Origin of the sequence: Luteimicrobium sp. DT211 (assembly GCF_049844995.1) — a bacterium.
In the GTDB taxonomy this organism is placed as follows: domain Bacteria; phylum Actinomycetota; class Actinomycetes; order Actinomycetales; family Cellulomonadaceae; genus Luteimicrobium.
Genome location: NZ_JBNCMC010000001.1, coordinates 145,996 through 201,947 on the forward strand (window position 1 = coordinate 145,996; position 55,952 = coordinate 201,947).

At 72.3% G+C, this 55,952-nt stretch carries 53 protein-coding genes and 3 tRNA genes (1 of these 56 running past the window's edge); 27 read left to right on the forward strand and 29 right to left on the reverse strand.

The window, feature by feature from the left end; genetic code table 11:
- Positions 1–108: 108 nt before the first annotated feature.
- Both ACLQ14_RS00660 and ACLQ14_RS00665 read right to left on the reverse strand, forming a co-directional pair.
- Positions 109–297 (reverse strand): YegP family protein, encoded by a 189-nt coding sequence (locus ACLQ14_RS00660; protein WP_425808820.1) that lies wholly within the window; start codon positions 295–297, stop codon positions 109–111.
- A 103-nt stretch (positions 298–400) separates the two neighbouring features.
- A complete protein-coding gene (locus tag ACLQ14_RS00665) occupies positions 401–955 on the reverse strand; it encodes a low molecular weight protein-tyrosine-phosphatase (RefSeq protein ID WP_425808822.1) in 555 nt (184 codons plus the stop codon).
- A 137-nt stretch (positions 956–1,092) separates the two neighbouring features.
- Here ACLQ14_RS00665 and ACLQ14_RS00670 point away from each other — a divergent pair, with 137 nt between their 5' ends.
- The 3 genes from ACLQ14_RS00670 to ACLQ14_RS00680 are packed head-to-tail and all read left to right on the forward strand — an operon-like array spanning position 1,093 to position 3,858.
- Positions 1,093–1,785, forward strand: coding sequence for a winged helix-turn-helix domain-containing protein (locus tag ACLQ14_RS00670; RefSeq protein WP_425808824.1), 693 nt, complete (start codon positions 1,093–1,095; stop codon positions 1,783–1,785).
- Positions 1,782–3,080, forward strand: a complete 1,299-nt coding sequence (locus tag ACLQ14_RS00675; protein ID WP_425808826.1) for a sensor histidine kinase — start codon at positions 1,782–1,784, stop codon at positions 3,078–3,080. The genes ACLQ14_RS00670 and ACLQ14_RS00675 overlap by 4 nt, the downstream gene beginning before the upstream one ends.
- Before the next feature lie 58 nt (positions 3,081–3,138).
- Positions 3,139–3,858: a DUF4232 domain-containing protein gene (locus tag ACLQ14_RS00680; RefSeq protein ID WP_425808828.1), complete on the forward strand. Its 720-nt coding sequence runs from the start codon at positions 3,139–3,141 to the stop codon at positions 3,856–3,858.
- 300 nt (positions 3,859–4,158) lie between these two features.
- Here ACLQ14_RS00680 and ACLQ14_RS00685 read toward each other — a convergent pair whose 3' ends face one another.
- Entirely contained in the window at positions 4,159–4,848 is a 690-nt protein-coding gene (locus ACLQ14_RS00685; RefSeq protein WP_425808830.1) for a TetR/AcrR family transcriptional regulator, read from the reverse strand.
- Between the two features lie 126 nt (positions 4,849–4,974).
- Between ACLQ14_RS00685 and ACLQ14_RS00690 the strand changes: the two genes are divergently transcribed.
- Both ACLQ14_RS00690 and trpS read left to right on the forward strand, forming a co-directional pair.
- Entirely contained in the window at positions 4,975–5,931 is a 957-nt protein-coding gene (locus ACLQ14_RS00690) for an NAD-dependent epimerase/dehydratase family protein (protein ID WP_425808832.1), read from the forward strand.
- A 25-nt stretch (positions 5,932–5,956) separates the two neighbouring features.
- Positions 5,957–7,054 (forward strand): tryptophan--tRNA ligase, encoded by a 1,098-nt coding sequence (trpS, locus tag ACLQ14_RS00695; RefSeq protein ID WP_425808834.1) that lies wholly within the window; start codon positions 5,957–5,959, stop codon positions 7,052–7,054.
- Here trpS and ACLQ14_RS00700 read toward each other — a convergent pair.
- Positions 7,035–7,943 carry a helix-turn-helix transcriptional regulator gene (locus ACLQ14_RS00700; RefSeq protein WP_425808836.1) on the reverse strand — a complete coding sequence of 303 codons (909 nt, stop codon included), beginning with the start codon at positions 7,941–7,943 and terminating at the stop codon, positions 7,035–7,037. The two genes, trpS and ACLQ14_RS00700, sit on opposite strands and share 20 nt — an antisense overlap.
- Before the next feature lie 129 nt (positions 7,944–8,072).
- Between ACLQ14_RS00700 and ACLQ14_RS00705 the strand changes: the two genes are divergently transcribed.
- Positions 8,073–9,014, forward strand: a complete 942-nt coding sequence (locus tag ACLQ14_RS00705) for an MBL fold metallo-hydrolase (protein WP_425808838.1) — start codon at positions 8,073–8,075, stop codon at positions 9,012–9,014.
- Here ACLQ14_RS00705 and ACLQ14_RS00710 read toward each other — a convergent pair whose 3' ends face one another.
- The 4 genes from ACLQ14_RS00710 to ACLQ14_RS00725 are packed head-to-tail and all read right to left on the reverse strand — an operon-like array spanning position 9,015 to position 12,093.
- Positions 9,015–10,298, reverse strand: coding sequence for an MFS transporter (locus tag ACLQ14_RS00710; RefSeq protein WP_425808840.1), 1,284 nt, complete (start codon positions 10,296–10,298; stop codon positions 9,015–9,017).
- Positions 10,295–10,864 carry a MarR family winged helix-turn-helix transcriptional regulator gene (locus ACLQ14_RS00715; RefSeq protein WP_425808842.1) on the reverse strand — a complete coding sequence of 190 codons (570 nt, stop codon included), beginning with the start codon at positions 10,862–10,864 and terminating at the stop codon, positions 10,295–10,297. Before ACLQ14_RS00715 ends, ACLQ14_RS00710 begins: the two co-directional genes overlap by 4 nt.
- Before the next feature lie 39 nt (positions 10,865–10,903).
- Complete coding sequence (locus tag ACLQ14_RS00720) at positions 10,904–11,410, reverse strand: hypothetical protein (RefSeq protein WP_425808844.1); 507 nt, start codon at positions 11,408–11,410, stop codon at positions 10,904–10,906.
- Complete coding sequence (locus tag ACLQ14_RS00725; protein WP_425808846.1) at positions 11,407–12,093, reverse strand: uracil-DNA glycosylase; 687 nt, start codon at positions 12,091–12,093, stop codon at positions 11,407–11,409. The genes ACLQ14_RS00720 and ACLQ14_RS00725 overlap by 4 nt, the downstream gene beginning before the upstream one ends.
- 50 nt (positions 12,094–12,143) lie before the next feature.
- Between ACLQ14_RS00725 and ACLQ14_RS00730 the strand changes: the two genes are divergently transcribed.
- The gene (locus ACLQ14_RS00730; RefSeq protein WP_425808848.1) at positions 12,144–12,452 is read left to right on the forward strand and encodes a hypothetical protein; all 309 of its coding nucleotides are present in this window, start codon (positions 12,144–12,146) and stop codon (positions 12,450–12,452) included.
- Positions 12,453–12,478: 26 nt separating this feature from the next.
- Here ACLQ14_RS00730 and ACLQ14_RS00735 read toward each other — a convergent pair whose 3' ends face one another.
- On the reverse strand, positions 12,479–12,868 hold the full coding sequence (locus ACLQ14_RS00735) for an A1S_2505 family phage non-structural protein (protein ID WP_425808850.1): 390 nt from the start codon (positions 12,866–12,868) through the stop codon (positions 12,479–12,481).
- A 70-nt stretch (positions 12,869–12,938) separates the two neighbouring features.
- On the opposite strand from ACLQ14_RS00735, the gene ACLQ14_RS00740 reads away from it, so the two are divergent.
- Complete coding sequence (locus tag ACLQ14_RS00740; RefSeq protein ID WP_425808852.1) at positions 12,939–13,670, forward strand: DUF6891 domain-containing protein; 732 nt, start codon at positions 12,939–12,941, stop codon at positions 13,668–13,670.
- Positions 13,671–13,692: 22 nt separating this feature from the next.
- Here ACLQ14_RS00740 and ACLQ14_RS00745 read toward each other — a convergent pair whose 3' ends face one another.
- Positions 13,693–14,652: a diguanylate cyclase domain-containing protein gene (locus ACLQ14_RS00745; protein WP_425808854.1), complete on the reverse strand. Its 960-nt coding sequence runs from the start codon at positions 14,650–14,652 to the stop codon at positions 13,693–13,695.
- 142 nt (positions 14,653–14,794) lie between these two features.
- Here ACLQ14_RS00745 and ACLQ14_RS00750 point away from each other — a divergent pair, with 142 nt between their 5' ends.
- Positions 14,795–15,853, forward strand: coding sequence for a hypothetical protein (locus ACLQ14_RS00750; protein ID WP_425808856.1), 1,059 nt, complete (start codon positions 14,795–14,797; stop codon positions 15,851–15,853).
- Between the two features lie 101 nt (positions 15,854–15,954).
- Complete coding sequence (locus tag ACLQ14_RS00755; protein WP_425808858.1) at positions 15,955–16,338, forward strand: VOC family protein; 384 nt, start codon at positions 15,955–15,957, stop codon at positions 16,336–16,338.
- Positions 16,339–16,354: 16 nt separating this feature from the next.
- Here the strand turns inward: ACLQ14_RS00755 and ACLQ14_RS00760 are convergent, their stop codons facing one another.
- The 3 genes from ACLQ14_RS00760 to ACLQ14_RS00770 form a co-directional block, all read right to left on the reverse strand.
- A complete protein-coding gene (locus ACLQ14_RS00760; RefSeq protein ID WP_425808860.1) occupies positions 16,355–20,029 on the reverse strand; it encodes a discoidin domain-containing protein in 3,675 nt (1,224 codons plus the stop codon).
- Positions 20,030–20,177: 148 nt separating this feature from the next.
- Positions 20,178–20,588: a RidA family protein gene (locus tag ACLQ14_RS00765; protein ID WP_425808862.1), complete on the reverse strand. Its 411-nt coding sequence runs from the start codon at positions 20,586–20,588 to the stop codon at positions 20,178–20,180.
- Between the two features lie 101 nt (positions 20,589–20,689).
- A tRNA-Leu gene (locus ACLQ14_RS00770) sits at positions 20,690–20,772 on the reverse strand.
- Between the two features lie 320 nt (positions 20,773–21,092).
- Here ACLQ14_RS00770 and ACLQ14_RS00775 point away from each other — a divergent pair.
- Genes ACLQ14_RS00775 through pknB form a run of 7 tightly spaced genes read left to right on the forward strand, consistent with a single transcriptional unit; the run spans position 21,093 to position 30,543 of the window.
- A complete protein-coding gene (locus ACLQ14_RS00775) occupies positions 21,093–21,836 on the forward strand; it encodes an FhaA domain-containing protein (RefSeq protein WP_425808864.1) in 744 nt (247 codons plus the stop codon).
- Positions 21,837–21,846: 10 nt separating this feature from the next.
- Positions 21,847–22,413 (forward strand): FHA domain-containing protein FhaB/FipA, encoded by a 567-nt coding sequence (locus tag ACLQ14_RS00780; protein WP_425808866.1) that lies wholly within the window; start codon positions 21,847–21,849, stop codon positions 22,411–22,413.
- Positions 22,414–22,419: 6 nt separating this feature from the next.
- The gene (locus tag ACLQ14_RS00785) at positions 22,420–23,847 is read left to right on the forward strand and encodes a PP2C family protein-serine/threonine phosphatase (RefSeq protein WP_425808868.1); all 1,428 of its coding nucleotides are present in this window, start codon (positions 22,420–22,422) and stop codon (positions 23,845–23,847) included.
- The gene (locus tag ACLQ14_RS00790; RefSeq protein ID WP_425808870.1) at positions 23,847–25,460 is read left to right on the forward strand and encodes an FtsW/RodA/SpoVE family cell cycle protein; all 1,614 of its coding nucleotides are present in this window, start codon (positions 23,847–23,849) and stop codon (positions 25,458–25,460) included. The genes ACLQ14_RS00785 and ACLQ14_RS00790 overlap by 1 nt, the downstream gene beginning before the upstream one ends.
- On the forward strand, positions 25,457–26,911 hold the full coding sequence (locus ACLQ14_RS00795) for a peptidoglycan D,D-transpeptidase FtsI family protein (RefSeq protein WP_425808872.1): 1,455 nt from the start codon (positions 25,457–25,459) through the stop codon (positions 26,909–26,911). The genes ACLQ14_RS00790 and ACLQ14_RS00795 overlap by 4 nt, the downstream gene beginning before the upstream one ends.
- Entirely contained in the window at positions 26,908–28,371 is a 1,464-nt protein-coding gene (locus ACLQ14_RS00800) for a protein kinase domain-containing protein (RefSeq protein ID WP_425808874.1), read from the forward strand. The genes ACLQ14_RS00795 and ACLQ14_RS00800 overlap by 4 nt, the downstream gene beginning before the upstream one ends.
- On the forward strand, positions 28,372–30,543 hold the full coding sequence (gene pknB / locus ACLQ14_RS00805) for a Stk1 family PASTA domain-containing Ser/Thr kinase (RefSeq protein WP_425808876.1): 2,172 nt from the start codon (positions 28,372–28,374) through the stop codon (positions 30,541–30,543).
- A gap of 84 nt (positions 30,544–30,627) precedes the next feature.
- Here pknB and ACLQ14_RS00810 read toward each other — a convergent pair whose 3' ends face one another.
- From ACLQ14_RS00810 to ACLQ14_RS00820, 3 genes are all read right to left on the reverse strand, one after another.
- Positions 30,628–31,260 (reverse strand): aminodeoxychorismate/anthranilate synthase component II, encoded by a 633-nt coding sequence (locus ACLQ14_RS00810; RefSeq protein ID WP_425808878.1) that lies wholly within the window; start codon positions 31,258–31,260, stop codon positions 30,628–30,630.
- The gene (locus tag ACLQ14_RS00815) at positions 31,257–31,436 is read right to left on the reverse strand and encodes a hypothetical protein (RefSeq protein WP_425808880.1); all 180 of its coding nucleotides are present in this window, start codon (positions 31,434–31,436) and stop codon (positions 31,257–31,259) included. Before ACLQ14_RS00815 ends, ACLQ14_RS00810 begins: the two co-directional genes overlap by 4 nt.
- A gap of 101 nt (positions 31,437–31,537) precedes the next feature.
- Positions 31,538–32,362: a DUF881 domain-containing protein gene (locus tag ACLQ14_RS00820; RefSeq protein ID WP_425808881.1), complete on the reverse strand. Its 825-nt coding sequence runs from the start codon at positions 32,360–32,362 to the stop codon at positions 31,538–31,540.
- A 144-nt stretch (positions 32,363–32,506) separates the two neighbouring features.
- Here ACLQ14_RS00820 and ACLQ14_RS00825 point away from each other — a divergent pair, with 144 nt between their 5' ends.
- Positions 32,507–32,782, forward strand: coding sequence for a cell division protein CrgA (locus ACLQ14_RS00825; RefSeq protein ID WP_425808883.1), 276 nt, complete (start codon positions 32,507–32,509; stop codon positions 32,780–32,782).
- A 109-nt stretch (positions 32,783–32,891) separates the two neighbouring features.
- Here ACLQ14_RS00825 and ACLQ14_RS00830 read toward each other — a convergent pair whose 3' ends face one another.
- Both ACLQ14_RS00830 and ACLQ14_RS00835 read right to left on the reverse strand, forming a co-directional pair.
- A complete protein-coding gene (locus tag ACLQ14_RS00830; RefSeq protein ID WP_425808884.1) occupies positions 32,892–33,590 on the reverse strand; it encodes a rhomboid family intramembrane serine protease in 699 nt (232 codons plus the stop codon).
- 179 nt (positions 33,591–33,769) lie between these two features.
- Positions 33,770–34,309 carry a peptidylprolyl isomerase gene (locus ACLQ14_RS00835; protein WP_425808886.1) on the reverse strand — a complete coding sequence of 180 codons (540 nt, stop codon included), beginning with the start codon at positions 34,307–34,309 and terminating at the stop codon, positions 33,770–33,772.
- A 90-nt stretch (positions 34,310–34,399) separates the two neighbouring features.
- Here ACLQ14_RS00835 and ACLQ14_RS00840 point away from each other — a divergent pair, with 90 nt between their 5' ends.
- Positions 34,400–35,413 carry a hypothetical protein gene (locus ACLQ14_RS00840; protein ID WP_425808888.1) on the forward strand — a complete coding sequence of 338 codons (1,014 nt, stop codon included), beginning with the start codon at positions 34,400–34,402 and terminating at the stop codon, positions 35,411–35,413.
- Positions 35,414–35,495: 82 nt separating this feature from the next.
- Here ACLQ14_RS00840 and ACLQ14_RS00845 read toward each other — a convergent pair.
- The 11 genes from ACLQ14_RS00845 to dnaA all read right to left on the reverse strand — a co-directional run bounded on the left by ACLQ14_RS00845 (position 35,496) and on the right by dnaA (position 47,776).
- Positions 35,496–35,568, reverse strand: a tRNA-Ala gene (locus ACLQ14_RS00845).
- A gap of 16 nt (positions 35,569–35,584) precedes the next feature.
- Positions 35,585–35,704: a DLW-39 family protein gene (locus tag ACLQ14_RS00850; RefSeq protein ID WP_425808890.1), complete on the reverse strand. Its 120-nt coding sequence runs from the start codon at positions 35,702–35,704 to the stop codon at positions 35,585–35,587.
- A 23-nt stretch (positions 35,705–35,727) separates the two neighbouring features.
- Positions 35,728–35,804 (reverse strand) — tRNA-Ile (locus tag ACLQ14_RS00855).
- A 108-nt stretch (positions 35,805–35,912) separates the two neighbouring features.
- Positions 35,913–36,794, reverse strand: coding sequence for a DUF3566 domain-containing protein (locus tag ACLQ14_RS00860; RefSeq protein ID WP_425808892.1), 882 nt, complete (start codon positions 36,792–36,794; stop codon positions 35,913–35,915).
- A gap of 5 nt (positions 36,795–36,799) precedes the next feature.
- Complete coding sequence (gyrA, locus tag ACLQ14_RS00865; protein ID WP_425808894.1) at positions 36,800–39,436, reverse strand: DNA gyrase subunit A; 2,637 nt, start codon at positions 39,434–39,436, stop codon at positions 36,800–36,802.
- A gap of 95 nt (positions 39,437–39,531) precedes the next feature.
- Entirely contained in the window at positions 39,532–41,622 is a 2,091-nt protein-coding gene (gene gyrB / locus ACLQ14_RS00870) for a DNA topoisomerase (ATP-hydrolyzing) subunit B (RefSeq protein ID WP_425808896.1), read from the reverse strand.
- Positions 41,623–41,773: 151 nt separating this feature from the next.
- Positions 41,774–42,352 (reverse strand): DUF721 domain-containing protein, encoded by a 579-nt coding sequence (locus ACLQ14_RS00875; RefSeq protein ID WP_425808898.1) that lies wholly within the window; start codon positions 42,350–42,352, stop codon positions 41,774–41,776.
- A complete protein-coding gene (gene recF / locus ACLQ14_RS00880) occupies positions 42,342–43,607 on the reverse strand; it encodes a DNA replication/repair protein RecF (RefSeq protein ID WP_425808900.1) in 1,266 nt (421 codons plus the stop codon). The genes ACLQ14_RS00875 and recF overlap by 11 nt, the downstream gene beginning before the upstream one ends.
- Before the next feature lie 82 nt (positions 43,608–43,689).
- Positions 43,690–44,592, reverse strand: a complete 903-nt coding sequence (gnd, locus tag ACLQ14_RS00885; RefSeq protein ID WP_425808902.1) for a phosphogluconate dehydrogenase (NAD(+)-dependent, decarboxylating) — start codon at positions 44,590–44,592, stop codon at positions 43,690–43,692.
- An 84-nt stretch (positions 44,593–44,676) separates the two neighbouring features.
- Entirely contained in the window at positions 44,677–45,807 is a 1,131-nt protein-coding gene (gene dnaN / locus ACLQ14_RS00890; protein WP_425808904.1) for a DNA polymerase III subunit beta, read from the reverse strand.
- A gap of 466 nt (positions 45,808–46,273) precedes the next feature.
- The gene (dnaA, locus tag ACLQ14_RS00895; RefSeq protein ID WP_425808906.1) at positions 46,274–47,776 is read right to left on the reverse strand and encodes a chromosomal replication initiator protein DnaA; all 1,503 of its coding nucleotides are present in this window, start codon (positions 47,774–47,776) and stop codon (positions 46,274–46,276) included.
- 613 nt (positions 47,777–48,389) lie between these two features.
- Here dnaA and rpmH point away from each other — a divergent pair.
- The 8 genes from rpmH to ACLQ14_RS00935 all read left to right on the forward strand — a co-directional run.
- Positions 48,390–48,527: a 50S ribosomal protein L34 gene (gene rpmH / locus ACLQ14_RS00900; RefSeq protein ID WP_010849920.1), complete on the forward strand. Its 138-nt coding sequence runs from the start codon at positions 48,390–48,392 to the stop codon at positions 48,525–48,527.
- Positions 48,528–48,536: 9 nt separating this feature from the next.
- Positions 48,537–48,884: a ribonuclease P protein component gene (rnpA, locus tag ACLQ14_RS00905; protein ID WP_425808911.1), complete on the forward strand. Its 348-nt coding sequence runs from the start codon at positions 48,537–48,539 to the stop codon at positions 48,882–48,884.
- Positions 48,881–49,189 (forward strand): membrane protein insertion efficiency factor YidD, encoded by a 309-nt coding sequence (gene yidD, locus ACLQ14_RS00910; protein ID WP_425808913.1) that lies wholly within the window; start codon positions 48,881–48,883, stop codon positions 49,187–49,189. Before rnpA ends, yidD begins: the two co-directional genes overlap by 4 nt.
- Positions 49,190–49,211: 22 nt before the next feature.
- Positions 49,212–50,393 (forward strand): membrane protein insertase YidC, encoded by a 1,182-nt coding sequence (gene yidC / locus ACLQ14_RS00915; RefSeq protein ID WP_425810172.1) that lies wholly within the window; start codon positions 49,212–49,214, stop codon positions 50,391–50,393.
- Positions 50,394–50,486: 93 nt separating this feature from the next.
- On the forward strand, positions 50,487–50,990 hold the full coding sequence (locus ACLQ14_RS00920; RefSeq protein ID WP_425808915.1) for a protein jag: 504 nt from the start codon (positions 50,487–50,489) through the stop codon (positions 50,988–50,990).
- 1,371 nt (positions 50,991–52,361) lie between these two features.
- Positions 52,362–53,036 (forward strand): 16S rRNA (guanine(527)-N(7))-methyltransferase RsmG, encoded by a 675-nt coding sequence (gene rsmG / locus ACLQ14_RS00925; protein ID WP_425808917.1) that lies wholly within the window; start codon positions 52,362–52,364, stop codon positions 53,034–53,036.
- Positions 53,037–53,069: 33 nt separating this feature from the next.
- Positions 53,070–54,671 carry an AAA family ATPase gene (locus ACLQ14_RS00930; protein WP_425808919.1) on the forward strand — a complete coding sequence of 534 codons (1,602 nt, stop codon included), beginning with the start codon at positions 53,070–53,072 and terminating at the stop codon, positions 54,669–54,671.
- A gap of 1 nt (position 54,672) precedes the next feature.
- A protein-coding gene (locus ACLQ14_RS00935) for a ParB/RepB/Spo0J family partition protein (RefSeq protein ID WP_425808921.1) crosses the window boundary here: on the forward strand, positions 54,673–55,952 show its 5' portion. Its footprint extends 166 nt past the window's final position; 1,280 of the gene's 1,446 nt are visible here — the first part of the coding sequence; it begins with the start codon at positions 54,673–54,675; the stop codon falls past the right edge of the window.

A 55,952-nucleotide genomic window follows, 5' to 3' on the forward strand; every position in this document is an offset into this window, starting at 1 on the left:
GGCGGACCCGCCCACCCCGGCCCCGTCCCCCCCCGGCCGGCGCACGCCCGGGGCGGGGGGCCGGCTGAGAGCCGCCCCCGCGGCCCGTTCGTCGTGTTGCCGTCGCTCTCAGGTCTCGTCGACGACGTCCGCGCCCGGCGCGTGCTGCTTGATCGACTCGATCGCGGACACCGCCGACGCCTTCTGCGCGTACTGCTGGCTGTTCGCCAGGATGTTGCCGTTCGCGGCCACGATGCGGAACCAGAACTCGCCGCTCTTCTCGCTCTTGTGGATGGTGAACTTCACGGGGACCTCCATCGGTCCTTCTCGCGACGCGGTCGAACGACCGCCGGGGCCCTCTGCCCCTTGCACCCTCAGTCTTCGCCCCACCCGCCGGGACCGCCCGGCGGACGGGGACGGGTCACCCCGCCCGACGGCGCAGCTCGGCGTCGACGTGCGCGACCACACCCTCCGCGCCCGCCTCGACCTGGACGAGGCATGACTCGAAGTCCTCGCGGTCGCCGTACCAGGGGTCGTCGATGTCGAGTCGGTAGCCGTCCGGGCCGTCCGGGTCCACGCGCGGCGCCGCCGGTTCGAACGTCCGGTACAGCCGGACCACGGGCCGGCCGCCCGCAGCGCCGGCCAGCCGGTGCAGGGCCCGGGCGTGGAGGACGGTCATCGGCAGGACGAGGTCGCGCGCCGCCAGGTCGGACGGGCGGACCTGCCGCGCCCGGTGCGCGCCGCCCGTTCCCGCGAGCGCCGCAAGGTCGTAGCCGTGCGCCTCGAGCACGGCGACGGCGCGCCGGTCCATCGGCCGGCCCTGCTCCTCGTCGCTGATGCCGGTCGAGTCGACGACGACCCGGTCGCCCAGGCCCGCGGCGTCGAACCGGTCCCGCAGCACCACCTCCGCCATCGGCGACCTGCAGATGTTCCCGGTGCAGACGGTCATGACGCGGTAGGGATCGTGGACAGCCATGACCCCATCCTGCCAACCGCCTCCCCACCGGTGCCGAACACGGGGTCCGCGTCCGTCAGTTCACGCTGACGGACGCAGGCCCCGTTCTCGCGGGGCCGCGAACCCGTGCTCGCCCACCGGTCGTAGAGTCGGGCCGCGTGAAGCTGCTTCTCCTCGAGGACGACGCCGAGCTCGCCCCCGCGCTGGTCGGGGCGCTCCGCGACCACGCCTTCGTCGTCGACCACGCCACGACGATCGCCGACGCCGACCTCCTGGTCGCGACGTCGCACCACGACGTGCTGGTCCTGGATCGTGCGGTCCCGGACGGCGACGCGCTCGACCTGGTCGACCAGCTGCGCCGCGGGGGCGTCACGACGCCCGTCCTGCTGCTCACGGCCCACGGTCAGGTCGCGGACCGCGTGGCCGGGTTCGAGCACGGCGCCGACGACTACGTGGTCAAGCCGTTCGCGCTGCCGGAGCTCGTCGCACGCATCCGGGCGCTGGCGCGGCGGCAGGGCACCGCCCGGGCGAGGGTCCTCACGAGCGGCCGGCTCGAGCTCGACGTCGTCCGGCACCGGCTGACCCTGGACGGGATCCTGCTCAGCCCGACCCCCAAGGAGTTCGCGGTGCTCGAGGTGCTGCTCGAGCGTGCCGGCGAGGTCGTGAGCCGGGCCGAGCTCGTCGAGCGGTGCTGGGACGAGCTCACCGAGCCGTCGTCGAACGTCGTCGACGTGCTCGTCGGGCAGCTCCGCCGCCGGCTGGGCGAGCCCGACCTCATCGAGACCGTGCGCGGCGTCGGGTACCGCCTGGCGGACGACGCCCCCGCTCCCCCCGACCGGGCCGAGCGATGACCGACCCGGCGCTGGGGCCTGCCCGCAGGCGGATCAGCCGGATCCGCTGGACGACGACCGTCGTGTTCGCCGCGACGACCGCCGTGTGCCTGGGCGTGCTCGTCGTGATCGCGCTGCGGGTCGACACCTCGGCGCAGACCAAGGCGTTCGACGAGGGCCTGCGGCAGCAGGCCGGCTCGCTCTCCGAGCTCGTGAGCATCGCCGACGACGGCTCCCTCGACCTCGGCCGCCTCAACGCCACCCAGGTGGGCCGGACGACGTCGGTGCTCGGCGTCGTGACGCCGTCGTCGATCGAGTACGCGGAGCCCGACCAGGACGCCCTGCCCACGGACGCCGAGCTGCGCCGCGTCATCACCGCCCAGCAGGAGGACGCGGGAGTCGCCGGGTTCGTCGCGGCGCAGCAGCGCGGGCGCACCCTGCACTGGGCGGCGGCGCCCGTCTTCGACGCCGCGAGGATCACGTCGTCGACGCCGGTCGGGGCCGTGCTGCTGGTCGGCGGGACGGTCCCCGGGGCGGCCGAGCACGCGGCCCTGCGCAACCGACTGGTCCTCACGAGCATCCTGCTGGTCGTCGGCGCGAGCCTGCTGGGGCACGTCGTGTCCGGGCGGGCGATGCGGCCGGCCGTGCGGGGCCTCGCGTCGCAGGAGCGGTTCCTCGTCGACGCCGCCCACGAGCTCCGCACGCCGCTCAGCGTCCTACAGCTCGAGGTGGACCGGGCGGCCCGGCACCCCGACGACCCGGACGCCCAGCGCGCCGCCGTCGACGGGGCACGCCGCCAGGTGCGACGCCTGTCCGCGCTGACGGACGCGCTGCTGCTCCGGGCGCGGGCCGCCGTCGGCACCGCGGACCTGTCGCGCGAGCCGCTGCGCCTCGACCAGCTCGTCGAGCAGGTCGTCACCGAGCTCCGGGACATCGCGCCCGACGACGCCCGCATCACCGTCCGGCCCGACCCGCCCGACGCCGTCGTCGTCCGGGCGAACCCGGACGTGCTCGCGCTCGGCGTCCGGAACCTCGTGGAGAACGCGCTCCGGCACGGGCGGCCGCCGGTCGTCGTCGAGGTGCGCGGCGACGGCGTCATCGTGACGGACGCCGGCCCGGGCATCCCGGAGGCGGACCGCGCCCGCATGGTCGCCGCCGGGACGACAGGCGATGGGCGGCCGGGCACGGGGTCGGGGCTGGCGATCGCGTCCTGGGCGGCCCGGGTCAACGGGGGCAGCCTCACGCTCGACGACGTGCCGTCCGGCGGGCTCCGCGCGACCCTGTCCTTCCCCGCGGACGGACGGGCGGGCGCCTGAGCGGATCGTGAGGCCGCGCCTCATGCTCCGCTCATCCGCCCCGGACCAGACTCGAGGCATGACACGTCGACACACCCCTCGCGTACCGCACGTCGGCCGCACGGTGACCGGTGGCGTGGCGCTCGTCGTCGTCGGGCTGCTGACCGCGGGCACGCTTGCCGCCTGCAGCGGCGGGGACGACGCGGACGCCCCCGCCGCGACCGCTGCCACGACCCCGGGCGAGCCTTCGACGCCGGCCTCGACGGGCGGCTCCGACGCCACGAGCACGCCGTCGCCCTCACCGTCGTCAGGCTCCACGCAGGCCGGCGGCTCGTCGCCGTCGCCGTCGCCGAGCTCGCTCCGCGTCGCCCGCTGCACCGCGGACCACCTCACGGGGACGCTGACCGCCGGTGACGGCGGCGGCGCCGGCAGCACGTTCCCGTACCTCGTCCTGAAGAACACGGGCGGCTCGCCGTGCCAGCTCCAGGGCTGGCCGGGAGTGTCGTTCGTGGGTGGGGACGACGGCACCCAGCTCGGCGCGGCCGCCACGCTCGACCGGTCGAGCCCGCACGCGACGGTGACCCTGCTCCCGAACGGTCACGCGCACGCCCCCCTCAAGATCGGGCAGGCCGCCAACTACTCGGCGAGCACCTGCAAGCCCGCGAAGGCGGACGGCCTGCGCGTGTACGTCCCGGGCGAGACGCACGCGATCTTCGTGAAGGCGTCGGGGCTCACCGCGTGCACGAGCAGCAAGGTCCAGCTCCTCCAGACCCAGGCGATCCAGCCGGGCGCGGGCTGACGCTTCCCCGTCGGCGAAATTGCTTGGCAGGGTGCCGGGGGCCGCAGTAGCGTCGTCGGCACATGGGAAAGGAGGTGATCCGACCAGTGAAGACTCTTCGGACGCATGAGGTGATCGCGCGCTAGCTCGCGCGGCACGTCTCCGGACGAGCTGGCGAAACCAACGCCATCACCGGGCCCGTGGGTGTTGCGGAATCGTCCACCGCGACAGGCGGTCCTCCCTCTCCATGTGGGATCGGACCTCCAGCCCACGGGCTTCTCCATGCCCGACGACGGCCGCTCGCCCCGGCGGGCACCTCGCCTACGCGAGTCCCACGAGTTCCGCCAGCAGCCCGACCTGGTAGTCGAAGAAGCCGTCCCGGTCGGTGAGCGTGTCGGGCCCCCACTGGTCGAACACGTCGAACGAGACGAGCCCGAACAGGCCCGACCAGAGCTGGAACGCCGCGGCGAGCGCGCCCACCGGCAGCTCGAGACCGAACTCGGCCCGGATCCGCTCCATGTCCGCCCGGACACCCTCGGGCACCTCGCGCTCCTGAGGTTGCAGCCTGCCCGCCGCTGACGCGTCCGTGAGGACGCGGAGCAGGGCCAGCACGACCCGGATCCCGGGCTGCGTCGTGCGGTCCGCGGGCGCGGCGTAGCCGGGCACGGGCGTCCCGTAGAGGAGCGCGTAGCTGGACGGCTCCCGCAGGCTCCAGGTCCGGACGGCGCGCGCCGCGGTGAGCAGGCGGGCGCGCGGCTCCTCGGGGGCGTCCGCGAGCGCCTCGTCGACGGCGTCGCCGAGCTCGTCGTAGGCGTCGACGATGAGCAGCGTGAGCAGCTCGTCGCGGCTCCCCACGTACCGGTACACGGCCGACGAGACGACGCCGAGCTCGCGCGCGACGGCGCGCAGCGAGAGGTCGGCGGGACCGACGGTCGCGAGCTGCTCGCGCCCGATCCGCACGATCTCGCGCATCGTGTTCTCACGGGCGAGCTGTCGGGGCGTGGGGGCCATGGCACCGATCCTGCCCCAGGAGCGCGCAGGACACAAAAGTGAGCACCGCTCTTGCTTTCTGGCCGAGCGTGAGTCATGCTCGCGCCGTCAGCAACCGAGAGCACTGCTCACAGATGGGACGTGACCATGAGCATCGTCATCGCCGGCGCCGGACCGATCGGCACCACCGTCGCCCGCCAGTACGTCGACCAGGGGACGCCCGTCCGCGTTCTCACCCGGTCAGGGTCGGGCCTCGATCACCCGCTGGTCGAGCGCCGCCGCGTCGACGTGAACGACGCCACGGCCCTCGCCGCGGCGGCCCAGGACGCCGAGATCATCCACTTCTGCATCCACGCGTCCGCGTACGACGCGACGGTCTGGGAGCGCGAGCTCCCGGCCGCCGAGCGGACGGTGCTCGCCGCGGCCGAGGCCGCGGGCGCCGTCGTCGTCTTCCCCGAGAGCCTGTACGCGTTCGACGGGTCCGGCACCATCACCGAGACGACCCGGCACGACGCGACGGGCGGCAAGCCGGGCGTGCGGGCGCGGCTCCTCGCCGCGCGGGCCGCGTCGCCCGTCCCGACGGCCAGCGTCGTCGCGTCCGACTACTTCGGTCCGGGCGCCGGGGCCAACGCGCACGCGGGCGACCGCATGCTCGGCCCGGCGACGTCGGGCGGGACCGCGCGGCCGCTCGGCAACGCCGACCTGCCCCACAGCTGGACCTACCTGCCGGACCTGGCCGCCGCCATGATCCGCGCCGGCGAGGTCGCGCGCGACAGCCGCCGCACGACCGGGGCCGCCGACGGCGCGACCGACGGCATCTGGTTCGCCCCCACCACGGCGACCTGCAGCCAGCGCGAGATCGCGACCGCGTACGCGCGCGCGGCCGGGCGCCCGGAGGCGAAGGTCTCCGCCGTGCCGGCGTGGCTCCTGCGCACCGCTGGCCTCGGGAGCCGGCAGATGCGCGGACTCGCCGAGATGATCCACCTGTTCACGCGCCCGCTCGTCATGGACTCGTCCGCTAGCGACGCCGCGCTCGGCCTCAAGGCCACCCCGTTCGACGACGCCGTCCAGGCGACCGTCGACGCATACCTCGCCACGGCGTAGCGCGACCCCGCGATACCCTCGGGGCGTGTCCAGCACCGCAGAACCGACGCCGTCCCCCGCGCCTGCCACCACGTCCGACACGTTCGCCGAGTCGCTCCGCCGCACCGAGGCCATCCGGTCGAACCTCGACGCGCACCCCGAGCGGTACCGCGTCCTGACGGGCGACCGTCCGACGGGCTCGCTGCACCTCGGGCACTACTTCGGGACGCTCGCGTCGCGCGTCGTGCTGCAGGACCAGGGCGTCGAGACGTGGGTGCTGGTGGCGGACTACCAGGTGATCACGGACCGCGAGACGACCGAGAACATCCAGGACAACGTCCGGGGTCTCGTCCTCGACTACGTGGCGGCGGGCATCGACCCGGAGCGCTCCACGATCTTCACGCACTCCGCGATCCCGGCGCTCAACCAGCTCCTGCTGCCGTTCCTGTCCCTCGTCACGGAGGCGGAGCTGCTCCGCAACCCGACCGTGAAGGCGGAGCTGGCGGCGTCGGGCCGGGCGCTGTCCGGGCTGCTGCTGACCTACCCGGTGCACCAGGCCGCGGACATCCTCTTCTGCAAGGGCAACCTCGTGCCCGTCGGCAAGGACCAGCTCCCGCACATCGAGCAGACCCGTGTGGTCGCGCGCCGGTTCAACGAGCGCTACGCGAAGAAGAACCCGGTGTTCCCGGAGCCGCAGGCGCTCCTGTCCGACTCCCCCGAGATCCCGGGCCTCGACGGCCGCAAGATGTCCAAGTCGTACGGCAACGCGATCGCGCTCGGCATGACGGCGGACGAGACCGCGAAGCTCATCCGCAAGGCGCCGACCGACTCGGACCGCCACATCACGTTCGACCCCGAGAACCGCCCCGGCGTCTCGGCTCTGCTCACCTCGGCCGCGCTGTGCACGGGCGGCGACCCGGTGCAGATCGCCGAGGAGATCGGCGACGGCGGCGGGGGCGCGCTCAAGGCGTTCGTCACCGAGGCCGTCAACGAGCGGTTCGCGCCGCACCGCGCACGCCGCGCCGAGCTCGCCGCCGACCCCGGCTACGTCCACGAGGTGCTGCGCCGCGGCAACGAGCGGGCCAACGAGGTCGCCGAGAAGACGCTCGACGAGGTCCGCGCCGCTATGGGGATGGTGTACTGACCGCACCCGTCGACCCGGGGGCTGCCCGCAGCTCCGGGACGTGGGCGAGGAGCGTCAGCGCCCCCGCGGACGGCGAGCCCGACGGCGCCGTGTGGGTCACGAGGGTCTGGTCGGGCGCGTCCACGGCGCGCAGCGTCTGCTGCGTGACCACGAGGTCGCCGACCAGCGGGTGGTGCAGCGCGTAGACGGCGGTCGCGCACGGCTGGACCCGCTGGTCCGCCCACAGGGCCGCGAACTCCGGGCTCGCCATCGACAGCGAGCCGACGAGCGACGCGAGCTCCGGGTCCTCCGGGTGCAGCCCCACCGTGAGCCGCAGGTTCCCGACGACGGCGCGCGCCTTGGCCGGCCAGTCCACGTACAGCGCCCGCGTCGGCTCGTCGAGGAAGACCATCGACGCCAGGGAGGGCCGGGTCGCCCGGTCGAGCGGCGCGTCCTCGTCGAGGTGCGGCGCGAGCAGCGCGTGCCCGAGCGGGTTCCAGGCGAGCACGTCGCTGCGCCTGCCCACGACGACGGCCGGGATCCCGCCCAGGGAACCCAGCAGCTCGAGGAGCGCGGGGTCCGCGCGCTCGGCCACCGGACGCCGTCGGGCAGGACGGCGCTGCCCGCCTTCGGCGAGGCTGCGCAGGTGGGCGCGCTCCGCCCCGGTCAGGCGGAGGGCCGACGCCACGGCGTCGAGCACCTGCGGCGACGCGTGCCGCGCGTGTCCCTGCTCGAGCCGGGCGTAGTACGACGGGCTCACGCCGGCCAGCAGGGCGAGCTCCTCGCGGCGCAGGCCGCTCACCCGGCGGCGGTCGCCGTACGACCTGAGGCCCAGCTCCTCGGGCGTGACGCGGTCGCGGCACGCGCGGAGGAACGCGCCGAGCGGACCGGCGGACTCGTGGGGGGTCACGCCGCCAGTCTGGCCGAGGCCTCGTCGCCGTGCCTCTCCCTGGCAGGGAGACGCAGGACCGGGGCTGGTCGGGGGGCAGGCCGCGGCCGAGGGTGGAGCCCGAACCGCCCCACCCGAACGGAGCCCACCATGACCACGACCACGACCTCCCCCGCCCCGACCCTCACCTTCGGCGACGTCACCGTGACCCGCGCCGTCGAGAGCGTCGGCAGCATCGGGATGACCCCGGACCAGTTCTTCCCCGGAACGGACCCCGCCGCCTGGGAGGGCCACGAGGAGATGCTCCGCCCGCACTTCCTCGAGGACGACGGCGACTCGACCATGCGCAGCACGTCGCGCGTCGCCATGCAGACCTGGGTCCTGCGCAGCGGCAGCCGGACGATCCTGGTCGACGCCGGCGTCGGCAACGACAAGGACCGGCCGGACGTTCCCGGCTGGTCGCACCTGCGGACCGGGTTCCTCGACGGACTCGCCGCCGTTGGGGTCAGGCCCGAGGACGTGGACGTCGTCGTGAACACGCACCTCCACGCCGACCACGTCGGGTGGAACACGTCGCTCGTCGACGGCACGTGGGTGCCCACGTTCCCGAACGCGCAGTACCTCATGCCCGTGGAGGACCTGGCGTTCTGGGACCCGGCGGCGGGGAGCCGGACGATCATGGGCCCCGGCGCTCACACGGTGTGGGCCGACAGCATCCTGCCCGTGATCGCCGCCGGCCAGGTGACGTCCTGGAGCGGCGCCCACCGCATCGACGACGCCCTCACGCTCGAGGCGGCGCCCGGGCACACACCGGGCGCCTCGATCCTGCGGCTGCGTTCCGGTGCCGACGAGGTGCTGTTCGTCGGCGACACGCTGCACAGCCCGGCGCAGGTCGTCGACGTCCACACGAGCAGCTGCTTCGACGAGGACACCGTGACCGCGCACGCCACCCGCGACCGCCTGTTCGGCGAGGCCGCCGACAAGGGGCTCCTGATGTTCCCGGCGCACTTCGCGGGGCCGAGCGGGTTCCGGGTCGAGCGTCGGGGCGACGGGTTCGCCGTGCGCGACTGGGCGCCGCTCACGGCGATCTGACTAGGCGGACGCCGCCTCGGCCGGGACGTCCACGGGCGCGCGCCCGGGGACCCGGTAGGTCCGCAGCGCGCGCACCCGCGTGGCGAGCGCCCCGACGACGACCACGCACGCCAGCCCGCCGCTGACCAGGGCGACCGTCGGCGACGTCAGGCCCGCGACGATCCCGCCGCGGACGTTCCCGACGTCCGGTCCCCCCGCGCCGACGACGAGCTCGGCCGCCGCCACCCGGCCGCGGTACGCGTCGGGCGTGACCGTCTGGACGAGCGTGCCGCGCGACACCACGGACACGGTGTCGGACGCCCCGGCGAGCGCGAGGAACAGCAGCGTCGCCCAGCCGGACTGCACGGCTCCGGCGGCGGCCAGCGCGACGCCCCAGCAGGTCGCCCCGACGAGCATGGTCGCGCCGGGGCGGCCGCGTCGCGTGAAGGTCCCCGACAGGAGGTTCGCCACGATCCCGCCGCCCGCGAGCGCTGCGGCGAACAGGCCGAACGTCTGCGGGGCGCCGCCGAACCTCTCGTCGTTGAGCGCGGCGAACAGGCTGATCGGCATCGCGAACACGGTCGCCGCGAGATCGACGACGAACGCCGCGCGCACCAGCGGCTGGCGGGCCACATAGCGGAGGCCGTCGACGGCGTCGTGCACGCCCGTCGCCCACGTCCCGCGGGTGGGGGCGTCCGTCCGCTCGGCGCGCAGCGCCGGCAGGCGCCATACCGCGTAGAGCACGCCGAGGAAGCTCACCGTGTCCACCAGGTAGCAGACGCCCACGCCCCACACCCCCGCGACCAGGCCGGCCAGCGCGGGACCGAGCAGCACGGCAAGCTGGAACGACATGCCCATGAGCGCGAACCCCGCGGCGAGCCTGTCCGGGCCGAGCAGCGCGGGGGCGAAGGTGCGGCTGGCCGGCCCGCCCACGGAACCGGCCGTCGTCTGGAGGGCGACGAGCGCGAGCAGCCACACGGGCGGCAGGCCGCCCGCGAGCGCCTGCGCAGCGAGGGCGGCCGAGACCACCAGCTGAGCGACCGACGCGCCCAGCACGATGCGGCGGCGGTCGTGGCGGTCCGCGAACGACCCCGCCAGCATCCCCACGACGACGAGCGGCACGACGTGCGCGATGCCGACCGCGCCGGTCCACGTGGTGCTGCCGGTGTCGTCCCAGAGCTGCAGCATGACCGCGGCTGCCGTCATCTGGGTGCCGAGCTGGCTTCCCGTCGAGCCGAGCCAGAGGCGGCGGAAGGGCGCGTCGCGCAGGGGGCGGACGTCGACGAGCGCGTTGAGGGCGCTCACGACGCGTCGGGGGCGGACGCGGCCGCGTCGTGCGAGCCGGCGTCTTCGGGCGGCGTCAGGGACATCCGCGCGGCGATCCGGTCGCGGAAGGACCGGCGGGCGAGCGCGGCGTGCAGGTCGTCGACGACGCGCGTCAGCGGGTACGGGAGCTCGGACTCGAGCTCACGGACCGCGGCCTCGGTCGCGTTCCACTCGTCGACGAGGTAGGCCACGAGCGACCGGCCGTGCTCGGTCAGCTCGACCAGGCGGGTGCGCGCGTCGGGCCCGCTGACGGTGCGGACGAGGTCGGCGTCGCGCATCGCGGAGACCGTCTGGCTCATCGCCGAGTGGGTCACGTCGCAGCGGTCGGCGAGCGTGCGGATGGTGAGCGGGCCATCCTGGTCGAGCCAGACGAGCGGCAGCGAGTAGCGGGGCTTGACGCCCTCGATCCCGGCGGTCGCGTAGAGCGTGGCGATCTGGTCGTCGAGGTCGCGGAGGAGCAGGGTCAGCGGGCGCCAGACGACGGCGTCGAGCCGCTCGGGCATCGGGCGCTCGGGCGGGGAGGCGGGCGGGGTCGGCGACGTCACCCGGAGATCATAACAGCGCTTATATAAGTGCTGTCACGATCACCGCTCCGACCCTCGCGGCCTCATCGACAGCAGCGCGGCCAGCCCCGTCGGGGGCGAGACGATCTCGCTCGGCTCCTCGCCGAGGCGGAACGCGACCGCCCTGACCTCGCCCGGGGTCAGGGCGGCGGTGACGAGCCCGTCGTGCACCGCGGCGACCAGCGCGCCGTCGGCCCCGACCAGCGTGACGTGCGTGTAGCCGGCGACCCGCTGGACGTCCGCCCGGGCGCGCCGGACCTGCGGGTCCGACGACTGGGCGTCGACGCCCCGCCCGTCCTCGGCGACCTGCACCCGCACCCGGCGGGCCCACCGCGCCCGGCGTCGTCGGCGGAGGGACTCGAAGGCGGCGGCGACCACCGGGGGGACGTCGTCGCGCGACGGGCGCAGGTCGACGTCGGCGTCCGAGAGCCGCGCGCCCAGCACCGACGCGACCACGGCGAAGCGGGCGGCCGCGGCGTCCGGGGAACGCGTCCCGACCTCGAACCAGGTCCGCGCGTCGTCGGTCACGGCAGGGTCCAGTCGATCGGCTCCCCGCCCTGCTGGACGAGGAGCTCGTTGACGCGGGAGAACGGCTTGGACCCGAAGAAGCCGCGGTACGCGGACAACGGCGACGGGTGCGCGGTCGCCACCACGGGGACGTCCCCCAGGCGCGGGCGCAGCGACTGGGCGTCGCGGCCCCACAGGATCGCGACGAGCGGGCCTCCGCGGGCGGCGAGCGCCTCGATCGCGCGGTCCGTGACCTCCTCCCAGCCCTGGCGCCGGTGCGACCCTGGCGTGCCGGGCGAGACCGTCAGCACCCTGTTGAGCAGCATCACACCCCGCTCGCACCACGGCGTCAGGTCACCGGTCGACGGCTGGGGCGCGCCGACGTCGTCGTGCAGCTCGGTGAAGATGTTCCGCAGGCTTCCCGGCAGCGGGCGCACATGGGGCTGGACCGAGAACGACAGGCCCATCGGGTGGCCCGGCGTCGGGTAGGGATCCTGGCCGACGATCAGCACGCGGACCGCGTCGAACGGGTACGTGAACGCGCGAAGCACGCTCGACCCGGAGGGCTGGTACCCCCGTCCGGCGTCGTTCTCGGCACGCAGGAACTCGCCCATCCGGTGCACGACCGGCTCCACGGGGGCGAGCTCGCGCGCCCAGCCCGCGTCCACGAGCTCGGCGAGGGGTACGGGCGTCGTCGTCGTCACGCGGCCAGCCTAGAGGCGCGGGGCCCGCACACCGACCTACGATCGCGGCTATGGAGCCGGACGAGCTGCCCGACAAGTCGTTACGCGGCCCCGACGGGACCGTGTACAGGCGAACACCGCAGCGCGTCACCCGACGAGTCGCACGCGACGCGGTCGACGCCGGCGCCGCCGTGGTGACGGACATCTGGCCTGACGGCCTTCGCTGGTTCGATGGCGACGACGCGCGGAACGCCTGGAAGGCCATTCAACCCGCGCTCGTGACCGGTCGGCGCCCCGACCCACACGACGTCCAGTGGGTCGGGCACGTCTGGACATCGGACGACGGTCGCTTGCTGTTGCGCTTCGACGGCCAGCACTGAGTACCGGTGCGGGCTGCGCGCGCCGGTCAGCGATCGAGCAGGGTCGCGAACGGCTCCGGGAGCAGGACGTTGTCCGGTGCGTCGGTGAACAACGGCGCGACCCGCGCCGCGTCCCAACCGGCGATGCCCGTCCCGACGGGCGTCAGGAGGAAGGTCAGCTCGGGGTGGTCCGCGGCGAAGGCGAGGAAGTCGCGGACGTCCGCGACGAACGCGTCCCAGCCGGACATCGTGTCGATCCCGTAGGACCGCCCCTGGAGCCCGTGCCCCTGCCCCCACACCGCGCCGAACCGCTCGTACGCCGTCCGCGCGGCGCCGCCGCCGTGCGCGCCGGACGCGTTCGACCCGAACACGAACACCTCGCCGTCCGCAAGGTCCGTGATTGTGTGGGAACTCGTACGGCGCTGGCCCGCACTCATCGCTCAAATGTACGTGTATGAGCTTTGGGCGGGCGGAAGCTTCGTGGGTCGCGACTGCCATGCTGGGGACATGCCTCTCTTCCGCAGGCCCGGGTTTCCACGTAGATCACCCGATCCACCTGAGCGGTCAACGGCCTCCGACGAAGACGTGCCAGTTTCCGACAACCAGCTCGAAGAGAGAGCGGAAGAACTCCTCCTCCCCGGTTTTCGGACCATGCAAGAGACGGTCGACGCCCTCCGCGAGGAGTTCGAGCTCGACGACGACGACCCACGTCCGAGCCGCACGGTGGCCAGCGTGCGTAGGGCGCGCCTTGCCGAGCAAGAGAGCTGGGCAGGGGCCTCCGACCACGATCGGTTGGTCGAGGCGTTCCGCACCCTCGGCGAGATGGGGATCGTCGGCAGGATGGCATTCGCCTGCTGCCAGACCTGCGGGACTGCGGAGATCGACGACGAGCGCACCGCCGACCCGGATGCGTGGCCAGAGGCCTACCCGTGGCGCGAGTGGGGCTACACCTTCTTCCACGAGCAGGACGCGGATCGACTCGCGACCGAACCCGCTGACCTCTACCTGACCTTCAGCACATGGCGCCCTGCACCCGGACTCGCTCCTGAGCTCCTGACGCGGGCGCGTAACGGTGACGATGACGCCCGTCGTGAGGTCTTCCGCGAGTCGGACGCGCGCGTTGGGCAGCAGGTCGCCGACGCGGTCCGTCGTGTAGGGCTCGAGGTCGACTGGTCCGGCGACCCAGCGCAGCGCATCGCGGTCCGCGTCGATCGATGGCGGCGGCGGCTACCTGACTGAGCATCGCGCGAATCTATGTCGGTCACGACGCCCGGGCGAGCCCTCCCGCCGACTGCAGCAGCCGCCGCTCGGCCTCGCGGACGAGCTCGTCGGGGTTGCCGACGCCCGCGACGGACCATACGACGGTCGAGTGCAGCGCCGGCCACCGGCCGGGCTCCAGGTCCTCGGGCGGGACGGCCAGCTCCCCGAGGACGTGCTGACGCAGCGCGTCCGCCGAGGCCGCGGCGGTGATGTCGTCCATGGCGGGCAGGGTCGCGAGCACCGCGAACCGGTCGCCGTCGACGCGCCCCGCCTCGCAGCCGCGCGGCAGCGCCGCCTGGAGCCGGCCGGCGAGCACGGCGAGCACGGCGTCTCCCCCGCCCTGACCATGGCGTGCGTTGAGGCCCGCCATGTCGCGCACGTCGAGGAGCAGCAGCACGACCCGGGTGCCGCTCCCCCGCAGGAGTCCGCAGCGGTGCGCCAGCGCGTGCCACGTCGCGGCGCGCGTGGGGAGCCGGGTCAGCGGGTCGTGCGTCGACCGGTCGGAGAGCGCCGCGACGAGCGACCGCATCACGTCGGCGGTGGTCGCGCTGCTCCACGTCGGTCCGGCGACGAGGACGTCGTCGTACCGGCGCTCGTCCACGCGGGCCATCGCGCTCAGCGCCACCTCCGACACCGGCAGCCCCGGCGGCACGACCAGCGGCGACCAGTCCGCGATCGACGCCGTCGGCTTCCGGTCCAGGACGGCCCGCCCGTACCCGAGCCGGCCGGTGAGCGCCGCGGCGAGGCCGGCCCGTGTCACCATCCCGGTGCGGCGCGGGTCGGCCTCGTCCTGCACGACGACGCAGCTCACCTCGGGACGTCGGAACAGGACCTCCAGCTGCCCGACGGGCACGGTCGAACCGACGACGAGGACCGGCTGGGAGAGGTCGCCGACGACCCCGGCGAGCGTGGCCCGCGGGGAGGCGACGCTGCGGGCGAGCCGGGAGATCTCGTCGTGCACAGCCGGATTCTGTCGGTCCGCGCCCGGTCGCACGAGAGGGTTCGCCCGATGTTCCGCCGACGTTCGCCCCGGCGTCGACCGGAGGCCGCGCGGCGTTGGCGTGGGCGACCGGACCGGCCCGCGCATGACGCAGAATGGGGACGTGCCCGTGCTCTCACACCTGGTCGGCAGCGTCTCGCAGCCCGACGCCGAGTCCGTGTTCCGTGTCGTCGCCGAGACCCTCGGGGACGGCGTGGCCCGCATCCCCGACGGCGAGGTCGGCGAGCGCTTCTACTGGATCCAGTTCCAGAAGTCGCGCTTCGACGCGACGCCCGGGCTGGTCAGGGTCGGCGAGCCGGGCCCGCTGCTCCGCGGGCTCTTCGACAACCGGCCCATCGCCGTCGCGCCCGACGTGGACCCCGGTTCCCTCCGGCTGCCGCCGCTCGGCTACGCGGACGCCGCCCTCGACTCCTACGCGATCTTCGCTCGCCTGCGCGATGACGGCGTGATCCCGGCGGGCGTCCGTTTCCAGGTCTCACTGCCCACCCCGGCGGGCGTCGTCGGCAGCTTCTTCGCGGACGACGCGAAGGCCGCCGTCGAGCCCGTCTACGAGCGCGCGGTACTCGCCGAGCTGGCCCGCATCCTCGACGGGATCCCCCACGAGGAGCTCGCGATCCAGTGGGACACGGCGCTGGAGTTCGGGCTCCTCGAGCAGGTCGAGCTGCCCGGCTACCGCATGCGCGCGTGGTGGTCCGACGACCCCGCGGACGTCCTGCCGGGCGTCGTCGAGCGCGCCGCGCGGTACGCCGCCGCCGTGCCCGACGACGTGTCGCTGGGCTGGCACCTCTGCTACGGCGACGTCGAGGAGCACCACTTCGTCCAGCCGAAGGACGCCGGCACGCTCGCCGACGTCGTCACCGGCATCGCGCGGTCCGTGACGCGCCCGGTCGACTGGATCCACCTGCCCGTCCCGATCGAGCGCGACGACGAGGGGTACTTCGCGCCGCTCGCCGCCGCTGAGTGGCCGGCCGGCGCCACCGTGTTCCTGGGGCTCGTGCACCACGAGGACGGGGTCGAGGGGGCGCTGCGTCGCGTCGCGGCCGCCCGCACCGCCGTGCCGGAGTTCGGGATCGCGACCGAGTGCGGCTTCGGGCGCGGGCCGGCCGAACGCACCGTCCCTCTGCTGCGGCTGCACGCCGAGGTCGCCGCAGCTCTGGCCTGATCCGCCGGATCATCCGCCGCCGGGGGTTGCCCCGCGCCCGGGCGAGGCGTTCGCTGGGAGGGACGGCGTCGTCGTCGCCGGACCGACCGACGGGAGGGGCCATGCCCCGACGAGTGGTGCACTTCGAGCTTCCCTACGACGACGCCGACCGGGCGTCCACCTTCTACCGCGACGTCTTCGACTGGGGCCTGGAGACCTGGCCCGACGCGGGCGGGTACGTCCTCGCGTCGACCGGGCCGAACGGGGACCAGGGCCCGACGGAGCCCGGCTTCATCAACGGCGGCCTGCAGCAGCGGACCGCGGGGCACGCCGTCCCGGACGTCGTGATCGACGTCGACGACATCGACGCAGCCCTCGACGCGGTCGAGGCCGCCGGGGGCACGCGCCTCGAGGGGCGCGCGCCCGTCGGCGACATGGGCTGGGCCGCCTACTTCGCGGACACCGAGGGCAACGTCGTCGGGCTGTGGCAGACGAAGACGGCCTGACCGCCGGACGCCCGGCTCAGAGCGCCGGGCGCGTTGTGAAGGCCTCCACGTTGTAACCCTCGACGACGACGTCGACGGGCGGCTCGTGGCGCGCCCAGCTCGCGTCCTCGAGGGTCAGCGTGCGCGACTCCCCCGGGAGTAGCCACACGTAGTTGTCGCTCGCGAGCACCGGCAGCACGCGCTCGCCGGACGCCCGGTCGCGCAGCGAGACGCGGACCATCGCCGCAACGGTCGACCCGACGTTCCGGACGGTCACCTCGCCCGTGCCGGCCGACCGTCGCCACGACGCGCGCGCCGTCAGCCGCGCCCGGCCGAGCGACCCGAGCGCCCGCAGGTCCTCGTCCTTGCGGTAGCGCCAGTAGACGTTCTCCGAGACGAGGGCGCCGTGGGCGTCGGTGAGCCGCAGCCGCAGAAGGTGCGCGGCGGGCAGGCCGTCGCCGAACGGCACCTTCGACAGCGCCGTCGTCGCCGACGGCCCGACCGTCACGTCCTCCGTCACCGGGTCGGTGAGCGCGCGTCCGTCGAGGCCCAGCACCTCGGCACGCACGCGCGCACCCCGCAGCGCCGTCGTCGTGTGGTTGGTGACGCGGAGCGTCCAGTCGGTGGCGTCGGCCTGGACGTGGAGGGGCTCGCAGCCCTTGCGGGCGCCGTAGTAGCTGCCGTTGACGTCGAGGTCGTAGTCGTAGGTCTGCCAGACGGTCGAGTGCCAGGCGGGGTTGCTCATCCACAGCAGGAGGCCGGACGCGGGCTCGAAGAGCTTGGCGTTCCAGGCCTCGAACATGGCCCGCATGCCCTCGTAGTTGACGAGCTGGGCCTTGGTGCAGAAGTCGTCGAGGTCGGTCGCGTCGCCGAGCTGCTTCTCGATGACGTCGCGGTAGCCGGACACACCGGCCGCGCCCTTGGTGGCCCAGTCGTGGAGGAACCACGCGTCGCCGGGCGGCCACTCCTGTCCCACGCCGACGAGGTTGCGCATGCTCGCGGCGACGGACACGGTCGGGATGCCCACCTCGGTGTGGAACCCGAAGCTGTTCCACGTCCCGCCGCCCGTGTAGTACTGGTCGGGCGAGACGTGCCAGTACGCGCCACCGCCCGAGACGATGCCCTCGCGCGAGTTGCTCTGGTACAGGAGCGGCGTGAGCTCGCCGACTGCGGCCCGCAGCCCGTTGTCGACCTCGGCCGGCGGCGTCCCCTCGTTGGCCCCGCACCAGACGGCGAGGCACGGGTGGGTCCGGTAGCGCAGGACGGTGTCGCGGGACTGGGCGAGGAACAGCGCGTGGTCCGGCGGGTCGAGGAACCATGCGAGCGGGAAGTCGTTCCAGACGAGGATCCCGTTCTCGTCGCAGAGCCGGTACAGCTCCTCCCGGTTGCTCGTGCCGAGCCACACCCGGATCATCGTGAAGTTCATGTGCCGGTGCATGCGGACCATGGCCTCGAGCCGTCCGTCGAGCCCTCGCCGCAGGAGCTCGTCCCAGCCCCAGTTGCCGCCCCGGCACAGCACCTTGGTGCCGTTGACGCTGAGCTGGAGCGGCGTGGCCCCGTTGTCGACGGACTTCACGTCGGTCCACGTGTCGCCGTCGGGCGAGGTCTGGATGCGGAACTTCGCCGCGAGCCCCGTCTCCCACACGATCGCGACCTGCTCGAACGTCGCGGCGCTCCCGAGGTCGACCCGGATCCACTGCCCGTCCGTGTAGTTGGAGGACCACCGCGTCGAGGGATCGCCGTCGACGGCGTTCGGGGCCTCGTGCCCCGGCTGGTCCACCGACGACGCCTCCACCGGCTTGCCGCGCGCGAGATCGGTCCCGGCGGCGTCGAGGAGGGACAGCGTCCACAGGGACACGCCCCACATGCTGGCGCGCGAGTCGGCGTAGATCCGCACGTACCGCGCCGTCGTGCTCCCGACGTCGACCGTCTGCGCCACGCGGTCCGAGCCCGCGGGCGGGGCGAGCGGCGGGTCGAAGGCGTAGTCGAACTGACGGATCCCGTAGCGGACCGTCCGGGTGTCGCTGACCTTGCCGCGGTCCGTGACGGTGACGGTGAGGTCGTGCAGCGCGGGGTCGCCGTAGCCGTTGGGCCACCACAGCTCGGGGTCGCGGACGCGGAGCGCGGGGTCGTCCGACGGTGTGAAGGTCACGTCGACGCTCCCGCCCGCCGGGACGGTGACCGTCCGGGTCGCGCTCACGCCCGGCAGCGGCGCGACGCGCACCCGGGCGGTGCGGGCGACGTCGTCGGCGTTGGTGACCGGGACGGTGATCGCGAGCTCCGCGACGGAGAGGTCGGGCAGGTCCGGGAGCGTCGTGTCGATCCGCAGGTCGCCGACGACGAGCGCGCCGGTCGAGCGCAGCCGCATGTGGTTCCAGATGCCGGTCGCCCGGTCGCGGACGGCGGGCATCCAGTCCCAGCCGGTCACGGACAGCCAGGTCGGCGAGGCCTGGTTCACGAGGTCGGACCCGGCGTCCGTGTAGGCGGAGCCGTCGGGGCCCTTGTCGCCGGGGCTGCCGGGCTTGGGCATCGGGCTCAGCCGTGCGGCGAGCACCTGGCTGCCGTGCGCCTCGAGCACGTCGGTGACGTCGTACGACGCGCGGGCGAACGGGTGGCTCAGCGTCCCGAGCCGGGTGCCGTTGAGCCAGACCTCGGCCTCGTGGTTGACGCCGTCGAGCTCGAGCCAGACGCGCCGCCCGGCACCGGTGTCGAGGCCGTGCGGCAGGGTCAGCTCGCGGCGATACCACCACGCGTGCCGCGACAGCGCCTCGGGCACGTGCAGGTTGTCGAGCCCGAACGCCGGGTCGGGAAGCAGACCGCGCTCGACGAGCGTCGCGAGCACCGTCCCCGGCACCGTGGCCGGGAGCCACCCGCTGGTGTCGACGCCACGCGACGACAGCGCCGCGCCGTCCGCGGCGCCCACGCGCTCGTCGAAGGTGAGGCGCCAGCCCGACTCGACCGGGACCGTGCCGTCGTCCGCGGCCCGGAGCGCGGGAGCCGGTCGGCGGTCGGTCGGCCAGTCGGTCCAGCCGGTCGCCCCGGGCCGTGACGCGGGGGCCGACCCATAGACGGCGAAGCCGTTCACGCCCAGCGGGTTCGTGGTCGACAGGGCGCTCGAACGCAGCCGCACCCAGCGGGCGGTCACGGGAGCGTCGAGCACCACGTCGACGACGCCGCCCGAGGAGTCGGTGACGCTGCGGGCCGTGGACCATGCCTTCCCGTCGCGCGACGTCTGGATCGCGAACGCGGTCGCGTAGCTCGACAGGATCTCCCAGCCCGTCGTGCCGCTCCGCGGGTTGTCGCCCGGCGTCGGCTCGAACGCCGGGTCGCCCTGCTGCGCCTCGAACGTCACGCGGACACCCTCCACGGAGCAGAGCCCCTGGAGGTCGACCGCGATCCACTGGTCCGCGCCGTCCCCCGCACGCCAACCTGTCCCCTTCACCCCGACCTCGCTCAGGCCGTCGACCGCGAACTCCGGCGCGGCGGGAGCGAGGGCCGTGGACGAGACCGAGACCGGCCGGTAGACCGCGAGGTCGGCGCCCCGCGCCGGCTTGCCTCCGCGGGCGGCGCGAGCAGTGTCGGGCGCGGCGGCGGCGATCGCGACCGTCGCGAGGACGGTGGCGTTGACCTCCAGGAACCGGCGGCGGGTGAGGTGCGGGCGCCGTGCGCCTCCCGGTTCGGTGGGCAGGTCGGTCGTGGTGTGGTCCGACATCGTCGTGGGCCTCCTCGCGTGGTCGACGGTCCACGGCGACCGTCGTGCGGGAAGTCTTCAACAGCCGTGACATCGTTGTCAACGGCGTGCGTGACGATGCCTGAGCCGATTCAGGAGCCGCCCGGCGCGGTGGCGGCAGGCCCGCGCGTCAGGAGGAGGGCACCGCCGTCACGGCAGCCACGACCGCGATCTCGACGAGCGCACCCGGGAATCCGAGGGCCGTGACGCTGGCACCCGTCACCAGCGCGGGCTCGTCCGACGCGAGGTCGGACGCGATGGCCCGGTACGCCGCCCCCACGTCGGTCCCGGCGACGAACAGCACCGTCCACTGGACGACGTCGCCGATGGACGCACCCGCGGCAGCCAACGCGGTCTTCACGTTCTCCATGGCACGGACGGACTGTGCGGCCACGTCTCCCTCGCCGACGAGCGTGCCGTCCGCGTCGACGGCGTTCTGCCCACCGACGTAGATCGTGGTCGCGCCCGGCGGCACGACGGCCACGTGGCTGAACGCGGGGCTCCGTACCAGGCCCTGGGGGCGCAGACGCTCGACGGTCATGAGCCGAGCCTAGGCGGGGCCTGTGCTCCGGGCGCCCTGGATCCGCGCCGGGAACGACGAGACCCCCGACCGGATCTCCGGTCGAGGGTCTCGTTCTCGTGTGCGCGAGGGGGGACTTGAACCCCCACGCCCTTGCGGGCACTGGCACCTGAAGCCAGCGCGTCTGCCATTTCGCCACTCGCGCGCCGCAGAAGACTAGCACGCAGCGAAGGTGCGGTCCGAACCCGCTGGTGACGCCCGCCGCCCCGGACAGGATGACACCGATCTCCACACCGCCCCCGCATTCGGTCCGCAGGACTCCCGCACCCGTCGTCGGGCGCGCGCGTCGGGCTGGCTACGATCTAAGGGCGTGCGACCATGCCCACCCGGTAGTCGTTCGCCGACAAGCACGACAGCAACGACATAGACGGCACACACTGACACACTGTCACCGACCGCCGAGGCCTGCCCCGACCCGCAGGGTGGCCCGGCAGTCGCGCTGCACGACCGAGGGAGGAGGGCGCAGTGGGCGTACTGGACCGCTTCGAGCAGAACGTGGAACGCGCTTTCAACAACGCGTTCGCCAAGCTCGGCAAGGGTGAGGTCAAGCCCGTGGACCTGGCGAGCGCGCTGCGCCGCGAGGTCGACGACAGGGTCGCCGTGGTCGGCCGGGACCGCGCCGTCGCGCCGAACGAGTTCACCCTCCGCCTGGCGTCCGACGACTTCGCGCGCATCGAGGACTGGGGCGCCGAGGCCCTCGCCGACGAGCTCGCGTCCACCGTCACCGACCACGCCGCCGAGCAGCACTACGCGTTCGTCGGTCCCGTCTCCGTCACGTTCGACGAGGACGCGGCCCTCCACCCGGGGCAGTACGTGGTCCATTCGGCGAGCGTGCGCGGCGCGGTCCCGAACAACAGCAACGGCCAGTCCGCCCAGGGACAGGGGCCCGTCCCCAGCGCGCCCACGCCCAGCCTGCGCCACCCCCTCATCGACATCGACGGCCAGCGCTACCTGCTGACCGGCCCGGTCACGGTCATCGGCCGTGGCTCGGAGGCGGACATCGTGGTCGACGACCCCGGTGTCTCCCGCCGCCACCTGGAGATCCGGGTCACGCCCGACGGCGTCGTCGCGACCGACCTCGGCTCCACCAACGGCCTGTTCGTCGAGGGCCACCAGGTTCCCGCAGCGACGCTGCTCGACGGGAACAGCCTGACGATCGGCCGGACCCGCATCATGTTCTGGACGGGCGCAGCGGACGAGGCCGGGTGATCGGGCCTCGATGAGCGAGCTCACCTTCACCCTGCTCCGGCTCGGCTACCTGGTCCTGCTGTGGTTCCTCGTGCTCTTCTCCATCCGTGTGCTGCGCCGTGATCTCGTCGACCCCCGGCCGCCGCACACCCGCGCCGACGAGCTCCAGGCCGCTCCCCCCACGCCCGGCGTCCTGAGCGCGCCCAGCGCGGAGGGCGCCGTCGTCGTCGGGGCGCACCAGGCGCCCTCCAGCCCGATGCCGACTCCACCCTCCGGCGTGACCCGCACCCCGGCCCTGGCGCAGAGCGCCTCGATGCGCCTCGTCGTGACCGAGGGCGCGCTGCGCGGCACGACGCTCCCGCTCTCGACGTCGGCCGTGCTCATCGGCCGGTCCCCGAGCTGCACGCTCGTGCTCGACGACGACTACTCGTCCTCGCGCCACGCCCGGATCTTCCCGCAGAACGGCGCGTGGTTCGTGGAGGACCTCGGGTCGACGAACGGCACCTACCTCGAGGGTCGCCGCCTCGAGGTCCCCGTGGCAGTGAAGCCCGGCGAGGAGATCCGGATCGGCCAGACGACGATGGTCCTGCAGGGGTAGCCGCGGATGAACCTCGCGCTGCGCTACGCGGCACGGTCCGACGTCGGGCTCGTGCGCGCCGACAACCAGGACTCCGGCTACGCGGGTCCCGACCTCCTCGCCGTCGCCGACGGCATGGGCGGGCACGCGGGCGGCGACATCGCCTCGACCCTCGCGATCCGCTCCCTCGTCCCGCTCGACGGGCACACGCACGTGCCCGACGGCGCGCTGGAGGAGCTCGAGCACGCCATCGAGTCCGCCAAGCAGGCGATCGTCGACCGGTCCGAGGCCGAGCCGCAGCTCGCCGGGATGGGCACGACGGTCACCGCGATCCTGCGGGCCGGCAACCAGCTCGTCATGGCGCACCTGGGCGACTCGCGCGCCTACCTGCTGCGCGACGACGAGCTGACGCAGGTGACGACGGACCACACGTTCGTCCAGCACCTCGTCGACACGGGCCGCATCGCCCCCGAGGACGCCGAGCACCACCCGCAGCGCAACGTCGTCATGCGGGTCCTGGGCGACTTCGAGGTGGACCTCACGCCCGACCTCTCGGTCCGCGAGGCGCGCCCGGGCGACCGGTGGCTCCTGTGTTCGGACGGCCTCTCCGGGTTCGTGACGCCGGACATGATCGCGCAGATCCTGATCTCGGTCGTCGACCCGGGCGAGTGCGCCGAGACCCTGATCCAGCTCGCGCTGCGCGCGGGCTCCACGGACAACGTGACGGCCGTCGTCGCGGACGTCGTGGACCTCGACGCGGACCCCGAGCACCCGGCGGAGGGCGCTGTCCCGCACCCCGCGGACGCGCTCGCCGACGAGCCCCTCCCGACCAGCCCCGAGGTCGTGGGCAGCGCGGTGCGCGACGACCTCCCCGGCACCGAGCCGCTCGCTACGGACGACGCCACGCCCGAGACCGACGGCGCCCCCGGCGTGAACGACGACCCGGAGGCCGAGGAGGCCGCCGCGGCTGCCCGCGCGGGACAGAAGGGCCGCGGCCGACGCCGCGCCCTCGGGGCCACGATCACGCTCGTCCTCGTCCTGGCGCTGCTCGGCGGCGGGTACGCGGCGTACGGGTGGACGCAGGACCAGTACTTCGTCGGCGAGTCAGACGGCCAGGTCGCCGTGTTCCGGGGCGTCCCGCAGAACGTCGGGCCGCTGCACCTGTCGTCGCCGGTCGAGCTGACGGGGACCTCGGTCGACTCGCTGCCGTCGTACGTCCAGGACCGCCTGACCGCCACGATCCCGGCGTCGTCGCTGGCGGACGCTCAGACGCGCGCGGCGCAGGTCGCGACCGACGGGGCCACTCCCGCACCGACGACGACGCCCACCCCGACCCTCACGCCGGCGACGCCCGCGACCACGGCCCCGGCCGCCATCCCGACCACGACGACGGCCCTCACCAAGCCGACGGCCAAGACGACGCACGGGCCGGCGACCCAGGGCAAGGGCGACTGATGGCCGCCGTCGCGCACGCGCCCGTCCGGGACGCCGACTTCCCGGACGCCGTGGACGAGCACCCGCTCCCCCGCCCGGGCCGCCGTGCCGAGCTGGGCCTGCTGGTGGTCGCGCTCGCCATCGGGATCAGCGCGTACGCCCTGGTCAGCGTCAAGGTCGTGGACCGGCTGCCGGGCGACTTCTACGCGCAGTCCCTCGGGTTCGTCGCGGTCGGGCTGCTGGCCCACCTGATCCTGCGCTGGAAGGCCCCGTACGCCGACCAGGTCATCCTCCCGGCGACCATCGCCCTCAACGGCGTGGGCCTGGCGATGATCTACCGCCTGGACCTGGCGTCCCAGCAGACCGCGAAGCCGCACGACCTCGCGGGGCGCCAGCTCGAGTGGACCGCGATCGCCGTGATCGCGGCGCTGGCCGTCGTGTGGTTCCTGCGCGACCACCGCGTGCTGCGCCGGTTCACCTACATCGCGATGCTCGTGGGCCTGGGGCTCGTCGTCCTCCCGCTGGTCCCCCACGTCGGCCGGACGATCAACGGCGCGCACATCTGGGTCGCGATCGGCCCGCTGTCGCTCCAGCCCGCGGAGCTCGCGAAGATCGCGTTCGCGATCTTCTTCGCCGGGTACCTCGTGACCCACCGCGACACCCTGGCGCTGGCGGGTCCCAAGGTCCTGGGTCTGCAGCTGCCGCGCCTCCAGGACCTCGGCCCCATCCTCGTCGTCTGGGCCGCCTCGATCGTCGTGCTGGTCGCCGAGACCGACCTCGGTACGTCGCTGCTCTTCTTCGGGCTGTTCGTCGCGATGCTCTACATCGCGACGCAGCGGTTCTCCTGGGTGCTCATCGGCCTGGTCCTCATGGGCGCGGGTGCCCTGTTCGCTGCCAGCGCGTTCGCGCACGTCCAGGTCCGCTTCGACATCTGGCTGCACGCGTTCGACTCGGACGTCTACAACGGCCTGCCCGGGTCGGGCCAGCTCGTCCGCGGCCTGTTCGGGCTCGCGAACGGTGGCCTGTTCGGCACCGGGTGGGGCGCCGGCTACCCCTCGCTCGTGCCGTACGCGTTCTCCGACTTCATCTACACGTCGCTCGGTGAGGAGCTCGGGCTCACGGGCCTGCTCGCGATCCTCATGGTCTACCTGATCATCGTGCAGCGGGGCCTGCGGACCGCCCTCGGCGTGCGCGACGGCTTCGGCAAGCTCCTCGCCGCGGGCCTCGCGTTCACGATGGCGTGGCAGCTGTTCGTCGTCGTCGGCGGCATCACACGGATCATCCCGCTGACCGGCCTGACCCTCCCGTTCGTCGCCCAGGGAGGCTCGTCGCTGCTGGCGAACTGGCTGGTCATCGGCCTGCTGCTGCGCATCTCCGACAGCGCGCGCCGTCCCTCGACCGCACCCGAGCGCGGCCAGGTCGCGCCCGGCGGCATCCTGCCCGACGACGACCTCACCGGTCCGGCGACCGCCGCGCCCGCCCCTGCGCCCACCCCGGGCCTCGGCACCGCAGTCACCGAGATCGTCCGGCCGGGACGCGAGGACGCGCCGTCGTGGGAGGCCACGACCGTGACGCCTCCTCCCCCGCCGCCCCCGCCCGGGGACACCGCCTCCGGGGAGGTGGGCCGCGGATGAACGTCCCGATCCGGCGCCTCGCGACCGTCGTCCTCGTCATGATGGTCGCCCTCATGGCGGCGACGACGTACTACCAGTACTTCCAGGCCGACAAGCTCAACAACGACCCCCGCAACACGCGCACCCTGTACCGCCAGTACGGCGTCTTCCGGGGACCGATCGTCGTGGGCGGCAAGTCCGTCGCGCTCTCCGAGCCCGTCGACGACCCGTTCAAGTTCCAGCGCGAGTACACCGACGGCTCGCTCTACGCGGCCGTCACGGGCTACTACTCGCTGGTCTTCGCGCCCACCATGATCGAGGCCTCGGAGAACTCGGTGCTCAACGGCACCGCCGACGAGCTGTGGATGCAGCGGCTACGCCAGCTCTTCACCGGGGAGCAGCAGCAGGGCGCGTCCGTGGAGCTGACGCTCGACGCCAAGGCGCAGAAGGCCGCGGAGCAGGCGCTCGGGGACCAGAAGGGCGCCGTCGTCGCGATCGAGCCGAAGACCGGCAAGATCCTCGCGCTGTACTCGTCGCCCTCGTACGACCCGAACAAGCTCGCGGGTCACGACACGGCGCAGGCCAACAAGAACTGGCAGAAGCTGCTGAACGACGACGACTCGCCCCTCACCAACCGGGCGATCGCGGGCGACACCTATCCCCCGGGCTCGACGTTCAAGCTGGTGACGTCGGCGGCCGCGCTGGAGTCCGGCGACTACACGCCCGACACGGTGATCCCCGCGCCGCACACGCTCAAGTACCCGGGCTCGAGCAAGGTGCTCACCAACTTCGCCAACGAGGTCTGCTCCCCGTCCGGCAAGATGACGCTCGACGCGGCGCTCGAGATGTCCTGCAACACGGCGTTTGCCGGGCTGGGCGTCAAGGTCGGGAACGACGCGATGGTCGAGCAGGCGAAGAAGTTCGGCTTCGACACCCCGCTGTCGATCCCCATGACGGTCACCGAGAGCCACTTCCCTTCCACGACCGACGACGCCGAGCTCATGCGTCAGTCGATCGGGCAGGGCGACGACCGGGTCACCCCGCTCCAGATCGCCATGGTGTCCGCAGCCATCGCCAACGGCGGCAAGCAGATGACGCCGTACCTGGTGGACACCGTCCGGGACGCCTCGTTGCGGGTCGTGTCCCAGACCTCCCCGTCGACGCTGCGCACGTCGGTGTCGTCGCACACCGCTGACGAGCTCAAGAGCATGATGGAGAACGTCGTGCGGTCCGGCACCGGCACCGCCGCCCAGATCCCCGGCGTGACCGTGGCCGGCAAGACCGGGACCGCCGAGAACACGCCGGGCGACCCCCCGCACGCGTGGTTCACCGGATTCGCCCCCGCGGACGACCCGAAGGTCGCCGTCGCGGTGATCGTCGAGCACGGCGGGCAGCAGGGCGCCGAGGGCACGGGCGGCGCGACCGCCGCCCCGATCGCGAAGGCCGTCATGGAAGCGGTGCTGAACGGATGAAGCCGACCCAGGGCCTCTCGATGGGCAACCGGTACCGCCTGGTGCGGCGCATCGCCGTCGGCGGCATGGGCGAGGTGTGGGTCGCGACGGACACGGCGCTCGGCCGCGAGGTCGCGGTCAAGGTGCTCCGCGAGGAGTTCGCCGGCAACGTCGACTTCCTCCAGCGCCTGCGCACCGAGGCGCGGAACAACGCGCGTCTGTCGCACCCCGGCATCGCCCAGATGTACGACTACGGCGAGCAGGAGGGCTCGGGCTACCTGGTCATGGAGCTCGTCATCGGCGAGCCGATGTCGGACCTGCTCGAGCGCGAGCCCGTGCTGCCGGCCCACCGCCTCGTCCCGATCCTCACCAAGGCCGCGCGCGGCCTCGCTGCCGCCCACGAGGCCGGCGTCGTGCACCGCGACGTGAAGCCCGGCAACATCCTCCTGTCGCGCACGGGCGGGGTGAAGCTCACCGACTTCGGCGTCTCGCTCGCGTCGAACCAGGTGCCGATGACGGCGACCGGCATGGTCATGGGCACCGCCCAGTACCTGTCCCCCGAGCAGGCGATCGGCAAGCCGGCGACCCCGGCGTCGGACGTCTACGCGCTCGGCATCGTGGCGTACGAGTCGCTCGTCGGCCGACGGCCCTTCACCGGCCCCACGCCCGTCGATATCGCGGTGGCCCACGTCAACCAGCCGGTGCCCGCGCTGCCGGCCAGCGTCGACAAAGAGCTGGGCGCGCTCGTCCTGTCCATGCTGGCCAAGGACCCGATGCGCCGGCCCGCCGGCGCCGCCGGGCTCGCCGACACGCTCGAGGAGATCGGTCTCCGCGTCGCCCGGTCGCGCCGCAGCGCGGGCCCGCGCGCCACGGAGACCGTCGCGCCGCCGTCGGAGCTGCGCGCCTGGCCGCCGCGCTCCGCCGCCCCGAGGGCCGCGTCGCGGACCCCGGCCGCGGACGACGACGCCCCCCGCGCCTACCCGTCACGCCGCGTCGTGCAGTCGCGCGCCGCCGAGCGGTCGGCGGCCCGGCCCGCCGGCCGGCACCGCGAGCACGTGGCCGAGCGGCCGTCGTCGCGCCGCCCGACCCCGCACGCGAGCGCACCCGCCGCGCGGCCCGCGCGGCCGACCGTGCCCGACGCCGACGGCGCAGCAGCGAAGGCAGCGCCCCCCGTAGAGGTCCCGGCGACCCGGGCCGCGACCCGCGCGGCGTCCCAGACGGCGCCGTCAACCAGCCGCACCAGCGAGGGCTCCCGCACCCTGCAGAGCATCTTCGGCATGCGGCTCGGGGGCTTCCCCTGGCCCGCCGTGGCGCTCGTCGTGCTCGTGCTGGTCGTGCTGGTCGCGGCGATCCTCGGGCGGGCCGGGGGGCACGACCGCTCCGAGGGCTCGAACCTGCATCCCCACGGGGATGGGATGATCTTCCTGTCCGTGGCGTCCTCGCACGCCTCGGGCGACCCGTCGAACGAGAAGGACACGTAGGTGGTGGAGAACCCGCAACGGATCCTCGCCGGCCGTTACCAGGTCGGCGAGCTGATCGGGCGTGGCGGCATGGCCGAGGTGCACATCGGGCACGATGCTCGGCTCGGCCGTACGGTCGCGATCAAGATCCTCCGTGCCGACCTCGCACGCGATCCGTCGTTCCTGGCCCGGTTCCGCCGGGAGGCGCAGGCCGCGGCCTCGCTCAACCACCCGGCCGTCGTCGCCGTGTACGACACGGGCGAGGACGTGCAGACCGACGCCGCATCCGGCCAGACGGCGCACACGCCGTTCATCGTCATGGAGTACGTCGAGGGCCACACGGTCCGCGACATCCTCCGCGACGGCCACGCCGTGCCCATCGACGAGGCCATCGAGATCACGTCGGGCGTGCTGTCGGCGCTCGAGTACTCGCACCACGCCGGCATCGTCCACCGCGACATCAAGCCCGCCAACGTCATGATCACGCCGACCGGCGCGGTCAAGGTGATGGACTTCGGCATCGCGCGCGCGATGGCCGACTCGGCCGCCACCATGACGCAGACGCAGGCCGTCGTCGGGACGGCGCAGTACCTGTCGCCCGAGCAGGCGCTCGGCCAGACCGTCGACGCGCGCAGCGACCTCTACTCGACCGGCTGCCTGCTGTTCGAGCTCCTCACCGGGCGCCCGCCCTTCCAGGGCGACTCCCCCGTCGCCGTCGCGTACCAGCACGTCGGCGAGGTGCCGCCCAAGCCGTCGGACATCGCGCCGGACGTTCCCGAGGTCCTCGACCGCATCACGCTCAAGGCCCTCGTCAAGGACCGCAACCAGCGCTACGGCTCCGCCGCGGAGTTCCGCAGCGACCTCGACGCCGCCATGCGCGGGGGTGCCGTCTCGGCACCCGGTCTCGGGGCGCTGGGAGCGGGTGCCGTCGCCGGTGCGGCCGCGGGCGCGGCGTTCGCCGACCCCAACCCGACCGTCGCGTTCGACGGCGCCACGCAGGTCCTCGCGCCCACGGCCGCCGGCTGGGGCGCCACGACGCCCGCCGCGGTGCCGCCGCCCACGCAGACGTCGGTGTTCCCCGACGAGGCCGGGCCCGACGACGAGGAGCCGAAGAAGAAGTCCAACAAGGGCCTCATCTGGACGCTCGTGACCGTCGGTGTGCTCGCGCTCGCCGCGATCATCACGATGATCATCGTCAACTCGAACAAGACGCCGCCGGTCACCAAGGTCACCGTGCCGAACGTGGTCGGCCTGACGGAGACCAAGGCGCAGGACGCGCTCCAGGGTGTTCACCTGAAGATGGACAAGGTGGTCGACGACAACTCGGATGCACCCGCGGGTGAGGCGACCAAGCAGGACCCCGACAAGAATGCCTCCGTCGCCGAGAACAGCACCGTCAAGGTGTGGTTCTCCGCCGGCCCGAAGACCGGGTCCGTGCCGAACGTCAAGGGTCTGTCCCAGGGCGATGCCAAGCAGAAGCTCACGGATGCGGGCTTCACGGTGTCGGACGACGTCCGGACCGAGAACAGCAAGGACGTGCCGGTCGACGAGGTCACGCGCACCGACCCGAAGGCCGGCTCGGTCCGCGACAAGGGCACCGAGATCACGCTCTACGTCTCGAACGGGCTCGTGACCCTGCCCGACCTCGTCGGGAAGACGAAGGACGAGGCAATTGCCGCGCTCGACAAGGCCGGTCTCGACTCCGACACGACGGAGCAGGAGACGCCGGACGCGAGCAAGGTCGGTACCGTCCTGGAGCAGGCGCCGGCCGCGGGTTCCGTGAAGCAGGGCACCCGGATCCAGCTCACGATCGGCAAGGAAGAGGACAACACCGTCGAGATCCCGGGCGACATCATCGGGAAGACCCAGGAGGACGCCGAGAACGCACTCGGCACGCTGAGCCTCGACGTGGACCCCGATGGGCCGACCCTCCAGCCGGACGCCTCGCCGGCCGGTACGGTGCTCAACTCGAACCCGACCCCGGGTACCAAGGTCAAGGTCGGCGACAAGGTCGTCCTCACCGTCTCGTCCGGACCCGCCACGACCACGCCGGGCGACGGGCAGACGACGGGACCGGGCGCTGGGAACGGCAACGGGAACGGCGGTGGCGACGGCTCGGGTGACGGCTCGACCCAGGGCCTCGGCAACGGCGACGACTACTCCGACGAGATCCGGGACTTCCTGGGCCTCTGACAGGCCGCCCGTCCGCCGGAACCACGACGGCCCGGCACCTCCTCGCGGGGGTGCCGGGCCGTCGTCGTCGGCGCGGAAGAGTGCTCAGCGGCGCACGAGCGGCGCGAGGCCCTCGGACCGGGCCACGGCGTCGTCGGACCCGCAGGCCTCGAGCCAGTTGGCGAGCAGCCGGTGCCCGCCCTCGGTGAGCACGGACTCGGGGTGGAACTGGACGCCGTGCAGCGGGAGCGTGCGGTGCTGGAGCCCCATGACGACGCCGCTCGCGGTCTGCGCGGTGATCTCGAGCTCGTCGGGCACCGTGTCCCGGACGACGGCGAGCGAGTGGTACCGCGTCGCGGTGAACGGGTCGGGGAGCCCGGCGAGGACGCCCTGGCCCTGGTGCTCCACGAGGCTCGTCTTGCCGTGCATGAGCTCGGGCGCGTGCGTGACGGTCGCGCCGAAAGCCTCCCCCAGCGCCTGGTGGCCGAGGCACACGCCGAGCAGCGGTGTGCGCGACGCCGCGCAGTCGCGGATGACCTCGAGCGAGGCGCCGGCGCCCTTGGGGTCGCCGGGCCCGGGCGAGATCAGCACGCCGTCGAACCCCCCGCGCTCGGCCCGGGGCGGCACGGCGTCGTTGCGCACCACGACCGTCTCGGCCCCGAGCTGGTCGAGGTACCCGACGATCGTGTAGACGAACGAGTCGTAGTTGTCCACGACGAGGATGCGGGGGCTGGTCATGGGGTGGCTCCGGTGTTGGTGTCCACGACGGTCTGCTCGTCGAACGGCATGTAGGGCTCGATCGCCGGGAAGACCCAGCGGAACAGGGCGACGACCGCGAGCGCGGCGAGGACGGCGAGCAGGACGACGCGCAGCCACGCGGGCCCCGGAAGGAGCCGCCACAGCGCTCCGTACATGCTCGTCCTCGGTTCGTCGGAAAAGGTCGTCCTTCAGTATCCCCTACCCCTTGCGCCCCACGGGAGCGCCCCGAGCTCCGCGAGATGTACCGGCCGCCCGTCTACTTCGAGGCGTCGGAGAAGGGGTCGGTACCCGCGGGCACGGTCGCGTACTGCAGGCTCGGCGGCGGAGCGGCCGGCAGGGACAACGAGTCGTCGTCCTTGACCTTCCAGCCCAGGTCGACGGCCTGCACGTACTGCTGGTAGACGGCGATCTCGGGCGACCGGTCGAGCGCGGCGCGCAGCGAGTCAGGGTCCCCGATGGCGGAGACCTTGAAGGGTGGCGAGTAGAGCCGCCCGCCCAGCGAGAGCACGTTGCCGACGCACCGGAACGCGGTGGTCGCGGTGACGCGCTGGTCCTGCAGCATCATGGCCTCCGCTCCCCCGGCCCACAGCGCGTTGATCACGGCCTGCACGTCCTGCTGGTGCACGACGAGGTCGTCGGGCGTGATCTCGGCGGGATAGTTGCCGGTGCTGGGTGCGTCCGTGAGGGAGACGACGACGCCGGGCCCGGTCACCGCGGTGAGGCCCGCCTCGACGCTGCCGTTGCGCATGGTGGTGGCGTCGCCCGTGGGAACCGCGCCGGGCTCCGCGTCGGTGAGCTGGTCGACCTCCGAACGCAGACCGTCCACGTGACCCGACAGCGCGTCCGCGCGGTTCTCCTCGGACTCGACGAGCTGCGGCAGGTCCTGCGGGTGGCGGCGCTCGGTGCCGCGGGCGAGCTGGGCCGACGCCGTGAAGAGGACGCCCGCGAGCGCGAGGACGAGAGCGACCGAGAGCGCGGCACGAACCCGCCGCGGCGCGAGGCGGGCGCGCAGCGCGGCCCAGAGACGACGGGGCTCGGGGCGGCCGTCGCGCGGCGCCTGCTCGCCCGCTCCGGAGGTCATGGCGCCCATTGTCGCAGGGCCGGCACGGTGCTCCCTGCACGGACCGCTACGCTGGGGTCCTGCCTGGCGGGTCGATGACGACCCCCTCAGGCGAACCGTCCGAGATGAATGCCGGCCCCGGCCGCCAGAGCAAGGAACTCTCCCGTGCCCGAGTCCAAGCGCCGCAAGAAGAAGTCCGCCAGCAGCACCGGCTCGGCCGCAGCCGTGTCCGTGCCGTCGGCCCACCACCAGACGGGCAACCCGTCCTGGTTCGTCCCCGTCGTGCTGGGGCTGATGGTCGTCGGCCTCGCCTGGGTCGTGGTCTTCTACCTCACGAGCGGCAAGTCCGACCTGCCCATCCCCGCCATCGGCCGCTGGAACCTCGCGGTCGGCTTCGGGCTCATGATCACCGGCTTCGGGATGCTCACGCGCTGGAAGTGATCACGGCGGATGTCCCCAGCGGTGGACGACGGTGTGGATAACTACACGGATGTAACTCCACACCTGTGAGTAACCCTGGGGAGAGTCGCCCCGCCTGTGGATAACAGGGTCAGACGGAGGCGTACTTGAGCGCCGCCAGCACCACGAGCAGCACGAGCATCAGCGCCACCGCGCCCCAGCTCACCAGAGCCCGCCGCTCCCGCGGCGCGTAGGCGAAGGCGGCGCCGAGCGCGAGCCCGGCGATCATCCCGCCGAGGTGCGCCTGCCACGCGACGTTGGCGATGAAGAACCCGAGCGCGAAGTTCACGACGATCAGCCCGACCATCTGCGTCGCCTGCAGTCCGCGCTGGCGCAGCACGGGGATAGCGGCGCCGAACAGGCCGAAGACCGCCCCCGACGCGCCGATGGCCGCCGTGTACCACGCCCGATCGTGGGGCCCGCCCGCGAGCAGCAGCACGCCGACCGATCCGGCCACCGCGGTCACCAAGAACAGCGCGAGGAAGCGCGCCCGGCCGAGCAGCGGCTCGAGGAACTGGCCCATGATCCAGAGGGCGTACATGTTGAACAGGATGTGGAGCGGGTTCGTGCTGTGCAGGAACGCCGTCGTGAGGAAGCGCCACTGCTCGTGCTGGGCGATGAACGGGGCGAACGCCCACCGGTCCGTCCACGACCCGTTCGTCACGAGCTGCAGGATCCAGCTCACAGCACAGATCCCGATGAGCGTCAGGGTGACGACGGGGCGTCCGGAGCGCAAGGGCGCGCCGTAGGCCGTCCGGGGCGTGGGCGCGTTCTTCTGCCCCTCACGCACGCAGTCGACGCACTGGATCCCGACGGCCGCCGGGCGCTGGCACTCCGGGCACGCCGGACGCCCGCACCGCTGGCAGCGCACGTACGACACCCGGTCCGGGTGCCGAGGGCAGACCGGGACGTCGGTCGGTACGGGACCGCCCGACCCGTAGGGGCCGGGCGGCGTCGGGGCGGACAGTCTCAGTCCTCGATCGTGACCGACTCGAGCACGATGTCGTCGACGGGACGGTCGCCGGGGCGCACCGGCGTCTTCCCGATCGCGTCGACGACCGCACGGCTCTCGTCGTCCGCGACCCGGCCGAAGATGGTGTGCTTGCCCGTGAGCCACGGGGTCGCGACGGTCGTGATGAAGAACTGCGAGCCGTTCGTGCCCTCGGTCTCGCCGGTCACCGGGTTGCGGCGCTTGCCGGCGTTCGCCATGGCCAGGAGGTAGGGCTGGTCGAACTGGAGCTCGGGGTGGATCTCGTCGTTGAACGTGTAGCCCGGGCCGCCGGTGCCCGTGCCGAGCGGGTCGCCGCCCTGGATCATGAAGTCGTCGATCACGCGGTGGAAGACCACGCCCTGGTACAGCGGGTCATTGCGCTCGGCGCCCGTGCGGGGGTCGGTCCAGGTCTTGGTGCCGGTGGCGAGCCCCGTGAAGTTCGCGACGGTCTTCGGCGCGTGGTTCTCGAGGAGCTCGAGCCGGATGTCGCCTGCATTGGTGTGGAGGGTTGCGAACATGCGGCCATTCTCGCATGCGAGCGTGTCGGACTCGGTGGCAGAGTGGGAGGTCAGGGACCGTTACCCGACAGCCTCAGGAGTAGGAGCACCATGGCCAAGCGCACCGCGGTGGACACCGAGCACCTCAAGGACCAGGCGGCACAGCTCGCCGGGCAGGCGCAGGACGCGGCCTCCGCCGCGAAGGACGCCGCGATCGCCGCCAAGGACTGGACGGCGCCACGGGTCGAGGCCTTCCTCGAGTGGCTCAAGCCTCGCGTCGAGGACGCCTACCGCCAGAGCCTGCAGGCGGCCGCGCCCCAGGTGGAGAAGGCGGCCGTCAAGGCCGGCCCGGTTATCGACACGGCGCACGACAGGCTGATCGACGAGTTCCTCCCCCGCATCGTGGCGCGGATCAACACGCTCGCCACGCAGGCCGGCGAGGGCGCCGGACGTGCGACGGAGGTCGGCCTGACGGCCGGCGCGGACGCGCTCAACAAGGCCCCCGAGAAGGTGGCCGAGGTCGCCAAGGCCGCCGCCGAGTCGGTCGGAGCCGAGACCGTCGGCGGTGCCGAGGCCGTCCGCGGCGCCGTCGACGCCGCGACCACGAAGGCCGCCAAGCTCGCCGATTCCACCGACGGCGGCGGCAAGTCCCACAAGAAGTGGTGGCTCTTCGGCCTCCTCGCGGCTGGCCTCGCGGCGTACGGCGCGTGGCGCCGGTCCCGTCCGCAGGTGGACCCGTGGGCTGAGCCCGGCCCGACGCCGTCCCACAGCTTCGGCGCGCTCGTCGACAACACCAAGCAGGCCGCGGGCGACGCCGCGGAGGCCGTGGGCGAGGCCGCCGGGGCGACGGTCGCTCGCGGGCGGGACGCGCGAGAGAAGGTCACGGACGCCGCCGGCGACCTGGGCGACAAGGTGAGCGAGGCGACCGAGGACCTCACGGACAAGGTCTCCGAGGCCGTCGACCAGGCGGTCAGCGCCACCAGGAAGGCGGCCTCGAAGGCCACGCCGCGGGCGCGCAAGCCGCGTGAGACCACGGACCCGAAGCCCTCGGACGCCGTGGAGTCGGCCGCCGACAAGGCCGCGGAGACCATCACCGGCGTGGACTCGGAGGACAAGCCCTCCTGACCGACGCCGGCACGGTCCGGCGCAGAAGCAAACGCAGAACGACCCGGGACATCCAGTGATGTCCCGGGTCGTTCGCTGTGGGTGGAGCCAAGGGGACTCGAACCCCTAACCCCCTGCTTGCAAAGCAGGTGCGCTACCAATTGCGCCATGGCCCCGGACGCGGAGCCGATGTCATTCGAAGGTGTCGGTGACCTCGGCCCAGAGATCGCGTGCGCCGTCGTCGCCCGACAGTCTCCGCCAGACGAGGATCCCGACGCCCGCGGCGATCGCGAGCAGCAAGAGCTTCTTCATACGTCCCCCTTCGATGGGTTCGGTGGTGGGCCTAAGAGGACTTGAACCTCTGACCTCTTCGTTATCAGCGAAGCGCTCTAACCGTCTGAGCTATAGGCCCGAAGTCGCACCCGGGGTGCGACGCGACCGCTCCCACGCGCAAAACAGCCGTTCGGCGGGGGTGCGGCGCACTGAGACTACCCCACGCGCGCCACGTCCCCCAAACCGATCAGTCGTCCGTGAGGGTGACGTGCACCCCACCCACGAGGGCCGCGGCGATGTTGTAGAGGAACGCGCCGAGCGTCGACAGCGCGGTGATCAGGACGATGTTCGCGACCGCGATCAGCGTGGCCAGCGACATGGTGCGCGAGAACGCCACGTACTGGAGCACGTTCACCTTCGTCTCGTCGCCCACGACCGACGCGACGAGGTCGTTGACGTTCGCGAACAGGTGCATCCCGTTGAGGATCGTCCAGACGACCGCAGCCGCCACGACCGTGATGATGCCGACCGCGATGGACAGCAGGAACGCCATCTTCATGACGGACCACGGGTTGACGCGTGAGACCACGAGCCGGACCCGGCGGGCCGAGCCGGCGTGCGCCGTCGTCGTCTGCAGCGCGGGCTGCGGCTGCGCCTGCGCCTGCGGCTGGGCAGGCGGCTGCTGCGCGGCGGCGTAGCCGGCCGCGCCCGCGTAGGCGTACTGCTGCTGCCCGGCGGGCTGGGCCGCCGGCTGCGAAGTCTGACGGACGGGCTGAGCGGCGGCCGGCTCCTGCTGGGCGGCGGCCGACGGCGTCGCCACCACGGGCGTGGCACCCGTCTCCAGGCCGCCCTCACCGGTGACCACCGACGTGACCTTCTTGGCCGCCTTCCGCATGGCCGCGAGCGTCGCGGTCACGCTGCCCGAACCGCCCTCGGAGCTCTCACCCGGCCCGCTCGGTGACTCGGCCGCGGCTCGCTCGTAGCGCTGGTGCGTACGGTCGTCCGTCGCCACCGACGACGGCGGGGGAGGCGGCACCGCGACGTGGCCCTGCAACGTCGGCAGGTCGGGCCGGGGCGCGGGCGACTGCGGTGTGATCGCCGGGGGAGCGCTGCGCTTCTCGTCGGTCATCCGCCTCATCCTCGCATCGTCGTGTCGCCGCCGGCCGACCCTGCGTCGCCGGCATCGCCCGTGGGGGCGTCCGCACCGTCGTCGGGAACGGCCTGGTCGTTCGCTTCCACGGTATCCCGATCGTCTCCGAGGTTGCGCTCGACGTTCCGGGCGACCCCGATGATGCGGTCGCCCTTGTCGGGCCTGGCGAAGTTGACGCCCTGGGTGGAACGCCCGGTCGGGTTCACCTCGTCGACGGCGGAGCGCACGATCTTGCCACGCTCCATGATCACGAGTACCTCGTCGTCGCCGTCGACCACGAGAGCCCCCACAAGGTCTCCACGCGACGCGGGCAGGTTCGCCACCTTGATGCCGAGACCGCCACGGCCCTGCACCCGGTAGTTCTCCGTCGTCAGGGCGGTCCGCTTGGCGAGCCCGCCCTCCGTGACGGTGAACAGGTAGGCCTCCTCGCGGACGACGTCCGCGGCGAGGAGCTCGTCGTCGTCGCGGAACTTCATGCCCGTCACGCCGGACGTCGCGCGTCCCATGGGCCGCAGCGCCTCGTCCGTCGCGGCGAACCGGACCGACTGTCCCTTGCGGGAGACCAGGATCAGGTCGTTGCCGGCGTCCACCAGGAGGGCGGAGACGAGCTCGTCCGAGCGGCCGTCGTCGTCCTCCCGCAGGTTGATCGCGATGAGACCGGCCGAGCGGGGGGAGTTGTACTCCAGCAGGCGTGTCTTCTTGACCAGCCCGCGACGCGTGGCGAGCACGAGGTACTCGGCCGCGTCGTAGTCGGGCAGCGCGAGCACCTGCGCGATCCGCTCGTCCGGCTGGAACGCCAGCAGGTTCGCGACGTGCTGACCCTTCGCGTCGCGGCCACCCTCGGGCAGCTCGTACGCCTTGGCCCGGTACACGCGGCCCAGGTTGGTGAAGAACAGGAGCCAGTGGTGCGTCGTCGTCACGAAGAAGTGGTCGACGATGTCGTCCTCGCGCAGCTGGGCGCCACGGATACCCTTGCCGCCCCGCCGCTGCTGGCGGTAGTTGTCGCTCCGCGTCCGCTTGGCGTAGCCGCCGCGCGTGATCGTGACGACGACCTCCTCCTCGGCGATGAGGTCCTCGATCGAGACGTCGCCGCCGTACGGCAGGATCGTCGTCCGGCGGTCGTCGCCGTACTTTGCGACGATCTCGTCGAGCTCCTCCTGCACGATCTCGCGCTGGCGGGGCTCGGACGCGAGGATCGCCTCGTAGCCCACGATCTTGCGCTCGAGCTCGTCGTGCTGGTCGATGATCTGCTGACGCTGCAGCGCGGCGAGTCGGCGCAGCTGCATGTCGAGGATCGCGCGCGCCTGGATCTCGTCGACGTCCAGCAGCTCCATGAGACCGTCGCGTGCGACGTCCGCGTCGGGGGAGCGGCGGATGAGCGCGATGACGGCGTCGAGCTGGTCCAGCGCCTTGAGGTAGCCGCGGTAGATGTGGATCTGCTTCTCGGCCTCACGCAGCTCGAACTGCGTGCGCCGGACCACGACCTCGATCTGGTGCGCGACCCAGTGCCGGACGAACGCGTCGAGCGAGAGCGTGCGCGGGACGCCGTCGACGAGCGCCAGCATGTTCGCGCCGAACGTGTCCTGGAGCTGGGTGTGCTTGTACAGGTTGTTGAGCACGACCTTCGCGACGGCGTCGCGCTTGAGCACGATCACCAGACGCTGGCCCGTGCGGCCGGACGTCTCGTCCTTGATGTCGGCGATGCCCTGGATGCGGTTCTCGCGGACGAGCTGGGCGATCTTCTCCGCCAGGTTGTCCGGGTTGACCTGGTAGGGCAGCTCGCTCACGACGAGGCACGTGCGGCCCTGGATCTCCTCGACCTCGACCACCGCACGCATGGTGATCGAGCCGCGGCCGGTGCGGTACGCGTCCTCGATGCCCTGCCGCCCGAGGATCGTCGCGTGGGTGGGGAAGTCCGGGCCCTTGATGCGCTCCATGAGCGCCTCGAGCAGCTCCTCCTTGGTGGCGTCCGGGTGGGCGAGGCACCAGCGCACGCCCTCGGCCACCTCCCGCAGGTTGTGCGGCGGGATGTTGGTCGCCATGCCGACCGCGATTCCCGCCGACCCGTTGACCAGCAGGTTCGGGAAGCGCGAGGGGAGGACCGACGGCTCCTGGGTCTTGCCGTCGTAGTTGTCCTGGAAGTCGACCGTGTCCTTGTCGATGTCCCGGACCATCTCCATGGCGATCGGCGCCATGCGGCACTCGGTATACCGCGGGGCCGCCGCCGGATCGTTGCCCGGCGAGCCGAAGTTGCCCTGGCCTGCGACGAGCGGGTAGCGCAGCGACCAGTCCTGCACGAGGCGGACGAGCGCGTCGTAGATCGCGGTGTCGCCGTGCGGGTGGTACTTGCCCATGACGTCGCCGACGACGCGCGAGCACTTGTTGAACCCGCGGTCGGGGCGGTAGCCGCCGTCGTACATCGCGTAGAGCACGCGGCGGTGGACGGGCTTGAGCCCGTCCCGGACGTCCGGCAGCGCGCGCGTCACGATGACGCTCATCGCGTAGTCGAGGTAGGACCGCTGCATCTCGACGTTGAGGTCGACGGCCTCGATGCGTCCGTGCAGGACGGCGGTGCCGTCGGAGTGGAGCCTCGGCTGGTCGTTCTCGGGGGTGTCGGTCACGAAATTCCTCTGTTCTCCTCGTGGGTTCCTGGCGCCTTCCGTGCCCTGTACATCGCGCCGTCATCCAGACGACCTCATGTACAGGACCACAGAGGTCAGATGTCCAGGAACCTCACGTCCTTCGCGTTGCGCTGGATGAAGCTGCGCCGCGACTCCACGTCCTCGCCCATGAGCACCGAGAAGACCTCGTCCGCCGCAGCCGCGTCGTCGAGCGTGACCTGGAGCAGCGTCCGGTGCTCGGGGTCCATCGTCGTGGTCCACAGCTCCGTGTAGTCCATCTCGCCCAGACCCTTGTAGCGCTGGATCCCGTTGTCCTTGGGGAGTCGCTTGTTGTGGGCCTGACCGTCGGCGACGACCGCGTCCCGCTCCCGGTCGCTGTACACGTAGTCGTGCTCGGCGTTCGACCACTTGATCCGGTACAGCGGCGGCTGCGCGAGGAAGACGTGCCCGTTCTCGATGAGGGGGCGCATGTAGCGGAACAGCAGCGTGAGGAGGAGGGTGCAGATGTGCTTGCCGTCGACGTCCGCGTCGGCCATCAGCACGATCTTGTGGTACCGCAGCTTGGCGAGGTCGAAGTCTTCGCCGATCCCCGTGCCGAACGCCGTGATGAGCGCCTGTACCTCCTGGTTCGAGAGAGCCTTGTCGAGGCGCGCCCGCTCCACGTTGAGGATCTTTCCGCGGATCGGCAGGATCGCCTGGTTCTGGGGGTTGCGCCCGCGCACGGCCGAGCCACCTGCAGAGTCGCCCTCGACGATGAAGACCTCGCAGTCCTCCGGACGGTTCGACTGGCAGTCCTTGAGCTTTCCCGGCATCCCGCCCGACTCGAGCAGCCCCTTGCGGCGGGTGGCCTCGCGCGCCTTGCGCGCGGCCATGCGCGCGGCGGAGGCCTGGATCGCCTTGCGGATGATGTCGCGCGCCTCGTTCGGGTGCGAGTCGAGCCAGTCGCCGAGCTGCTCGTTCACGACGCGCTGCACGAAGGTCTTCGCCTCGGTGTTCCCGAGCTTGGTCTTGGTCTGGCCCTCGAACTGAGGCTCGCCCAGCTTGATCGACAGGACGGCCGTCAGGCCCTCGCGGATGTCGTCGCCCGTGAGGTTGTCGTCCTTCTCCTTGAGGATGCCCTTGTCCTTCGCGTACCGGTTGATCAGCGAGGTCAGCGCGGCGCGGAACCCCTCCTCGTGGGTGCCGCCCTCCGTGGTCGCGATGGTGTTCGCGTAGGTGAAGACCGACTCGGAGTACGCCGTCGTCCACTGCATCGCGATCTCGACCGAGATGCGCTTGTCCGTGTCCTCGGACTCGAAGTCGATGATCTCCGGGTTGACGATCTCCACGCGCTTCGCTGCGTTGAGGTGCCGCACGTAGTCGATCAGTCCGTCGTCGTACCGGTAGCTCACGGTGAGCGCGCCGCTCGCGTTGGCGGTGGGCGTCTCGCCGGGCTCGTGGACGACCTCGGCGCCGTCCTCCATGGTCCCGGCCGTTCCCACGACCTCGTCCGTCAGCAGGTCCTGGTGCTGCGTGCGCTCGTCCGTGAGCGTGATGCGCAGGCCCTTGTTGAGGAACGCGTACTGCTGGAACCGGGCGCGCAGCGTCTCGAAGTCGTACTCCGTCGTCTCGAAGATCGCCGGGTCCGCCCAGAACGTCTGCGTCGTCCCTGTCTCCGTCGACTCCTCGCCGCGGACCAGCCCCGTCATCGGCGTGCCGCCGTTGCCGAACTCCTGCCGCCAGACGTAGCCCTCGCGCCGCACCTCGGTGAGCATCCGCGTCGACAGCGCGTTCACCACGGACACGCCGACGCCGTGCAGGCCGCCCGACACCGTGTAGCCGCCGCCACCGAACTTGCCGCCCGCGTGGAGGATGGTCATGACGACCTCGACCGTGGGCTTGCCCTGCGTGGGGTGCATGGCGACGGGGATGCCACGGCCGTTGTCGATCACCCGGACGCCGCCGTCCGGCAGGATCGTCACGTCCACGTGGTCCGCATAGCCGGCCAGCGCCTCGTCGACCGAGTTGTCGACGATCTCCGTCACCAGGTGGTGAAGCCCTCGCTCGCCCGTCGAGCCGATGTACATGCCCGGCCGCTTGCGGACGGCCTCGAGGCCCTCCAGCACGGTGATGGCGCTGGCGTCGTACGTGCCGCCCGGCTCACCACCTGTGGTCTCGGAACCTGGGTTACCGGTCGTTTCCGTCACGTTGCGACAACTCTCCCGTCATGGCTCGCGCGTGCCCTCACCACCGGTGGGCCACGCGCGTCGATTCACCCCACAGTCTACCTGGGAATCCCTGGAAATGCCGGGAACCGGGGGCTTATCCACAGCGCTCTCCACAACCTCCACGCGCCCCTCAGCCCCAGGTGTCGCGCGCACCCCGGCCCTGGACCGTGCGTCGTCCTCGGCGGAAGCTGGGGCCCCCCGGACCGAGCACCCGAACCTCCTCGACCACGCCCTCGCCGACCTCCCGGGCGAGGGCCTCGAGCAGCCTCGGTGCCAAGAGCTCGACCTGGGTCGCCCAGGCCGTGGAGTCCGCGCGAACCACGAGGATCTTGTCGTCGAACGACTCGGGGGCGCAGTGTGCCGCGACCGACTCGCCCACCACCTCCGGCCAGCGCCCGACGACGCCGCCCACCGAGACGCCCTCGACCCACCCCCGCGCCTTCAGCAGGTTCGCGAGGACGTCGGCCACGAGCTGAGGGTCCCGACCGCCCGGGTTGTGGACCCGCTGCGGCCCGTCGGTCAGCGGCCGACGCACGACGCCCGGCCGGAGCCCCTTGGCCCGCGCCGCCTGCTTGGCACGGGCCAGGGCCTCGCGCGCCACCTCGTGCGGGGGAGTGAGGTCGTCCGCCACCGCGTGGACGGGCAGCGACGGGTCCCGCGGGGCCTCGTCGTCCTCCGGGAGCTCGTCACCCGACCCGTCACGCGACACGGGTCACCTCGCCGCCGCCCACGTCGAACCGGACGCCGGCGAGCGCCTCCGGCACGTCGCCCGCCACGGCCGCCGTGACGAGCACCTGGCGCGCGTCCGCGACGAGCTCGGCGAGGCGGTCGCGGCGGCGGGCGTCGAGCTCAGCGAACACGTCGTCGAGCACCAGGACCGGCTCGCTGTCCTCCGCCCAGCCTGCGCCGAGCGGGTCCGCCCACGGGGCGTCGTCGCCGTCGCCGGGCCCGCTCGGCAGCGTCGAGGGGCCGGCGGTGAGCAACCGGTACGACGCGAGCCGCAGCGCCAGCGCGAACGACCACGACTCGCCGTGGCTCGCATAGCCCTTCGCGGGCAGCTCGCCGAGCCGCAGCTCGACGTCGTCCCGGTGCGGACCCGCGAGGCACACGCCCCGCTCGAGCTCCTTGGGCCGGAGCTCGACCATCGCCGCGAGCAGCGCCGACTCGGCGTCCGCCGGGCTCGGGATCGCACCCGGTCCCGCCAGCTCGACCGACGGGCGGTACGTCGTCGTGGCGGCGCCCTGGCCGGCGCTCACCGTCTCGTAGGCGTCGTGCACGTACGGCGCGAGGGCCGCGACCAGGCGGGCCCGCAGGGCGACGATCTGACCGCCCAGCGACGCGAGCTTGGCGTCCCAGACGTCGAGCGTGGAGAGCTCCGACGAGGGGCGTGAGTCCTCGTCCGCCGGCGGCGGGGGAGCGGCCCGCCCGCGCGGGCGGCCGCGTCCGAACCGCGCCGCGCCGGCGGACTTCAGCAGCGCCGACCGTTGCCGCACGGTCCGCTCGTAGTCCTGGAGCACGCCCGCCATCCGGGGGACCAGGAGGACCGTGAGGTCGTCGAGGAACCTACGCCGGCCGTCGGGGTCGCCCTTGACGAGCGCGAGGTCCTCGGGGGCGAAGACCACCGTCCTCACCAGCCCCAGCACGTCGCGCGGCCGCGGCACGGGTGCTCGGTTGACCCGGGCGCGGTTCGCCTTGCCCGGGACGAGCTCCAGGTCGATCGTGCTCGCCCGGTCGCCCCGCACCACGCGAGCCCGCACCACGGCGCGGCTTGCGCCGGCGCGGATCAGTGCGGCATCGGTGGGCGAGCGGTGGCTGCGCAGCGTCGCCAGGTAGCCGACCGCCTCGACGAGGTTCGTCTTGCCCTGGCCGTTCGGCCCGACGAACGCGTTGACGCCGGGCTCGAGCTCGAGGTCGACGGACGGGTACGACCGGAAGTCGGTCAGGGAGAGGTGGGAGACGTACATGGCTGGCTGCGCCGTCGGGCGGGGAGAGCGGGCGGGAGGCTGAGGGCGGGTGTCGCCGCGCGGGACGCCGCGTAGGCGCGGGTCACGAGCCTGCCGGCTTGACCGCATGGCCGCCGAACTGCTGGCGCAGCGCCGCGACGGCCTTGAGGGCCGGCGAGTCCGGCTGGCGCGAGGCGAACCGGGCGAACAGCGCGGCCGTGATGACGGGCAGGGGGACGGCGTTCTCGATCGCCTCGTCGACGGTCCAGCGCCCCTCGCCCGAGTCGTCGACCCAGTCGTCGATCTCGGCGAGCTCCGGGTCCTCGTCGAGGGCCTTGACCAGCAGGTCGAGGAGCCAGGAGCGGATCACCGTGCCGCGGCTCCAGGCCCGCAGCGTGCCGGGCACGTCCGTGACGATGTCCTTGGCCTCGAGGAGCTCGTACCCCTCGGCGTAGGCCTGCATGACGCCGTACTCGATGCCGTTGTGGACCATCTTGGCGTAGTGCCCGGCGCCGACCTTGCCGGCGTGGACGAAGCTCTCCTCGCGCGGGCCCTCCGGTCGCAGCGCGTCGAAGACCGGCAGCAGCGCCTGCACGTGGGCCTCGTCGCCGCCCGCCATGAGCGCGTAGCCGTTCTCGAGCCCCCACACGCCGCCCGACACGCCGACGTCGACGTAGCCGATCCCGTGCTCGGCGAGCGATGCGGCATGGAGCTGGTCGTCCGTGTACCGGGAGTTCCCGCCGTCGACGACGACGTCACCGGGCCCGAGCAGGCCCGCGAGCTCGTCGATCACGCTCTCGGTGACCGCGCCTGCGGGCACCATGACCCACACCGCCCGACCACCCTCGGGGAGCGCGGCGACGAGGTCAGCGAGCGACGCGACGTCGGAGACGTCGGGGTTCCGGTCGTAGCCGGTCACCGTAAGGCCGGAGCGACGGAGCCGCTCCCGCATGCCGGCGCCCATCCGGCCGAGTCCGACGAGGCCGAGGTGGCGGACGGGTTCCATGATCGCTTCCGTTCCTGCTCGGCCGCATCGGTCCGGGCGTGATCGTAGGTCGGTGGTCGGTTCGTCCGTCCGGTCCGCCGGCGGTCAGCTCGCGAAGCGGATCGGGACGAGGAGGTAGCGGTAGTCGGCGCGGCCGACCCCGTCGAGCGAGTCTTGGCCGGTGAACTCCACCGGCTTGTTCGGGTGCGTGAAGCCGAACCGGACGAAGTCGGTTCCGAGGGCTCCCAAGCCGTCGAGGAGGAACTGGGGGTTGAACGCCACCGAGATGTCCTCGCCCTCCAGCTTCGCCTCGAGGGCCTCCGACGCCTGCGCGTCGTCACCCTGGCCCGCGTCGAGGACGACCTGACCGTCGGTGAACGACAGGCGGATCGCGGTGTTGCGCTCCGCGACGAGTGCCACGCGCTTGGCGGCGTCGATCAGCGGCTGCGTGGCCACGACCGCGTGGATCGGGGTCTCGTCCGGGAACAGACGGCGGACGGGCGGGTAGTCGCCGTCGACCAGCAGCGAGGTCGTCCGGCGTCCTCCGGCCTCGAAGCCGATCAGGTCGACGCCCTGGCCCGTCGAGAGGGCGACATCGACGTCCCCCGACGCGCCGAGCGACTTCGCCACGTCCGAGAGTGTCCGGGCGCGCACGAGGGCGACCGTCGAGAGGTCGGGCCACGCCGGCTTCCAGGTCAGCTCCTTGAGGGCGAGCCGGTAGCGGTCCGTGGCGAGCAGCGTGACCTTCTCGCCCTCGATCTCCACGCGGACGCCGGTGAGCAGCGGGAGCGTGTCGTCGCGGCTGGCAGCGACGCTCACCTGCGCGACGGCGTGCGTGAGGTCGTCGCCCGACACGGTGCCCGACGTCTCCGGCATCGCGGGGAGCGCGGGGTAGTCCTCGACCGGCATGGTCAGCAGGGTGAACCGGCTGGCTCCGCAGGTCATCGTGATCTTGGAGCCCTCGAGGACGACGTCCACGGGCTTGTTGGGGAGCGCGCGGGAGATCTCGGCGAGCAGCCGACCGGAGACCAGCGCTCGGCCGGGCTCGGACACGTCCGCCGGCACCTGGGACCGCGCCGAGACCTCGTAGTCGAAGCTCGCGAGGCTGAGCACGCCGCTCGCGTCCGCGTCCAGCAGGACGCCCGCGAGGACGGGGGCCGGAGGGCGCGTCGGCAGCGTCCGCGCGGTCCATGTGACGGCTTCGGCGAGGACGTCACGCTCGACCCGGAACTTCATGCCACTCCCTGTTCGGTACCAGTCCTGCATCGCGGTGCCCACCGTGGTCCGGTCGGGCGCGCGATTCCTGGAAGCACCCTACGCGACCCGACCGACGGCGTCAGCCGATCGGTGCCTGGACGGAACAGCGGCAGGAGGGTCCGTTCACGGGCAGGACGAGTCGCTCGGCACCGCCGCACGTCCTGACGGCGCATGGCGGCCCGGGGGAGAGAAGTCTCGTCGTCGTCATAGCCCTTGTGCAGTCTGTGGACGACGGCCTTCATCGCAGGTCAGAGGTTGTCCACCGCTGTGGACAGCGAGGTGGACCGGATGTCGACAACTCGCAGTGCGTGGGGACGGCGGATCCGCGTGCACATGGTGTCCACCGCGGAAGCATCCTGGTCCACACGGAGAAGGGCGGTCCTCCACACTCGTCCACAGGCTTGTGCACAAGTGTGAACAACATCGAAGCGGGACAAAACGCTCGTCAGCCGCGATGCTGCTGCTTGATCCTGCTCGTCAGCTCGGTGACCTGGTTGTAGATGGACCGGCGCTCGGCCATCTGCTCGCTGATCTTGCGGTTCGCGTGCATGACCGTCGTGTGGTCGCGGCCGCCGAACTGCTGGCCGATCTTCGGCAGCGAGAGGTCGGTGAGCTCGCGGCACAGGTACATGGCGATCTGGCGCGCCGTCACGAGCACGCGCGAGCGCGAGCTGCCGCACAGGTCGTCGATGGTGAGCCCGAAGTAGGCAGCCGTCTGGGCGATGACGCTGGCGGCCGTGATCTCGCCGGCGTCGTCGTCCGTGATCAGGTCCTTGAGGACGATCTCCGCGAGCGACTGGTCGACAGGCTGGCGGTTGAGGTTCGCGAACGCCGTGACGCGGATGAGGGCGCCCTCGAGCTCGCGGATGTTCGTCGAGATCCGGCTCGCGATGTACTCGAGCACGTCGTCGGGGGCGTCGAGGCGCTCCTGGAGCGCCTTCTTGCGGAGGATCGCGATGCGCGTCTCGAGGTCCGGCGGCTGGACGTCGGTGATGAGGCCCCACTCGAACCGGGACCGGAGCCGGTCCTCGAAGCCGTTGAGCTGCTTGGGCGGCAGGTCGGACGTGATCACGACCTGCTTGTTGGCGTTGTGCAGAGCGTTGAACGTATGGAAGAACTCCTCCATCGTCTGCTCCTTGCCCTGCAGGAACTGGATGTCGTCGATGAGGAGGACGTCCACGTCGCGGTAGCGGCGCTGGAAGGCCCCTGCCTTGCCCTCACCGATCGAGTTGATGAAGTCGTTCGTGAACTCCTCGGAGTTCACGTACCGGACGCGGACGTTCGGGTAGAGGCTCTGCGCGTAGTGGCCGATGGCGTGGAGCAGGTGGGTCTTGCCCAGCCCGGAGTCGCCGTAGATGAAGAGCGGGTTGTACGCCTTGGCGGGGGCCTCGGCGACCGCGACCGCGGCCGCGTGCGCGAACCGGTTGGACGCGCCGATCACGAAGGTCTCGAACACGTACTTGGGGTTGAGCCGGCTGCTCTCGCCGAGCGGCACGGGCTCCGCGTGCCGCGGTGCGTGCTGCGCCGACCGGAGCCCGCCCGGCGCGCCGCCCATCGATTCCGGCAGGGGGACGTTGGACGCGAACGCGGCGTGGGACCCGGCCCCGACCGGTCCGCCGTCGAGGTCGGCGGGGGTCCGCGCGAAGCCCTCTGCGGACGGGTCGTCGGCCTCGTCGAGCTGGAGGTCGGGGTCGACCGAGATCGCAAGCTTGGGCTCGTAGCCGAGGACGCCCGCGAGGGCCCCGACGAGGTCGGCTCGCAGGTTCGTCTCGATGAACGACCGGATCGGCTCGTCCGAGACCTTGAGGAAGACGGTGTCGTCGATGTGGGCGAGAGGCGCCACCAGCCGGACGTAGCCGCGCTGGCGGGGGGTGACGTCGGGGTCGTTCTCGAGCTGCGCTCGAGCCGCGGACCAGACCGTGGCGATGGTGGCTTGCTCGTTCGGCACGGTCGGGATCCTTCGGGACGACGGGATGGGACTGGCCGGGGCGTCCTCCGTGATGGCGGGACGTCCCTGTGCTGCCGTCGGTAAGGGGCCCGTCCCGGAGTCGGAGGAGAGCGCACCGGACCGCTCGCGGGGCTGGTTCAGTCTGCCACGGAGGATCGCTGTCCACATAGTTGTCCACAGCTTGTGGGAAACGGGGCGGAGTCGTTCACACTACGGTGGACGCCGCGTGGACGTTCCGCAAACGCTGGGAGGACACCGCCGAGAGCAGCCGGGACGAGACTGCTCCGACCTGGGCGGACGAGGATTTCCACAGGACATGTGGATGGCGAGCCCGCGGCGGGCCGCCCGTCGTCCCCAGGTGTGGACGGATGCCGTCGGCGGCTCGGCGCGGTCTGCGGCCCGCCCGCATGCGCCCGACCCGGGTTTGACCCGAGCCTTCGGCGTGACGTAGCGTGGGACAGCCGTTCTGGGCTTTCTTGGCGTGCCGCGCACCCCGCGTCGCGCGTGCCCCGGTTGTGTGGTGAACACGACGCGAGTCCCGGAGCAACAGACGTGTACCACCGCGATCCCCGGCGTTGTCGGGGACGCACTCCCGACGTTCTTGGAGAGCCCCGTGAGCAAGCGCACCTTCCAGCCGAACAACCGCCGCCGTGCGAAGACCCACGGTTTCCGCCTGCGCATGCGTACCCGCGCCGGGCGTGCCATCCTCGCCGCCCGTCGCCGCAAGGGCCGCGCCGAGCTCTCCGCCTGACCTTCGACGGTGCTGCCCGCAGCGCACCGCCTCCGTCGTCCGCAGGAGTTCAGCGGAACCGTACGGACGGGGGTCCGCGCGGGACGGTCGACCTTGGTGGTCCATCTCGCTCCCGGATCCGGGGGCGGGCCTACCAGGGTCGGCTTCGTCGTATCCAAGGCCGTAGGGAACGCCGTGACCCGTAACCTCGTGAAGCGCCGCCTCCGGGCCGCGTCGCTTCCGGTCGTCGGCATGCTTCCGTCCGGCTCCGCCGTCGTGGTGCGGGCACTCCCGTCTGCCGCAGAGGCGGGCTTCGCCGCGCTCTCCGACGACCTCGTCGGCGCCGTGCGCTCCGCGCAGCGAAAGGTCTCCCGATGAGCCTCGCGAGGACGCTCCCGCGCCGCGTGCTCATCGCGCCGATCCGCTGGTACCAGCGGATCGTCTCGCCGATGCGACCGGCGACGTGCAAGTACTACCCGTCGTGCTCGAGCTATGCCGTCACGGCGCTCGAGCGCCACGGGATCCTCAAGGGAACCCTCCTGGCGGCCTGGCGGCTGCTGCGCTGCAACCCCTGGAGCAAGGGCGGCGTCGACGACGTGCCGCCGCTCGGGGAGTGGCGCTCGCCGACGCTGCACGAGCGCCAGGACCACGACCACCACCACCTGACCGGTACGGCAGCCTGATGCCGCACCACGGGAACCCCCCATACAGGGAGCTCTGACCACGATGTTCGACACGATCCTCCAGCCCATCGAGTGGGCGGTGGCATGGATCATGTACGCCTGCCACTGGGTCCTGACTCATATCGGTTTTTCCGATGGACCCAGCTTTGCGTGGGTTCTGTCGATCGTCGGCCTGGTGATCGTCATCCGGATCATCCTGATCCCGCTGTTCTTCCGGCAGATCAGGGCGTCGCGCGGCATGCAGATGATGCAGCCCGAGCTGCAGGCGATCCAGAAGAAGTACAAGGGCAAGAGCGACCCCGCGTCCCGCGAGGCGCTGTCCCGCGAGACCATGGCGCTCTACCGCAAGCACGGCACCAACCCCTTCGCCTCGTGCCTGCCGATCCTGCTGCAGTCGCCGATCTTCTTCGCGCTGTTCCGCGTGCTCAACCACCTGCCGCAGATCGCGGACGGCAAGAAGGACGCGATCGGGCCGATCAACGCGGCCGTCGCGCACGACATCGAGACCTCCCAGATCTTCGGAGCCCAGCTCTCCGACGTGTTCCGGACTGCGGGGACGAGCGAGGCCAAGATCGCTGCGGCGGTCCTGATCGTCGCCATGTGCGCCACGACGTTCTTCACGCAACGCCAGCTCACGATGAAGAACATGCCGGCGTCGGCGCTCCAGGGCCCGATGGCCCAGACCCAGAAGCTCATGCTCTGGGGCTACCCGGTGATCTTCGCGATCTCGGGCATCAACTTCCCGATCGGCGTCCTCGTCTACTGGACCACGACGAACCTGTGGTCGATGGGCCAGCAGTTCTACACGATCAAGCGCATGCCGGCGCCGGGCTCGGAGGCCGAGCGCATCTACAAGGAGAAGAAGGCCGCGCGGGACCGCGCCAAGGGGATCATCCCCGAGGAGCCGCTGATCATCGAGGCGCCGCGTGGCCAGCGTCAGCAGCCCAAGCGCAAGGACCGCACCAAGGGCCCGGCGAAGCCGGCGGCGTCGGTCGCGAAGGCTGAGCCGTCGACCGCCTCCGCCGAGCCGGCGGCGGACACCACGCCGGCCGCGACTTCGGCGTCCCGTGGGAGCAAGGCCGGCAACGGGTCGAGCGCGCGGCCCGCCGGCGGCGTACAGGGCGGCAAGTCCGGCTCCCCCGGCGGGGCGGGGCAGCAGCGCCCGGCCGGCCCTGGTTCGGGCAAGAAGCGCAAGAAGCGATAGGCAGCCGGCGCCGCTTCCAGGCGCTCGTGCGTTCCAGGCCGCCGCGGTGCAGTGCCGCACCGCAGCCACCAGCGTGTACCTAAGGAGAAACCCATGACGTCCTCCGAGACGCACCCGGCCGAGCCGGCCCCGACCAAGCGCCTGGAGGAGGAGGGCGAGATCGCCGCCGACTACCTCGAGGAGCTGCTCGACATCGCCGACCTCGACGGCGACATCGAGATCGACGTCGAGAACGACCGCGCGGCGGTGGAGATCGTCGCCGAGGACCCCGCCGCGCTCCGCCACCTCGCCGGGGACCAGGGCGAGGTCTTGGAAGCGCTCCAGGAGCTCACCCGCCTGGCCGTGCAGACTCGCACGGGCGAGCGGAGCCGGCTGATGCTCGACGTCGCCGGCTTTCGGGCGGGGCGTCGTACCGAGCTGATGGCGATCGCCGCCGACGCGATCGCGAGCGTTCAGGAGTCGGGCAAGGAGCTCGCTCTGGCCCCCCTCAACGCCTTCGAGCGGAAGGTGGTCCACGACCAGGTCTCCGCCGCCGGCCTGACGAGCGACTCGCGTGGCGTGGAGCCCGAGCGTTACGTGGTGGTCCTGCCCGCCTGATTGCGCGAACCACCGCACAGGGCGGCCAGCCGGAAACGGCTGGCCGCCCTGTCTGCATCTCCGGAGTGTGCGTCGACACGCGGGAACGTGTGCCCGTGCCACGTTGGCGCCATCGACGAGTCCCGAGGTAGGCGTCCGTGGCTGGTCGTCGTGCTCGGGGGTCGGGCGCTGGCGCTGGCGTGGTCGACGCCCCCTGCGTCCGGCCTGTTTCACGTGAAACGCAGGCTGACTGATCCGTCGGCGTCCACGTTTCCGTGGCGGGTTTTGGCGTCCTGTCTCCCCGGCGTACCACCTCCGGGGAACCGTCGGCGACGCACGGCGGGTAGGCGGTGGACCGCGCTGCGGGCCCAGACGGACCGCCGCTCGAGTGTCGCGCGTGGTGGTGGCGCACGCAGATGGTCAGCCACGTGCCCACTGGGGTTTCACCGCCCCACCCCTGCGGGGGCCGTTGGCGCAGGCGCACATGGGCAGGAAGGGCAGGTCGGGGAATCCTGGCGGGTCCGTCGGCGTCGCTCCAGGCCGTGTCCCGGTGTCGCGAAAGACGCCGCCTTGGGCCGATGAGCTCACGCCGCGCCACCGCGGTCGGCCCGGTGGCCGTCGGCCGACGAGGGGGACGGCTCGACGGGACGACCAAGCCGGCACGGTGAGGACCGGAGCGCATGTTTCACGTGAAACCCGGCGCCGCCGTGCGTGGGCGCGACCTTCTGCGGGTCGGACGGGACAGATGCCGGCGCCCGCTGTGGCGCCCGATGACGGTCTCGTGTGAGAGGGCTCCCGGCGCTCGTGATCGGTGCGTCCTGGTGTGTGGCGGCGGTGGGTTCACGGAACGGTGTCCGTGGCACGGCGCGACAGCCATCGGCCAGCGCGTGCGGACCGGCCGGGAGCGCAGTCTCCGCTGGGCTCCCAGGGAGTCATCGCAGCGATGTCGCGGTGGGTGCGCGCCCGCGAGGCGCGCCACCGGCGCGACGGTCGCGCGGGTACGGAAGGCCCGCAATCCAAGGCAGCGGCTCGGTGACCTGGGCTGGCCGTCGACGTGCGGTAGGGACCAGACGGATTGACCGCACGGGCCCGGCACGGCGGGTTCGGGACTGGCGCTGCACGCGTGGATCGGAGAGAGGCGGAGATGAGGGCGTCGCATCGGATCTGTCAACAGGTGGAACGGGCATGGGGACCCGCGTGGCCGGGCCGTCATCGGCCCGCTTGAAGGCGGGGAGAAGCACGGGAACCGATCCGGTGAGGCGCCCGCGCACGCACCGGGCGGGCACGGTGTGCACCGCGGCACCCGGGTAGGGAATGATGAGCCGGTGAGCGCACACCCGGTGTCCGAGGTCCAGCAGCCATCCCCCGTCGACCGCGGCCGGAGCTCCGTCGATGGCTGAGGGCCAGCACCCGAGCCCGGACGATGTTTCACGTGAAACGGCGGCACGCGACGCGGCGCCTGCTTACTTCGGCGACGCCTACGCTGCCGTGGCTCGCTTCACGCAACGACTTGCCGACGAGGGCGAGACGCGAGGGCTGATCGGCCCGCGCGAGATCGATCGAATCTGGTCTCGCCACATCTACAACTCGGCGGCCGTCGTTCCGTACCTCCCTCCGCGGGGGACGATCGCCGACCTCGGCTCGGGCGCCGGACTACCCGGCGTCGTGATTGCTGCGATGCTTCCCGAAGCGGAGGTGTTGTTGGTTGAGCCGATGGAGCGACGGTGCGCCTGGCTGGCAGAGATCCGCGACGCGCTCGAGCTGGACAACGTCGAGATCAAGCGTGGACGAGCGGAGGAGTTCCACGGCGCCTTCGAGGCCGATGCGGTCACCGCGCGAGCGGTCGCGGCGCTCGACAAGCTCGCGCGGATGGCGCTCCCGCTGGTGCGCCGCGGCGGTGAGCTCGTGGTGCTCAAGGGTCGCAACGTCGACCAAGAGCTCCCTGCAGCACGCAAGGTCCTTCGAAAGTTCGGGGCGGGGGAGCCGGAGGTGCTGCGGGCGTCGACCATCGAGGCGGTGGAGGAGACGGTGGTGGTGCGCGTGGCTCGGCCGAAACTGGGGCGATGACCTGTACGGTCGACCGGGGGCGAACGAGCAGCGATGCCAGACGACAAGGGCGGTGACAGCGGAATGCCACGGGGTGGTTCCGGCGGATGGTTCTCACGATTCTCGCGGCACGAGGCACCGAGCTCACCGACCCCTGAGGCGGTCGAGTCGGCGGCTCCCGTCCAGTCTGCGCAAGGCCCGGCCGGGCCCGTCAACGACGTCGGGCAGGAAGTCGTTTCACGTGAAACCTCGGTGGCCGTTGCAGTCGATACGCCGACGCAGCCCGCGGGAGAGCAGGGCTCCGATGGTCACCCGGTGGAGCTGTCAACAGAACGTGGTGACCTCACGATCGACTCGGACGCGCCTGTCACGGAGGCTGCCCAGCACAGTGAGGACGCCGACGAGGCGCGTTCAGACGGCGCCGCTCAGCATGCAGCGGGGACCACGATCGCGGATCGTGACGGAGACGAAGGATCGCCTTTGAAAGAGAATCCAGGCCCGGCCGCGGTGCCGGAGGACACTGACGCGGCGGCGGTCTCAGCGGCGGTTGAGTATCCACAGGCGCCTGTGGATCTCGGAGCTGAAGCGGCTGACGATCCGCAAGATTCCGCGGCTATCGAGCTTTCCACTGCTGGGGACAACGCGGGCGGTATGACTGCGCTCGATGCTCCGCTGACGCTCGTCACGGCGCCCGACAACCGCGCGGAACTACTCGCCGCGGTTCCGGACGCCGACGACTCGACGCCCCTCGCGGCGGAGCTGGCTCGGGACGTTCGCCGGCGTATCGAGCTCGAGGGGCGCACGTACCCACGTCCCGACCGCACCCGCGTGATCACGGTGGCCAACCAGAAGGGCGGCGTCGGCAAGACGACCACGACGGTGAACCTGGCCGCCGCGCTGGCGAAGGCTGGGCTCCACGTGCTGGTCATCGACAACGATCCCCAGGGAAACGCATCGACGGCGCTCGGGATCGAGCACCGCGCCGGGACGCCGTCGATCTACGAGGTGCTGATCGAGGACGCGCCTATCTCCGAGGTCGTGCAGCAGTGCCCCGACATCGAGACACTGTGGTGTGTGCCCGCCACGATCGATCTGTCGGGAGCGGAGATCGAGCTGGTCTCCGTCGTTTCACGTGAAACACGCCTCCGTCGCGCGCTGGACGCGTACATGGCGGAGCGCGAGCACGAAGGACAGCCGCGCATCGACTACGTCCTTGTCGACTGCCCGCCCAGCCTGGGGCTCCTCACGGTCAATGCCTTCGTGGTGGGACGGGAGGTGCTGATCCCCATCCAGTGCGAGTACTACGCGCTCGAGGGCCTGACGCAGCTCTTGAAGACCATCGGCCTCATCCAGTCGCACTTGAATCCGGAGCTTCACGTCTCGACGATCCTGCTCACGATGTACGACGCTCGGACCAACCTCGCGCAGCAGGTGGCGAGCGAGGTGCGGGAGCACTTCGCCGAGCAGACCCTCCGCACCACGGTGCCCCGTTCCGTGCGCATCTCGGAGGCGCCCAGCTACGGGCAGTCCGTGGTGACCTACGATCCGAGCTCGTCGGGCGCCCTCGCCTACCTCGAGGCCGCCCGGGAGCTCTCCGAGCGCGGGCCCGTGACCGTCGGCGCAGACCGCGCCCCTCAGGAAGAGCAGGTGAGCTGACATGAAGGAACGTCGCCGTGGGCTGGGGCGTGGACTTGGCGCCCTGATCCCCACGAGCTCGGAGGGCGAACGTCCCGTGGACGTCTTCTTCCCGGCGTCGCCCACGGCTGGTGCGCAAGAGACCAGCGTCGCGACGATCGATCGGCCGGAGGAAGCGCCGACCGCCGACGCGCCGGTGCCCGACGTTTCACGTGAAACAGCGACCGACTCCGTTGACGAAGAGACGACGCCGACGAGTCCGGCCGAGGCGGTCGCGGAGTCGTCCGATCCCGACGAGGGCGCACAGGCGGGTCCGGGTGACACGGATGTCCCCGGCGAGCCGACGACCTCGTCTCCCGCGGCCGACGGACCCGCGGAGCCGACGACCGAGTACGTCGCGACCGGCGGGCCGGCGGCTACCGAGGACGAGGTCCGGCCGGACGCAGCACCGGAGGCGAGCGGCAACGCCGACGCGGGGATCGCCGAGCGGGACGGTTCAGTCGGCGCGGCCGGTCGCGCCGAGGCATCGGACGAGGCCGAGATCGCCGAGCCGACGGCCGAGCAGGAAGCAGTCCACGCACCGACGGAGCCCCGGTCGTCGTCGGCAGACAGCGCCGGCGACTCCGACGACGGACTCGTGCCGGTCCCCGGCGCGTCGTTCGCCGAGCTGCCGGTGGCGAGCATCCGCCCGAACCCGCGCCAGCCCCGAACAGTCTTCGACGAGGGGGAGCTGGACGAGCTCGTCGGGTCGATCAAGGAGATCGGCGTCCTGCAGCCGGTCGTGGTCCGGCCACAACCGGACGAACCCGGACACTACGAGCTCATCATGGGCGAGCGCCGCTGGCGAGCGACGCAGGCGGCGGGCCTGGATTCGATCCCGGCGATCATTCGGGTGACGGACGACGAGGACCTGCTCCGCGACGCCCTGCTCGAGAACCTCCACCGGTCGGCGCTGAACCCGCTCGAGGAGGCGGCGGCCTACCGCCAGCTGCTCGACGACTTCGGGTGTACGCACGACGAGCTGGCACTCCGGATCTCCCGGTCCCGTCCGCAGATCTCGAACACGCTGCGGCTGTTGCGCCTTCCCCCGCTCGTCCAGCGGCGGGTAGCCGCGGGGGTGCTGTCGGCCGGGCACGCCCGGGCACTGCTGGGCCTGTCCGACGGCGCGGCGATCGAACGCCTCGCACAGCGGATCGTTTCCGAAGGGCTCTCCGTCCGCGCGACGGAGGAGATCGTGGCGCTGGGCGTCGGCGACGAGAAGCCGGCCGCGCACCGCCCGCGTGCGGGCCAGCGGAGCGAGGC

Coding starts and splice junctions, on each gene's coding strand:
- ACLQ14_RS00755 (WP_425808858.1), top strand. CDS start 15,955: ATGCCCCGACGAGTGGTGCACTTCGAGCTTCCCTACGACGACGCCGAC.
- ACLQ14_RS00735 (WP_425808850.1), bottom strand. CDS start 12,868: ATGAGTGCGGGCCAGCGCCGTACGAGTTCCCACACAATCACGGACCTT.
- ACLQ14_RS00685 (WP_425808830.1), bottom strand. CDS start 4,848: ATGGCCCCCACGCCCCGACAGCTCGCCCGTGAGAACACGATGCGCGAG.
- ACLQ14_RS00800 (WP_425808874.1), top strand. CDS start 26,908: ATGAAGCCGACCCAGGGCCTCTCGATGGGCAACCGGTACCGCCTGGTG.
- ACLQ14_RS00860 (WP_425808892.1), bottom strand. CDS start 36,794: ATGACCGACGAGAAGCGCAGCGCTCCCCCGGCGATCACACCGCAGTCG.
- ACLQ14_RS00785 (WP_425808868.1), top strand. CDS start 22,420: ATGAACCTCGCGCTGCGCTACGCGGCACGGTCCGACGTCGGGCTCGTG.
- ACLQ14_RS00765 (WP_425808862.1), bottom strand. CDS start 20,588: ATGACCGTCGAGCGTCTGCGCCCCCAGGGCCTGGTACGGAGCCCCGCG.
- ACLQ14_RS00920 (WP_425808915.1), top strand. CDS start 50,487: ATGACGTCCTCCGAGACGCACCCGGCCGAGCCGGCCCCGACCAAGCGC.
- ACLQ14_RS00810 (WP_425808878.1), bottom strand. CDS start 31,260: ATGACCAGCCCCCGCATCCTCGTCGTGGACAACTACGACTCGTTCGTC.
- ACLQ14_RS00780 (WP_425808866.1), top strand. CDS start 21,847: ATGAGCGAGCTCACCTTCACCCTGCTCCGGCTCGGCTACCTGGTCCTG.
- ACLQ14_RS00760 (WP_425808860.1), bottom strand. CDS start 20,029: ATGTCGGACCACACCACGACCGACCTGCCCACCGAACCGGGAGGCGCA.
- ACLQ14_RS00835 (WP_425808886.1), bottom strand. CDS start 34,309: ATGTTCGCAACCCTCCACACCAATGCAGGCGACATCCGGCTCGAGCTC.
- dnaN (WP_425808904.1), bottom strand. CDS start 45,807: ATGAAGTTCCGGGTCGAGCGTGACGTCCTCGCCGAAGCCGTCACATGG.
- ACLQ14_RS00690 (WP_425808832.1), top strand. CDS start 4,975: ATGAGCATCGTCATCGCCGGCGCCGGACCGATCGGCACCACCGTCGCC.
- ACLQ14_RS00665 (WP_425808822.1), bottom strand. CDS start 955: ATGGCTGTCCACGATCCCTACCGCGTCATGACCGTCTGCACCGGGAAC.
- yidD (WP_425808913.1), top strand. CDS start 48,881: ATGAGCCTCGCGAGGACGCTCCCGCGCCGCGTGCTCATCGCGCCGATC.
- ACLQ14_RS00840 (WP_425808888.1), top strand. CDS start 34,400: ATGGCCAAGCGCACCGCGGTGGACACCGAGCACCTCAAGGACCAGGCG.
- ACLQ14_RS00790 (WP_425808870.1), top strand. CDS start 23,847: ATGGCCGCCGTCGCGCACGCGCCCGTCCGGGACGCCGACTTCCCGGAC.
- ACLQ14_RS00730 (WP_425808848.1), top strand. CDS start 12,144: ATGGAGCCGGACGAGCTGCCCGACAAGTCGTTACGCGGCCCCGACGGG.
- ACLQ14_RS00930 (WP_425808919.1), top strand. CDS start 53,070: ATGCCAGACGACAAGGGCGGTGACAGCGGAATGCCACGGGGTGGTTCC.
- rsmG (WP_425808917.1), top strand. CDS start 52,362: ATGGCTGAGGGCCAGCACCCGAGCCCGGACGATGTTTCACGTGAAACG.
- ACLQ14_RS00820 (WP_425808881.1), bottom strand. CDS start 32,362: ATGACCTCCGGAGCGGGCGAGCAGGCGCCGCGCGACGGCCGCCCCGAG.
- recF (WP_425808900.1), bottom strand. CDS start 43,607: ATGTACGTCTCCCACCTCTCCCTGACCGACTTCCGGTCGTACCCGTCC.
- ACLQ14_RS00675 (WP_425808826.1), top strand. CDS start 1,782: ATGACCGACCCGGCGCTGGGGCCTGCCCGCAGGCGGATCAGCCGGATC.
- ACLQ14_RS00660 (WP_425808820.1), bottom strand. CDS start 297: ATGGAGGTCCCCGTGAAGTTCACCATCCACAAGAGCGAGAAGAGCGGC.
- ACLQ14_RS00815 (WP_425808880.1), bottom strand. CDS start 31,436: ATGTACGGAGCGCTGTGGCGGCTCCTTCCGGGGCCCGCGTGGCTGCGC.
- ACLQ14_RS00850 (WP_425808890.1), bottom strand. CDS start 35,704: ATGAAGAAGCTCTTGCTGCTCGCGATCGCCGCGGGCGTCGGGATCCTC.
- ACLQ14_RS00795 (WP_425808872.1), top strand. CDS start 25,457: ATGAACGTCCCGATCCGGCGCCTCGCGACCGTCGTCCTCGTCATGATG.
- gnd (WP_425808902.1), bottom strand. CDS start 44,592: ATGGAACCCGTCCGCCACCTCGGCCTCGTCGGACTCGGCCGGATGGGC.
- ACLQ14_RS00740 (WP_425808852.1), top strand. CDS start 12,939: ATGCCTCTCTTCCGCAGGCCCGGGTTTCCACGTAGATCACCCGATCCA.
- ACLQ14_RS00680 (WP_425808828.1), top strand. CDS start 3,139: ATGACACGTCGACACACCCCTCGCGTACCGCACGTCGGCCGCACGGTG.
- ACLQ14_RS00705 (WP_425808838.1), top strand. CDS start 8,073: ATGACCACGACCACGACCTCCCCCGCCCCGACCCTCACCTTCGGCGAC.